Consider the following 57,671-nt stretch of genomic DNA (forward strand, 5'->3'; position numbering starts at 1 on the left):
GTGCGCGTCGTAATCAGTTACGTATATGATCTCATGAATCCCGTCGTTTTTCTAGGTGTGGAGGATTTGACGCTTACCCGACCATGAGGTTTCAATATAGTTAAAAATCTTTTCTAACTCATGAATTGAAATACTGTTTTTCTTAATCAGTTTGTTTAGCTTTTGAATGGTGTAAAGATTATAGTTAGCTTCCGCATTGTATTGACCGCTGTCGTTAGAGAACAAGAGATTTGGTTGTGTTGCTATCTCAATAATTTCGTTGTACACTTTTATTCCCTTATTTCTTAGAAAATCAATCATTAAAATGTATCACTACCTTCAAAATAAAATCATTCTATCATCAGCATACACCCCATTATACCATGTGTTGGTACTAAGGACAGGCTACTTGGTTCCCATCCGCCGCGGCATGATAAAGCCTTGAATTACAGAACGTCTACGGATTTACTCTCCGATCCGCCGACCAGTCAGCCGCCGTTAAGTCTTGAAACGATGTTAACAAGTAAAAAGGGACTTAAACCTCGCGTCCACGATTAAACGATACTCGTCCCTACTCGCTAATCTTAGCGTCTCTTATATACCGCGATTTTCCAATCCAAACCAAGATATGCTGATTATGCAACTTGAACAAAAACCATGCTATAATATTGATAAGTACGGATTGGAGTTGATTCAATTGAAAGACCTTCTTGATCCCAAGAATGATTTTGTCTTTAAGCGGATATTCGGAAGTGAAGAGAACAAGGACGTATTGCTTGCATTCCTGAACAATACCTTTATCGAAGCGGGTGAACCACCACTGACAGAAATCCTCCTAATGAATCCGTACACCGATAAAGATGCGCCGCGCGACAAGCAGTCCATTTTCGACATTCGAGCCAAAACAACAACCGGCGAGCAGATCAATATTGAAATGCAGCTTTTTAATCAATATGATATCGAGAAACGGACACTGTATTACTGGAGTAGACAGTATTCAGGACAATTGGAAGAAGGCCAGAGGTACCGCCAATTAAATCTGAATCCCCGTAAAATTATAACGAGGGTGATGTAAAAACCTTGTAATACCGCGGCTTTTCGGCGATTTTGCCTATCAGAATCTTCGCTAATCTACGTTATAATTATAACGTGGATTAACGAACCTATTATTCACAACGAATTGGAAAATAAGAAGAATGACACTACATAAGGCAATAAATATTTGAACAATAGGAATAAAAAGTATCAAAAACTCCACAACTGCATCGGAGCCGCTGACCTCGTTATAATATGGACGGGAATTCAGGATTAAAGAAGTGCGTAACGATCAATATTCTCAACTACTCCTTTCTTCCGAATGATCTTTATCATAGTGTATTCCATTTGAGGGAAGACCACAGCGGCATTCCACTGAGTAACGATATAGAAATCCATATGATTGAACTTTCTAAGCTGAATGAGCAAATGATTCCAATAAAAGGCGGATTGGTGAACTGGCTATTGTTTTTGAAAGGCGTCAGCAAGTCAAACTGGGAGGTACTGACGATGAATGAGCCCGTGTTGCGTAAAGCTATGGATACATTAGAGTTTTTAAGCCAAGATGCAGAAGCCCGGCGCTTGTATGAAATGCGGCAAAAATTTCTACACGATGAAGCCTCCATGCTGGCAGGCGCAAGAGAAGAAGGAGAAGTGGCAGGGGAACGCAAAAAAGCGATTGAAGTAGCTAAAAAGCTGCTAGCTAAAGGAACAGATATTGCCGCTATTGCTGATATTTCTGGCCTTTCAGAAGAAGAAGTTGAACGTTTAAAAATGCAATTAAAAAACTAGGTTGCATAATTATTACTGGCAACTCCCGTGCAAGAAAATTTAGTTATAGAGCATAAGAAAAAATCCTTTCCGCTGATCTATAGCGAATGGAAATGGCAACATCCACATAGCACTGAAATAGGGACGCGAATCACTCCGCGTCCCTACCTGACTCGCTCCTTATAAATCAACACAGCCACACTCTCCCATCATGCATTCATAAAGTTCATTTGTATACTTGTGATACTCCATCTCTTTACCATGGCAATGAGCAGAGTAAGGGGGACTATCATTCCATGACCCCATGCCTCCAAAGACCCAAGAACAGGATATAGTATTCATTATTCTTTGAGCACTAACTGGATAATGTTCTGGTAATAAGTTTTTTTCTTCTGCTTGCTCTCCAATTAAACATTTTATACCTTTATCAAAGAATCGCTCTTTCCAGCCCATCTCCGAGATTTCTTCAGCAAGTTTACTAATATTAGATAAAGCAATTCGGAGACGTTGAGATAAGTCATCTAAATTATATTTAACAGACTTATATTCATCGTAGCTAATAACTTTGGTATATGTAATATCCCATTTCGTGTTTGGTGGTTCCTTCGCTAAATTCCAGTTTGGCACCCAAATTTCGTTAAAATGTTCAAAAACACATACAATTGCCCATCTACGTCCTCCACCTACAAAAGCACTAGTAACTGCCTCATCCTTTATCTTGTTTGAATTAATTAAAAAAGCACCTTTACAATGCCGATCTTTAATGTTCTGCATCCATTTTAGTGTGTCAAACTCATTGTTAGCAGGTTTAGAGAAGAATTTTAATAAAGATTTCCTCTCATGTGGCTCAATAAATCTAACCGCATAATGCACGTTGTTTGTATATGCTTCTGGTTCTGAAAGAATACCCTGATTTAGCAAGGCGTTAGTATAAGATGTGATTAAAATTATATGATGAAGTTCTCCATTCATTATCTTCATCTCCTACCTATCGAATTGTCAAATATGGTATGCACCATGCCCAATTATGGATTTTGTTGCAATTTGGTGCGTTCCTCAATTTTGATATTACCACGCAACACGCACCAATTTATACCCTTCAGTGAAAAAGCGAAGCTAAGGTATTCAACTATTTGGGACATAAAATTACAGAGAATAAGCCTCTTCCTGCTCATTGGAAGAGGCTTATCAAATTATTGTGCTTAAGTCTAAGGGGGACAGTTCCTTATCGGAATACATTGGAGCTATGCCTAGCCTTGTTAAGTCAGCAATTCGTCTATCGTATGTAGTTTTTGACGGCTGATTTATGCTTTGATCGCCGAATAATATTTTGTATTCTATAAACCCCAGAAGCTGCCATGCTTTGCTCTCTCTGTTTACCCAATCGTTGCAAGTGTTTGAACAGCTCCCCACTACTGACCATTTGTACATTATGACCGAATAGGAACTTAGGAATTGATACCTCTACAGTCATTCTCTCCGTATTTGATTATATTTAAGACGAACAGCTTCGCCCTTTTTCTTATATTCCAATACTTCACCGACCATCCCATTATTATCACTCCCACTATAAAGTAATCATTTCTCCTGTTTTCTCACTAAATCTCAATATTTCAACTTTGACAGCTTGAGTGGTGGTAGTGGAGAATGGAACCTATGCACCGATTTCCGATCAAGCGTAGGCGGGAACAGAGCTTAGGAGATCGGATTCCAAAACTTGTGAAATTTATTATGATCGCACCGTTGGATCTCCACATTCACCCTCGGGGTTTACCCTCCCATGTCACGCTGGGTCTATGCCCTTACATTCCTTCGTTCTACCTCTCAAGGGTTGGATGCCGATTCTTGCTCCTTTACGGGGTCGTTGCCCTTATGGAATATCGTTCTTCGGCTGCTCCGTTGCTTCCGTTGTCATGGCTAAATATTGGGAGTTACATGGGATTGCAGGTTTGTGCTTTGTTAGGCTACCACTTGCATCTGATCCCCAGTGTGAAGAGGACGCGAACCAGTTTTCTACATAAAGCGATGATGGATTGTTTCTTCTTCAGCGGATTCTGACTTCGTGTCGTGTAGTGCTGATGCAACGCCTTGAACGCGGCATTCTTTGCAACCATCGGCATCACCGCTCGGAACAACAGAGCTCGGAGGCGTGAGCGCCCGCGTTTGCTTATCCCTGTCTTGCCCTTTCGCTTGCCTGAGCTGTTCTCTTTCAGGTTCAGACCAGCCAAACGGATAATTTGCTGTCCATGGTCGTAGTTGTTGATATCTCCAACTTCGGCCAGAAACCCGGCTACCGTTACCACTCCGACGCCCGGCACCGTCAACATCTGAGCCGTACCAGGAATGTTCTCGAGAATCTTCAGCACCTGAGCCATGATCGTTTCAAGTTGCTCGCTGAACAAATCGAATTGTTGCAGCAAAGTGGCCAGTTCCACTCGGGCTGCTGTTACTCCTTCTGTTAGCCCGATCGATGTAGAAGCCGTAGCCATGAGCTTCTCCGCTCGCCGCATTAGGCCACATGGTAATTTCGTAGGAAAACAGTCTAATCGGCCGACCGTTGTTCAAAATTGCTCAATTAGCCCGGCAGCGAACAATTGAGCAATTTTCACAGTTTGGGTTTCAATCTAATATTGATCCATTTATTTCTGAATGAAAAAAAATGGGTCTAACATATTTTAGGAACATATGCTAACATTTTTTCTAGGGCATCGCGACAACCCTAAGATGAGAAGGAGCACGGGTAGGAATGAAAAAACTTTTTGCTACACTCTCGCTAGCCGTTGTTCTTGCAATGAGCATCCATCCAACTTCTGCAAAGGACACATTGCAGAGCAACCCGACCAAAGGCTGCTACGACGATTTGGAGTCGTATCCGTACAAAGTGGTCGAAACCAACCACGAAGAAGGTTTCAAAAGGATCAAAATCGAAGGAAAAGAAGCGGAAAGGTTTATTCAAAATTCGAATATGCCGAAGCCACCGGAACATGCTGAAATCGGCGCGGTGTTTTTAAAATTACCCTTAACTGAGCAAAAACCATCCATCATCGCAAATCCTCAATCGTCCGGGAATCAGTATCTTAAACCCACAGGTGCATCCAAAGCATGCGGAGAAATCTTCAAGCGAACTACTGCACTAGGTCCATCTGAATATACGTTTAGTGCCAAGACTACAACCAAAGTGACTGCAACTGCCACTGTAGGTATGGACTATGCTTTAGTCAAATCAACATTTGGCCTCACGGTTGATGAAACAAGGGAAGTATCTGATCAGATGGACAACACGATCCCTGCGGGTGAATATTGGTCAATGGTTGCGGCCACGAACGTAAACATTAACCGATTTGATGTTATGGAAAAAGGATGGATTTGGGATTCGAAGACCGGGGAAGGTAGTGTCACGGAACCTATAGGAGTTTGCTTCTATTATTACAAAATTTAACACACGCAAATCGTCCCTTGCTTGCGAAACCAAAGCAGCAAGGGACGATTTGTGAACCGCGCTACCGCTAAACCCCACTTTCATGTCGGGAATGCGGCGGTAAGTCATGATTGTTTTTAGTAGTGAACGCTTTTCTAAAAATCAATATTACCTGGTAGATCATATAGCTCGTAAGCAATATAAAAAATGTCATCACTGGATAGCCATATCTCGACATCGCAACAAATGGGATCTGGATAGCGGTAAAATAAAATAATGTCAGAAGAATCGGTAGTAAACTCTTCCCAGTTTTGCGGACACACGCCCAAAACATACCTATGAGGCCGCCCCTAACAATGATAGTCTGTATATTTTCGACAATGTTCTTTTTAATTGAGAAAATATCATGCAAGTAGAATGGAACTAAATAAAGGGCACGAAGTCTTCCAATCGTATAATGATTAATATAATTTAATGGTTCATGTATCAAGCCGTATTTTAGAACATCTAATCCTTTGGCAACCGCCACCTGATCTGCACCGGTAAAGATGGTGCTGGGATCGTATTGAGGATAAGCCGCAAAAAAACCATCAGGCGGAAGCCCGTACCGAATTTGAGTTCCAAGAAGGAATGGGCTCCCCGCGGAACTTGTAAACAAAATAAAATGGCCAAAGGTGATGTAATTTCGAATCCACCACGGAATCAAAAGAACGATATAGGCGGCTATGATCGTGAGCGTGAATCGAACAATTTCTTTAAACGAATAGTGGTAACATAGCCACAAAATTAGCATAATGCCTGGAAATAATGAGGCTTGCGGCTTAAAATAAGCTGCTGATGCTGTCAGTAATCCAACTCCAATGTACCAACTCGTTTTTTTTGTATGAAGAGCAGTGATCATGACGCATAAAAGGACCAGAACAATAAAACGGAAAATACTCTCGGTTAGAATTGAACCAGAGGTAAAGTAATCCGGAAGATAGACAGCAACTAGTAATGAAGTTATAATAGCAACCCAATGATTAAACGTATACCTGGCAATATAATAGACTGGAAAAATGCATATCGCCTGCAGAAAGGCTTGAAAGATTCTAAAAGCAGTTACACCGCCATGCTGCTCCCCAAAAATCGCCATAAATCCGCTTAATATCATGGTCAAGCCTGGCATAATAAATGCGGAAGGATCATTCCCTGAATTATAGACAAGGGTACCTTCGTTAAGGAGAACTCTCGCACTGTGGATATATTTAACGTCATCATTATCGAGTTTAATCGGATCTCCCAGAAAGAGACGGTCGCCATGGACCAATACGACTATGATAGAAATAAGAAATACAATGGATGACAAGATCAGCAAGAATCGCTTGGTTGCAGCTTCCTTCAAATAAGAAAAAAACAAACTTTAACCTCCGAACGAAAAAAAATTGTTTGTAAAGCCCATCTATATATAACAATCCTATACTAAGAAAGTTGGTTTTTCAATAAAATCCGACAAAATCCACAAGTCACGCCGAGGCAATTGTTATGACAACGCCTCAACAGGGACCGTCGGAAATTCCGGTCAATTGAACGTTATCAGCTGTTTCTGAAGACCTCCTCAAGCCTATTTAAATAGCCGCTCTTAATCATCTTCTGATCTTTCAGCTTTAATAATAATTGATAAAAACCTTCTCTATAATCGGAATAATGGGAAATGTTCGCTTTTTCCATCATGGTTGCAAATCGTTTTTCAAACTGCGGCGCGTCACGCATCATATACTTGTAGTTCATCACCCATAGCTTCATCAGATGAATCCATTGGTCATTTTCAAACCGTGTTTTGTCGTAGACCAAATTCTTATCATTGTTCAGGATACAGACATCATGAAATGTGAAAGGATTGTCTCCTCCAATAAAGGTGGATACTAAAAATTTTTCAGGCATCAGGCTGTTTGCAAAATCATACCACGCCGGTTGGAACTTCGCTTTTATACTTTCGGTCAGTTCGTACAATGCGACATCCGGGGTAATATCTTTAATGGTCAGCAATAAATCTACATCCGAGTAGGCGTCTGAGGTTTGTTCAACACGACTTCCAATTACCTCTACTCGGGTTATAAAATCCAAGCCCTCCAAATGGTTCATCAACTGTTCGGTCAAACCTTCATTTGTCGATGTTCCCATAAGATCTTCAGCCCCTTCTTTATTTAGATATCGCAAAAAAATAGAATCAGCCTGTTACGGCTGATTCTATAGGTTCATGCTCTCCGGGCTATTAATTCCTAACTTGTACTATAAGCGGATCGACCGGAAATTTCAAGAACTCCATGAAGTCCGGGTACCAGAAGGAAGCGGACAGCAGTCCTTGCCTCAGGCTCTGGCCTTAAATAACAAATACACAAAATACGGTACGCCGATAATTGAAATCACAATGCCGACAGGCAGCTCGGCGGGCGAGAATACCGTCTTCGCAATAAAATCCGATACGACGACCAGCGCCATGCCGATCAGGCCGCAGACGGGAACCATGCGGACGTGCCGGATGCCTACGAGACGCCTGGCGATATGAGGCGCCATCAGGCCGACGAAGCCGATCCCTCCCGACACGCTGACGCAGGCGCTCACCAGCCCGATGCTGCCGAGCAGCAGGATCATCCGCTCTTTTTCCACAGCGACGCCCAAGCTTCTGACGCTGTTCTCCTCCAGTTGGAGCAAATCCAGAATATACGCTCTGCGTACGATAACGGGAATAAGCACAACCACCCACGGGAGCATCGCGACAATAAACTTCCAGTTGGCGCTGTAGATGCTGCCGGTCATCCAGACCGTCGCCATCTCGTAGTCGGACGGATTCATTTTCAAACTGATGTACATGGAAAGCGCACCGAGTCCAGAAGCGGTAGCGATACCCACCAGAAGGACGCGCTGCGGGTCCAACTTGCCATCCTTCCAAGCGAATAGATAAAGGAACGCGGCCGTGCTTAGTCCGCCCGCCCAACCGAATAGCGGCATCGCCATCGTGGAGAACCAACCTGCCCCCTTGATCTGCCCGCTGAAAAAAAACATAAAGATGACGACGGCCGCGCCCGCTCCGGCGTTGATGCCCAAAACTCCCGGATCAGCCAGCCCGTTCCGCGTGACGCCTTGGATCGCCGCGCCGGCCACACCCAGCCCCAGGCCGACCAAAGCGGCAATAACGATACGGGGCAGCCGGAAGTCGAAGATGACCAGTTCGTGCTCAGGCTGCGGGTTGATCTGAAGCAGCGTTCGTACGATATCGCCCACCGTCATGTCGAAGGCCCCGTTCGTGAGAGACAGGTATGCGGCGATGAAGATAAGCGCGACCGCTCCGAGCAGCACCGCCATGTATCTGCCGGTTGAAAGATTACGCACGCTGCTCCCCTCCCTTCTTCCGGATCAGATACAGAAAGAAAGGAACCCCGATCAAGGACGTCACGACGCCGATCGGCATCTCGAACGGGTAGTTCATGAAGCGGCTTGCAACATCGCACAAAGCAAGAAATACCCCGCCCAGCACACCGGCGCACGGCACGATCCACCGGTAATCGAGGCCGACGAGAAAACGGGTAATATGCGGGACGATCAAGCCGACGAAGGCGACCTTGCCGGCCAGCGCCACGGATACGCCCGTAAGCAAAATGACGGCAGCCATCGCGACCGCTTTGACGATCAGCGTCCGCTGTCCGAGGCTGACCGCCACTTCCTCCCCCAAGGAAAGAATCGAAACGGATTTCGAGATGAGCAGCGCAAGCACGATCCCGACCACGGCAAAGGGAATCGCCAGCTTGATCAGATTCGGGTCCATCTGATGCAGGCGGGCGTTGTACCAAAAGCTGGTTTTTTGCGAAACCTGAAAATATGTCGAAAATGCGGTCGCCATGCTGCTGAGAAACGTTCCGATTACGGTGCCCGTAATCGCCAGCCGGACCGGAGACATCCCGCCCGGCAGCAGCGACGCCAGTCCGAAGACAAGCCCTACGCCGAGGGCCGAGCCGATGAACGAATAAACGATCATCTCGATCGAAGAAGAGCCGGGTAGCGCGATCATGCAGACCGTAATGACGAATACCGAGCCGTCGGTCACCCCCATGATCGAAGGGGATGCAAGGTAGTTCCTTGTCATCCCCTGCATAAGCGCTCCCGACATTGCCAGGAAAGCGCCGATGAGCAACGATCCGATCGCGCGCGGGACGCGGGAGTGCATCACGATTTGATGATTGACGTTGCCCGGGTCGAAATTGGCGAACGCCTCCCAAAGCGTGCCTGCATCGATCGTTTTGGAGCCGAAACGGACGGATAAAATGATCGAGAGGACAATCGCAACCGGCGAAAGCCATAAGATCCACGCCGGATGAAGCTTGGATGCTTGTCTCATGCTTTGTCGGCTCGCCTGCCCGGAATCAGGAGGCCAGCTTTTCCATAGCTGCTTTCAGGAATTGAATTTTGCTCCACGAGGTGCCGCCTTGCCCTAACGGATCGACGACGTTGACGAATACTTTGCCGTTTTTCACTGCATTGATGCTTTGCCAGATCGGATTTTTTTGCAGATCCTCCAGCGCCTTCGGCTTGTCTTTGTTTTCGTCCTCGGAAAATTGCAGGAAAATGTAATCCGGGTTCATTTCGCTGAATTTCTCGATCGAGATGAGCTCCTGCGCCTTCGCCGCCTTCACCTCCGGAGGCGCCGTAAAGCCGAGATCGGTATACAGCGACGGGTTGAAAAACACGCCTTCGGGATAAATGTACAGATTGCCGGTCCGGACTCTCAGGGAGACGACCTTCTTGTCTTTCAAGCGATCGCCGAGCTTTGCTTTGGCCGCTGCGGCATCGTCCTTATACTTTTGCAGCACCTGCTTGGCTTGCTCCTGCTTGCCGGTCAGCTCGCCCAGCAGCAGCAGATTGGCTTCCCAGTTCGTCGCAATATGGGAAACCGGGAACGTCGGCGCGACTTTGGCCAGCTTCTCGGCCGTTTCGGGCGGGAACTTGGAGGAACCGAGAATGACGTCCGGCTTCATCTTCAAAATGCCCTCGATATTCGGCTGCATTTTTTCGCCTGTGCTTTCCACGCCTTGTGTGATGCTCTCGAACATCTTCGGAAATTTACCCCCTACAGTAATCGCGCCGACCGGCTTCACGCCAAGCACCAGCGCGTCCTCCATCGCTTCCATCGCGCCGCTGATGACGATTTTGTCCGTTTTGCCGGGAACCGTGTAATCCTTGCCGAGATATTTGATCGTTTTGGTCGCCGGAGCCGCGGCTTCTTTGGCCGCTGCCGCCGGTTTCTCCGTTCCTGTCGAAGCCGCCGGCTGCTCTTTCCCCTGACCTGCCGTGCCGCAAGCGGACAAGGCAAGCGCCAGCAGCGACGCAACTCCTATTCCTGACCATCTGCGTTTCATCATCTTGCTAAATTCCCCCTCATTGATAATGATTCTCATTTCCGATTATAAGCGACTATCCCCGCTTAAACCATGGACAATTTCCAGATTCACTTTGGACAATTGCCGGAAAAACAATGATAACAATTGCCCTTGCAGTAGACCTGGTTCTTCGGATGACGTGATTAAAGCTTTACAGAATACCACGTTTGAAGCCATACTTCCATTAGAAACTGAAGAAAACGGGCTCAAGCTCAACATGATTGCAAGTCCATTCTATTGAAATTTTTACGGAATAGGTGATGATATGAAAAAAACCTTACTTTTCGCATCTTTATCACTAGTTATCGTTTGTTTATGTTGTTATTGGTTCATTTTTCATTTATATCAACAAAACGAAGGCGGTATTCCAATACCTAGCAAGGCAATATTAAAAGAAAAAATCGTTTCGGATAAAGGCATCATGCATATCTACAAAGTAAATGGTTTGCAACAAACAGACGGCTTCCCCACAAGTTATAAAATTCGACTCCTTCTTGCAGGGTGGGAATATTCAGGGGGAGAAAGTGAAGGGGCAATCTTTGTATTTAAAAAAAATGATGGCAGCAAAGTATATTTCTCTATTTATACTAACGAGCTTTCACTTTTTAGACCAACTTAAAAATCCTCCCCTCCATCCTGAGGTTCGATCATCCCATCACGAGTGGGCATTACGCCTGAGGCAGATTTTTCCAAAAAGTTCATTTTATCTTCACAGGAAACCGCCTCGGATAGCCCGACCGGGCTATGGGCAACCCGCTTTCCGTTCTATACAATGAGGGTGCTTGCCTGTTTCGTGAAGGAGTGATGAGATGAATCGTAAACGAATGCTGGCGGTCCTGCTTGGACTGCTGCTAGCGGCTGTGATAACCGCTTGCTCCTCCGAGCGTCCGATTGATCCGTCGGAAGTGGAGGTCACGCTGACGACCGAGCCTTCGCCGCCCAAGGCGAACACCGTCACCAAGTTCACCGCTACGTTAGGCGGTGTGCCGGAATCGACCAAAGCTACCCTGTCCTTCGACATTCGCAAGTCCGAAAACGACACGCTGTCGTATTTGAATGCGAAGCAGGAAGGACTCGCGTTCTCCGCGGACAAAGAATTGAAGGAGCCGGGAACGTACACCGTCTATGTGCATCTGTACATCGGCGACCTGCACATTACCAAGAAAAAGAAGATTGAGGTCGCTTCATGAGCCGCAGCCTGATGCCGCGCGCAGCTGCCCTGCGAACCGCGCTGCTGGCGTTCTCGCTCGCAGTCCTGCCGTTCACGGCCGTCTGCGCCGCAAGCAGCGGAAATAGCGGAAGCAGCGGGAAGGAAATCCCGCTCCAGCAGCTCATTGACGAAGCGCCGCCGGGCGGTACGCTGAAGCTGGCGGAGGGAACCTACCGGGGACCCGTCGTCGTCGCGAAGCCGCTTCGGATCGAAGGCGCGGGCGGCGCGCGGATCGTCAACGAGTCGGATCAGCCGGCGGTTGAACTCCGCGCCGACCGTTCCGCGTTAGCGGGTCTGGCGATTCGGGACACGGGAGCCAAGACTACGGCCGCGGTGCTGCTTTCCGGCGCCGACAGCACGCTGGAGAATCTGCGGATCGAGACGGCGTCCTCCGGCATTCATCTGCGGGACGCAAGCCGCAACAAGATCAGCCGTACGACTATAAGCTGGGCGGGGCCGGAAGTCAAGATGACGGAGAAGGGCAACGGCATCGACCTGTACGCCTCCCATGACAACGTGATCGCGGGCAATACCGTCATCAGCATGCACGACGCCATCTACATCGAGAACAGCAACGGCGTCCGGGTAGAACAAAACGAGGTGAACGAGTCCCGGTACGGGGTGCATTTCATGTACGTCAATGACTCGTCGATCCGGAGCAACATCGGGGCGCGCAACATCACGGGAGCGATGGTGATGAACGTCAAACGCGTAGAGGTAACGAGCAACACGTTCGTTAAACAGAGCGAGAACGTTAACTCCCAAGGCCTGCTGCTGTTCGACGCGAGCGATTCCGTGTTCACGGACAACCGTCTGGAGGGCAACCGCGTCGGCATCTACGTCGAGCAAGCGCAGAAGAACGTGCTGGAACGCAACCGGGTTACTGTGAACTACGTGGGCCTACAGCTCAAAGAATCCGAGAACAACCGGTTTCAGGGCAACGATTTTCAAGGCAATGTGATCCCGGCGGAAGCGACGGACAGCCAGAATAACGATGTAAAAGCCAACTATTGGGACAACTTCCAAGGCATCGATCTGGACGGAGACGGGTTCAGCGATATGCCGTATGCGATCAATCCTTTTTTTCAAAAAATGACGAAAAAGACTCCGCCGTTCCAGCTGTTCTTCCAGTCGCCGGGCATGGCGTTTCTGGAGGGCATGCTGACCTCGTCCAAGCAAGCCTGGACGACCGACCGCGCGCCGGCGATGAAGCCATACGCAGCGGACGACGACCGTCCTCCGGGCGTTTTCGAAACGACGGGAACGCTCGTGATCAGCCTCCTCCTGCTGGGGAGCGCGGTATCAACCATATTCGTAACGGGGGTTCGACGAAAATGAAAAAGTTTACTTTTAGCCTGGCCATCGTCATGATCATTCTGGTGCTGTCGGCATGCGGAGCCAAAAAGTACGAGCCGCAGGCCATCAACGAAGCGACGGACAAATGCGCCGTGTGCAACATGCAGGTGAAGGACGACCAGTTTGCGACGCAAACGGTCCTGAAAGACGGCAAGTCGCTCAAGTTCGACGATATCGGCTGCTACAATGAATGGAAGAAGAAAAACGGCACCGAGCAGGTCGGAGCGACGTTCGTCCGGGATTACCATTCGAAGGAATGGATCGAGCTGGAGAAAGCTTACTATGTGTACGACAAATCGCTCAAATCGCCGATGGCTTACGGCATCTATTCGTTCAAGGATAAAACGACGGCAGAGAAATTCATCACGGACAACGGGAAGGGCAAGCTGATGACGGGCTCCGAGTTGGGCTCCCATACGTGGGAACGCAATTCGGACAAAATGAAGCACACGAAAGATAGCCACAACCCCGGCGATGAAGGCAAGCAAGGGATGAAAGACATGAAGGACGGCCATAGCGGCGGCGAAGCGAAGAAAGAAGAGCCGAAGGTCGCGAACTAATGAAACCGATGCTGACTGTGGCGATTCGCGAGATGAGAATCGGCTTCCGCAACCCGTGGGCATACTCGTTCCTTGCGCTCTTTTCCTTATTCAGCCTGGCCCTGCTGCTGATCCACTCCAGCCGGGTCGTCGAAGGGTATTCCAGCGTCACGGGCACAATGCTGAACCTGATCTTGTACCTGCTGCCGCTCATGACGCTGCTGCTCGGCTCCTTCTCCCTGACCGCGGAAAAGGAAGAAGGCGGCTGGCAGCTGCTCTCTGCTTATCCGCTCGGCACGCCCGCGTTCGTGCTGGGCAAATATGCGGGCATTGCCGCCGTGCTGCTCGTCATCGTCGCCTTCGGCTACGGCTTGACCAGCGTCGTCGGGCAGTTCACCGGAAAGCCGTTTGATGTCAAAACCTTCACGTTGTTCCTGGCCTTCTCGGCCGGCATCGTGCTGCTGTTTCTGGCTGTCGCCGCCATCGTCGGCACGCTCGCCAAAAACCGCTGGCAGGCGCTGACGTACGGCGTGGCGATCTGGTTCTTCACCGTCATCGGGTGGCCGACGCTGCTTGTTGCCGTGCTGGGCTTGTTGCCGTACCCGTGGATCAAGCCGGTGCTGGCCGCGCTCACCCTGCTCAATCCGGCAGAGCTGGTCCGGCTGTTCATCGTCGTCAAGCTGAGCGGAGGGTCCGTGCTCGGGCCCGAATATTACGAATGGATCGGGTGGATTCGCGGGACGGGCGGCACCCTCCTGTTCCTGCTCGTCGCGGCCGTCTGGATCGCCGGATGTCTGGGCGCCGCCGTTCTGTTCTGGGAAAGGGGGCGGTCGCGTGGCTGACCCGGTGCTGAAGCTGACGAACGTCCGCAAAACAATCAACAAACAGCCGATCGTCAAGGGCGTCGATCTGGAGCTGTACCCCGGCCAGGTGATGGCGCTGTGCGGCGGCAACGGAGCGGGCAAAAGCACGCTGCTGCGCATGATCGTCGGCAGCTCGCAGCCGACCGAAGGCTCCATCGAGGCGTGCGGGCTGAAGTGGCGCGCCGACCGGATGCGCTACGCCGCTTCTGTCGGCTACATGCCCGACGACTACGTGTTCGGGCAGGCGCTGTCCGCCCGGGAGACGCTCACGTTCTGGGCGAAGCTCCGCAGCGTGCCGCCGTCCCGTGTTCAGGAGCTGCTGCACAAGGTCGGCTTGGCCGAGGTGCAGCAGAAGCCCGTCACCTCCTTCTCCAAAGGGATGCGGCAGCGTCTGTTGTTCGCGCAGGCGCTGCTCGGGGACCCGCCTCTGCTCGTGCTGGACGAGCCGACGAACGGCCTCGATCCGTACTGGCTGCAATCGTTCGTGCATCTCATTGAAGAAGTAAAACGCGAAGGCCGCGCCGTTATTTTCTCGACGCATCACCTGCAGGTGGCCGAATCCGTCGCCGACCGGGCCATGTTCCTGCGGAACGGCGAATTGGTGCGGCAGGGCTCCATCGACGAGTTCCGGGAGCACTACGGGCCGAAGGGACTGGACGGAGCGTTTACGGAATTTATGGCTTGAACGAGTCTTTGGATCATAAGAAAGCCTTGTCCTCTTTCCATGAAGAGAACAAGGCTTCTGTCTTATTCGCGAACAAGTCCCGCCTGCTTGCACGTCGCCTCCAGCTCCGCCAGCAAATCGGCCAGTTCCGGGGAACGCTTCAAATTCGCCAGCATCCCGAGCACGATGACCTTGCGCGGACGGATCTCCACCAGCTCCTGTTCCAGCAAGGCCAGAGAATCGAGCGCCTCATTGCGCGCTTCCCCTTCGGAGAGCCGTTCCAGCCGTTCCCGGCAACGCTTTACGAGCAGGAGCGGATGAGCCGACTTCGCGCTTCTCGCGGACACCTCCTTCAGCCCCGGCCAATTCATTTCGTTCAGAATAGGCTTCGGCTTTTCCCGCAGCGCGCGTTCCGCTACGGCATCAACGATATGCATCATATGGCGGCACACCTCTTCCGGCCCCAGCATGATCTTCTCGACCAACTGCAAGCCCGAGTAGGCCGACATCAGGCTGCTCAGCAGCAGCACACCCTCCGGCGCATAAGGCGCGTAGCCTTCCCCGTAAAGGCCCACAAGGCTGTCGATAAAGTTCAGCCGTATTTCGATATCCGTCCGCCTCAAGTAATCCTGAATTTCCTGGCTTACGAAGCCTCCGTTTTCCCGCATTTGCATGGTGAGAAATTCGGGATATTCGGCCCACAGGTGAAGGTAGGCGAGTATTTTCCGCTTCAGACGTTCCCTCGGGCTCAGATGCCGTTCGCATTCCACCAACTGCAGTCCATCGTTCACCCGCTTATTAAAAAATTTGAAAATATCCAGCAGCAGCTCCTCCTTGGAGGCAAACTGCTGATACACACTGCCTTTGGATATTTTGCAAGCTTCGGCGATTTCCTGCATCGTCGTCTGCATGTACCCGTTCGCAGCGAACAGCTTCATCGCGGCAAGCAGGATGTGCCGCTTCTTCTCGTTCCACTTATCTTCCACCATTACACCGCCCCGCAACATGTATGGTCTGCTTCGTTTCCACTATAGCGAAAAGCACCATCTATTCCCGGGCAGCTGCAGCGCCTTCTTTTACCTGAGCGGGAATCCCTGCCTGCTTGCGAAGACCCGGGCTCTCCTTCCAGCGGATCACCATGACCATGCTTGCCACCATGAAGGCCGCTCCGAGCACATAAGGGTAATTGGCGTTAACGTCGAACAGTACGCCGGCAATGGCCGGTCCCGCAATCGTCCCCAAGCTCATGTAGGCGTTGTTCATCCCCGCGACGAATCCCTGCTCGTTTCCGGCCATCTTGGACAACAGCGTATTGACGGCCGGCCGGATCAGCGTCGTAGCGACGAAAAACAGAATGGTAACGGCAAAAATGGCAACGTACGTCTTCGCCGCTAAGACCGCCAGCATCATGACGGCGGCAAGCAGAAACATAGCCATAAGAATTTGACGCTCGCTAAACCTCCGCAGCAGCCTTTCGAAAAGAACGGCTTGGGTAAAAACCCCTGCCAGCGCGCCAAGCGTAATCATCAGCGAGATATCCTTCGGCGTAAATCCGTGATTCTCGGTCACATATAAACTAATGACGGATTCAAAACCCATCAGGCCGAACGTCATCATGAATACAAGCAGTAGCAGCATGAAGTACGGCGCACGAAACGAGCTAAGCATTTGCTTGAGCAGATTTTCCCGCTTCCTCTCCGACGTCCGGGCCAAACGCTTCGCTTCCCGGCTTTGGGTTTCCGGCAGAAACAGCAGGGACAGCAACACCGACACGCCGGCTACGGCCGCCGCCACATAGAACGGAACCCGCAGCCCATATTCGGCCAGAAATCCGCCGATGCCCGGCCCGATCACAATGCCGAGCGACATCGAAGCGCTGAACAAGCCCAGTCCTTTTCCGCGTTCTTCCTCCACCGTAATGTCAGCCACATACGCCATCATCGCCGGTGTCAGGAGCGCCGCCCCGATTCCGCTAAGCATTCTGGACACGTAAAGCAGCCACATCTGATCGGCCAGCCCGAACAGCAGCTGGGACAAGGTAAACACCCCGATCCCCAAGACAATCATGAATTTACGCCCGTATTTATCGGACATTTCGCCGCCAATAGGGGAAAATATGAGCTGCGTCACCCCCATAGCCGCGATAAGGTAACCCATTTCCCGGCCGGTTGCCCCTAATTCCATCATGAATTTAGGTAAAATGGGGATGATCAGTCCCATTCCCACCATCGTAATGAACATGTTCACCATCAAAATGACGAGCGGTCCCCAATTTGATCTGGTTTTGGTCATAACTTTCACCTCTCTTGTAGATTTCAATCCCGAACCATTTGACCAATTGGTTCTCTAAATGACTACGTGGTTATTTGAGATTATATCCTTCCCCACTCCGTTAAGTCAACTTTATTGAAATTAATAAACGGGTATGATATGATGGCTCTAAATTAATGATGGGAGCTGAAAAGATATCATGTAAAACCTTTCTTGCTAAGAAATATAAAATAATAAAACAAAAAAGCGTGATACGAACGCATGTTTTATTATTTATATGCAAGAAAGTTACGATATCTTTTCGCTCAAACAATAGTTCCTTATCTAACTCGGCACCGGGTTGGATTAGCTGTATTTATTTGAGCTGCGAGAATGTAACTTTCTTGCAGCTTTTATATTTTTATACAGGAGGATCTGTTCTATGTCATTAATCAGCGTGACAAACCTGACGTTTGCCTATGACGGCAGTTACGATAACTTATTCGAGAACGTAAGCTTTCAAATCGATACCGATTGGAAACTAGGATTTACGGGAAGGAACGGCAGAGGCAAGACCACCTTCCTCAACCTATTGCTCGGGAAGTATGAATACAGCGGAAATATTTCGGCCAAGGTCAGCTTCGAGTATTTTCCATTCCATGTAGAGAACAAGGAACTTAACACAATGGATGTCATCGGCGACATCTACCCGGATTACCTGCTCTGGGAATTGATGCGCGAGCTTTCGCTGCTCAAGGTGTCGGACGATGTTCTATACCGGCCCTTTGCTTCATTGTCCAATGGCGAGCAAACGAAAGTATTGCTGGCTGCCTTATTCCTGAAGGAAAACAGCTTTTTGTTGATTGACGAGCCGACCAATCATCTGGACATGGACGCCAGAAAGCTTGTCAGTCAATATCTCAATACCAAAAGCGGGTATATTCTCGTCTCTCACGACAGGTCATTCCTGGATCGCTGCGTTGACCATATCCTGTCCATCAATAAAACCGACATCGAAATTCAAAAAGGCAATTTTTCCGATTGGTGGGAAAACAAGCAGAGACAAGACCAATTTGAGCTTGGCGAGAACGAAAAGCTGAAAAAAGACATTAAACGTTTGTCGGAAGCGTCCAAACGAACGAGTCACTGGTCGGACGAGGTGGAAAAAACGAAGAACGGAACAAGGAATTCCGGCTCCAAGGTGGACAAAGGGTACATCGGGCACAAGGCTGCCAAAATGATGAAACGCTCCAAATCCATGGAGCACCGGCAGCAAAACGCGATCGAGGAAAAGTCGCAGCTCTTGAAAAATATCGAAGGCTCTGAGAGCTTAAAGATTACCCAGCTGGCTTATCATAAAAACCAGCTCGCCGAACTGGACCATGTTTCGATTTATTACGGGGAGAAGAGGGTCTGTACCAATCTCAGCTTTACGATTGAGCAAGGCGAGCGGATTGCGCTCTCGGGTGCGAACGGCTCTGGAAAATCAAGCATTCTCAAGCTGATTTGCGGCGAGGATATCGCGTATACCGGCACGTTCCGAAAGGGAAGCCAGCTGAAAATATCGTACGTTTCGCAGGATACTTCACATTTGCACGGTAACCTAACGGATTATGCCAGAAGCAGCGGGATTGATGAAAGCCTGTTTAAATCGATCCTGAGAAAGCTCGATTTTTCCAGAGTTCAATTTGACAAGGATATATCAGCCTATAGCGGCGGCCAGAAGAAGAAAGTGCTGCTGGCGAAAAGTCTTTGCGAGAAGGTTCATTTGCATATTTGGGATGAACCGCTTAATTTTATCGATGTGATTTCGCGCATGCAAATCGAGGAACTGCTGATCGAGCACTCCCCGACCATTCTTTTTGTGGAGCATGACAGCGAATTTTGCAAGAACATTGCTACCAAGGTTGTTGAACTCTAAATGGGCACAAGATGAATAGAGGCAGCGGCCGTCCGGGATGTTATTTTCGCGTCCGAAGCTGCCGCTGCCTTTTACTTTGAGAGTTTACTTTTTTTCCATGACCGCAAAGTAATTGTCTTCACCATCCGCAAAGTTAAATACTTTTCCGGAAGGCATCGTTACGATTTCTCCGACTTTGACATTTTTATTGGATAGGTCGCTATACAATTGATCGAGATTTTCCGTAAAAAACATCGCTTCCTGGGCCTTCAACGCTTCTTTCTCAATGACGCGGGCGAGTTGCCGCTCCAGGCCCCCAATTTCGAGCCGGATCACACCATAAACGACGCTTGCGGCGGCTGGACAGAAACGAAAAAAAGGACCGGGCTTAAGCCCCAGTCCTCTGTGAAGCGGATCAAACCCCCGGCGTAGTCGGATCGAATGGATAGTTCACCGGCGTAAAGAAATCCTTGTATCGTTTGAATGACGGCGTCGAGGGCGACAAGATTTCTGCCACGGAGTTGCCGACAATCGTTGCGACGTTGGCCAATTTGTCCTTGCTGATTTTATCGATCGTGTCGTACCGGGAATGGTATTCAGGCTCGGCAGGGGAATGGGTGTACAAAGCGGTGGCGATTCCCCGCTGGAAGAACGGAACATGATCGCTCCGTCCGAACCGCCCGTACGGAATGACCCCGGATAATCTGGAGGCAAAGGTCGCGCCCAAATCGGTAACTACGTTTTTCTGTCCGTTCACCGTGTACATAAACAAGTTGCCCGAATTTTTGCTGCCTACCATATCGAGTTGAAAATGCCCGATAAACCGGCCGATATCCGTGGAGCTAAGCGACCTGGCATAGGCTTGGGAGCCGTATAACCCGTATTCCTCCGCGCCGAATGTCAGAAAACGGACCTCGGAATCCCGCTGGGTCCCCGCGACGGCCCGCGCGATTTCCAGTACAACGCCCACGCCGGAAGCGTCGTCGTTAGCTCCGGGGCCTGCGGACACCGAGTCGTGATGTGCGCCGACCGAAACCACATCGTTGGTCGTTGTCGTCGTATTGGGCCTTAGCGTAGCCACGACATTGTAGGAGGTGGCGGCCATGGAGGTTACGCCTTGAACGCTGAGACTTGCCCGGGGACTGTCGTTTGCCGACAGCCTTTGCTTCAAAGCTTGTGCGTCTTTGCCCGAAAGGCTGACGGTTGGAAGGGAAAGCGTGCTGTATTGCGTATCCGAAATCGGAGCATCGGAGGAAGGATCGTAGAGAATGACGGCCACGGCGCCTTGATCCGCAGCGTTGGCAATTTTTTCATTATTGTCGATTTGGCCTGCTTCGATCAGAGCTATCTTTCCCTCAAGCTCCAGACCTTTCAAATCTTGCAGCGCTCCTTTTTTCGCATCGACAATCTCGCCGCTGACCTCGCCGCCTTGCGTGTTTTGGAGTGCTTGCGGGGCAAGGTGCTCGCTTACCATTCCTTGAGCTCCTTCGATCGTCAGTTGAATGCTGCTTGGGGCGCTGAATTTGAAAAAGGTAAAGGGCTGCAGGGTGACAGAGTAACCGTACTTCTCCAATTCGCCTTTGATGTACTGCACCGCATTGTACTCATTTTGCGTCCCCGCTACCCTCGAAGACACGGCCAAACGCGAAACGTGGTTGAATATGGCGTCTCCATTCACGGTGATGGCACTAGCCGGGCCATGAACGACAGCGCCTTCGGGTCCGGCCTCCGTTGGAGCCGCTACAGCGAGCCCTGCGCCCGTTCCCCAGCAAAGACTGGCTGCCAAAAGAAAGCGCGACCAAAAAATTCTTTTCATCACGTCACTCCTTTTTGTTTTGAAAATGTAATACGCTTCTACTTTATTGCGGTGGCCAGCTCAAATATGTATGCATTTTTGGAATGAACGAATGAAAAAAGAGCAGCCAAATTCCCGTAACAACGGGGAGGCTTTTGTTTTTGAATAATTCAGCTCACGCTCTCGATCCGATACGGCTTGGGTCCGAGCTCGATACGGCCGGCACGTTCCGTCTGAAGCTTAACCGTCGTCGGAAAAATACCGGGCATCCGCTCATCCGGAAACCAAGGGCGCTTGTGATCGATAACGATCAGCAGACCTTCCACATTGCCGACCGCGGCAAATCGCTGGCCGTCTCCGCTCCACTTCTCAAGCGAAAACGATTCGTGCAGCTGCCGGAGGGCAGCCGGCAGATCCTCGACCGGAAGCCCGATCTCGCTCATACGTAAAATGTGTTTGGACGAGAAAGGCTCGCTGGTAGCATTGCTCAAGGAATGATGGGCGATCAATTCGACGAGATTGCCGTCCGGATCGTGGAAATACAAGGCCGTGCTATTCCAATTTGTTGAGGGAAACTGCGCGGCATCATCTTTGGCAATCGGCTCGATTCCTTTGCTGCGTACCCATTCCAGCGCTTCGTCCGCTTTATTGTCGGGAATCGTGAAGGCGATGTGGTAGTAAGCCTGCTCCCGGTCATCCGCAACAAAGGTAAGCTTGGATTCGCCCGCCTGAATCACCAGCGAATCCGCATTCTCTTCAAGCACGGGAAGCTGAAACGTATCGCAATAGAACTGTTTTGTCGCCTCGTAATTGGAGGAGTGCAAAATAACCTCGCGTATTTTCATCTCGATCTCTCCTTCGCGATGGGTCACGAGAAGACTTTCGACGCGTCCCTTCCACCCCGCGGAACCAAGGGATAGCTGTGGAACCCTTGTCCATACACTTCGCTGGCTTCGCTTAGAATGACGAACGCTTGCGGATCTACCGTGCTGACGATTCTCTTAAGCGGCGCAATATCGGCATTTCTCAGGACGACCATGAGGACCCCGCGGGGTTCCCCGGTATAGCCGCCCCAACTCGTGAACCGGGTCAAACCGCGGTCCAATTCCAGCAAAATCGCGGCGCGCAGCGTCTCTTCGCGTGCTTGATCCGTAATGATAAAGGCTACCTTGGAATCCGAAGCCGAATGGATCAGCTCCAGCGCCTTTTTGGTTAAAAACAACCCGATCCATGCATACAGCGCCTTCTCCGGCGAAAAGACGATCGCAGCCATTAAAATAACGGCAAAGTCGAGGATCAGCAGCGCCTTTCCCAGTCCGATGCCGAGCTTGCGATTCAGAAGCAGCGCCACGATCGTAAACCCGCCGGAGGAGGCGTTGCCTTTGAAAATCAAGCCCAGCCCGAGCCCGGTTCCGATACCGCCATAAATGGCGGCCAGCAGCATGTTGTCCGTCAGCGACGGCACGCCTTCGGTGAACAGGATACACAAAGGCAGCAGGACGGAGCCCAATACCGTTTTAACCGCAAATCCCCGGCCGAATACCGCCGCACCCGCCAGAAGCAGCGGCACGTTGATCAGCCATTGGCTGATCGCCGGCTTCAAGCCCGTTACATATTCGAGGACGGTGGACAAGCCGGTCACACCACCCGCAGCAATCTGATACGGATGCTGAAACATGTTGTAGCTGATTGCCATCAGAAGGCAACCGATTGTCAAGTAAGCCATCTGCACTCCGAAGGCCGCCGCACGGCCATACCCGGAAGTGCCGCGATCCGATTTCATGTTGCCTTGCACACTCCCTGCTCTTGGATGTAGTTCTTCATCTTTTTATCATGAATGCTACACCCTCGCAAGAGCGCAGTGCAACGCGAATTCGCTGTATAACGCCTACGCCGCAATGCTTTCACACTTTCTTGCAGCACAGCAATCCGGTAGATTCCTGCCGGTTTTCATCCGCTCCTTTCTCGTAAGGAATTTATAAACTTAATGTACTTTTATGTTTATAAATTATTATATAAATTTACTTATTTGTCAATGGTTGTTCGTTAAGATTTGGAAAAATAATCAAGCATAAACTGCCGAAAAATTCGGGAGGATTCTGTAAGGTAGCGGTCTCTTACCCAGGATAACCACAGGATTCGCTGACAAATGGGCTCCTCGATATGCAAACGAATAACGGAAGAACTCGTTGCGCCCCCCCATGAAACTCCGGGAATAAAGGCTACCCCCAAGCCTGCTTTCACCAGCCTGCTGACGGTAGCAGGATCATCCGTTTCGAACACGATGCGTGGAGTAAAACCGGCAAGCCTGCAAAAGTCATCGGTTAATCCTCTCAAACTTTTACCAGGTCTTAAACTAATAAAATCTTCATCTGCTGCCTCTTGCAGTTGGATGCTTGAACGTCCAGCCAAACGATGATTGGCTGGAACGGCTAGAAATATTTCTTCATTTACCAAGGGTGTACTTTGGATATTCTGGAGTTCAAATGGCGCTGAAGAGATGCATAAATCAAAGTTGGGTTGAATGGCTGATCTGGAGACATGCTGGAGTAAATGAAATCCAATGTTGGAGTATTGTTTGTGAAATTCCACCAGGATATCCGACAAAATATGGGAACCTACAAGAATTGCAAGATCGATATATTTGTGCTTCTCCAAACTGAGGTCGGCCAGTTCCCGTTTACCGTCTTCTAACGAGCTTAAAGCTTTTTCCACATGTTTTAAGAATACGCTTCCATTTTGATTCAGCTTGATATGCTTTCCTACCCGATCAAAAAGTTGTACGCCTAGTTCCTTTTCTAAATGGGAGATCATTTTACTAAGAGCGGGTTGGACGATGCACAATTCTTCTGCTGCCCGGGTCATATGTTCATGGCGGGCGACGGTTTGAAAATATTTTAGCTGCAAAAGCTCCATCTTCATCCCTCCTATATAACACTTTATATCAAATCATATAAAAATATATATTAGATTGCATCGATTTAGTAAAGGTATAATTTTAAAAAAACGATTATGCGGATGGATAATGCGAGAAAACATAGCCAGGGAAAGGACAATGAACATGGTAATAAGTCTTGAGAAAATTGAACCCATCATCTGTGACCGAAAAGAACACTATTTAGCGCTACTGTTTACCCTGCTGCGACAAAAAAGCATCAGCACCCAAAATGATGGTATTGTGGAGTGTGCCGAGCTGTTAAGGGAATTGATGGAGGAGATCGGGATTCAAACACGTTTAATCGAAACGAAAGGAAATCCTGTCGTGTATGGTCAGCTCCTCAAAAATGAAAGCGCATTCACCCTACTCATCTATGGTCATTATGATGTCCAGCCACCGGACCCCCTCGAAGAGTGGTTATCCCCGCCTTTTGAACCTACGATTCGGGATGGGAAAATTTACTGCCGAGGCGCAGGGGATAACAAAGGCCAGCTTATGGCTCAAGTTCTCGCAGTCAAGACTTATTTGGACGCCTATGGCGAGCTTCCGATCAATGTGAAATTTGTATTCGAGGGGGAAGAAGAGCGAAGCAGCGTCAACCTTCCTTCCTTTGTCCAAGAAAATAAAGAGCTCTTAAAGGCGGATCTGGTCTACACGTCGGATGGGCCATCTCATGAAAGCGGAAATCCCTTAATCTTATTAGGAGTTCGAGGGAACCTCAAGGTACAGTTAACTGCGTCAGGGGCTGACTGGGATAATCATTCGGGAAACAAAGGGAATATCGTTCCTAACCCGGTCTGGAAACTTATCAATCTATTTCTCACCCTGCGGGATAAAAACGAACGTGTGTTAATTGAAGGTTTTTATGACAATATACGTCAACCTACCGAATGTGAGCTTCGGCTTCTGAAGGAGATCCCTTATAACCGGGATGAAATTTCCGAAAAAATCGGATACAAGGATTTGGCTTTGGATGGAGAAACCTATTATCGCCGGCTCATGTTTGAACCGACTTTCAACATTTCCGGATTTCATAGCGGTTATGGCGGGAACGGGGTTAAGACCATTATTCCCTCCAAAGCTACAGCGAAAATGGATATTCGTTTAGTTGCGGATCAAGACCCTGAAGATATTTATCAAAAGCTTGTTCGTCATGTCAAAAAGCACGCGCCCGATATTGACGTACAATTCATGGGTGCTGTTGATCCATCCCGAACGAGTTCGAACCACGAATTGGTCAAAGTCGTCACAAGCGCCGTTCGAGAGGCTTATCAACTGGAACCTATTATTCAACCCAGTCTAGGCGGCAGCTTGCCGGATTATGTATGGACAAAACTATTAGGCTTGCCATCGATTGTTGTTCCTTACGCCAATTTTGATGAAGCCAATCATTCTCCGAATGAAAATCTGAATATTGATCATTTTTTTAATGGGATAAAGTGTACGTGTCATGTGATCCATAAGCTTGGAGAACATTCGAGAGCATCGATTTCCATATAGGAAGGAAGCGTGAAAATATGGCTAAAATACAGCCTCTCATTCAAAACAATCCTAAAGGGCTGATGGGGTTTTTGAACTGGATTGAACGTACAGGGAATCGTATTCCTCACCCTTTTACCGTATTTCTATATTTAATCTTGTTTGTTCTGGTCGCTTCGTGGATTGGCAGCTATTTGGGATTAAGTTCGGTTCATCCCGGTACGGGGAAGGAGCTTCATATCAAAAGTTTACTTTCTACCGAGGGTGTTCATTATATTTTGGGATCGACAGTCGATAATTTTGTGAAATTCAAGCCCTTAGGATTAGTTTTGGTCATGGTACTCGGTATCGGGTTGGCCGATAAGGTTGGTTTGTTTGAAGCCACCATCAAAAAAGTTCTTTTAAACGCGCCGAAAGCGGCCATTACGTATGGAGTATTGTTTGCCGCATTTATCGGCCACTTAGCTTCAGATGCCGCTTATGTCATTATTCCACCGTTAGCAGCGATGGTGTTCCGGTCGTTCGGGAGGCATCCTGTTGCCGGTCTTGTTACAGGTATAGCGGGGGTGGGCTGCGGTTTTACAGCAAACATCTTTATAGCCGGTACGGATGTACTTTTATCGGGGATTACCACCGAAGTAGCGAAAGCGGTTAACCCCAACGTTCAGGTAACGCCTATAGACAACTGGTATTTCATGTCCCTTTCGGTCTTAGTGCTCACGATCGCCGGAGCGTTTATTACGGAACGGATTGTGGAACCACGGCTCGGAACCTATCAAGGAGAACATTCGGACCCACAAATCATTGAACTCAGCCCCGTAGTGAATAAAGCGCTTCGAAATGCTATGGTTGCGGCATTGATCTATATTGGCTTCCTTGCTACGGTCCTTTTTATTCCTCATTCCCCTCTTAGAGGAGAGGATGGAGGAATTCTAACATCTCCATTTATGGAAGGGATTATCCCCATTATTTTGTGTTTCTTCATTGTGACGGGTTTAGCCTACGGAATTACGATGAAAAAGGTCACTTGCACAGCCGATGTCGTCAAGCTCATGTCAGACTCGATAAAAGATATGTCCGGCTTTATCGCATTGGCCTTTATTATTGCACAGTTTATCGCTTATCTGAACTGGAGCAATTTGACCATGTGGATTGCGGTAAGCGGTTCGGAAATGTTGAAAACGGTTCATTTGACAGGCTTCCCGGCAATACTCCTCTTTACATTCGTAGCCGTGATCATGGCTTTGCTTATTACTAGCGGATCTGCCCTATGGTCGGTGCTTGCGCCCATCTTTGTTCCCATGCTGATGCTGCTAAACTTTCATCCCGCTTTTATCCAAGTGGCTTATCGAATTGCGGATTCCGCAACGAATATGATTACCCCGCTCAACCCTTTTGTAGCCGTTATGCTCGGCTTCTTGACGCGGTATGACAAGAAAGCGGGTTTGGGGACGCATATCTCGTTAATTTTTCCTTACACTGTCGCTTTCCTTATTATATGGGTTCTCATGCTCTGCCTGTTTGGGCTATTGGGAATCCCTGTTGGACCAGGCGTTTCTATGTACCTGAAATAAGACTTCCGAGGAACCAACACATTTCTATTGAAAAAGGAAGGAAGGGTGCGACGTTATGAACCGGCAAGCACTAGATCAAGGAACTGAAAGATCATGGACGACACGTCGTGATCAGAAGAATAGCCGCTTGGAGAAAATCAAATCTTTTATGAAGGGACGCGTACTCCCTGCGGAGCGCATCGTCGATGCTCTGGAGTCTTTACTGGCGCCGGGTGATCGAGTGGTTTTGGAAGGGAACAATCAGAAACAGGCGACATTTTTATCTCGGGCTCTAGCCATGGCGGACCCGAATAAAGTAAATCGTCTGCACATGATCATGTCCAGCATTTCCCGCCCGGAACACCTTGATCTATTCGAAAAAGGGATCGCAAGAAAAGTAGATTTTGCTTATTCCGGTCCGCAAAGCCTTCGTATCTCACAAATGCTTGAGGATGGGCAGATTGAGATCGGGTCTATTCATACGTATCTGGAGTTATATGCGCGGATGTTTGTCGACCTCATCCCCAATGTCGCCCTCGTCGCCGCTGACAAAGCGGATGCGGAAGGAAATCTGTATACCGGTCCGAACACAGAGGAGACGCCAACGATTGTTGAAGCGACGGCATTTCGCAACGGCATCGTCATTGTACAAGTCAACGAAATGGTTGACCGTCTACCGCGCGTGGATATTCCCGCATCCTGGGTGGATATTGTTGTCCAAGCGGACGAGCCTTATCAATTGGAGGCTTTGTTCACCAGAGATCCTCGCTTGATCACAGAAACGCAAATTTTAATGGCCATGATCGCCATTCGAGGCGTATACGAGCGTCATGAGGTACAATCGCTGAATCATGGCGTTGGATTTAATACAGCCGCGATTGAATTACTATTGCCGACGTACGGCGAAAAGCTCGGTCTCCGCGGGAAAATATGCAAACACTGGGCGCTTAATCCTCACCCTACGATGATTCCGGCTATTGAGAGCGGATGGGTCGAAAGCATTCACTGTTTTGGCGGGGAAGTAGGAATGGAGGCGTATACGGCTGCACGTCCCGATGTTTTTTTCACGGGTTCGGACGGCAGCTTGCGCTCGAACCGCGCCTATTCGCAAATGGCCGGTCAATATGGAGTGGATCTGTTTATTGGCTCCACGCTCCAGATGGACGCTGTCGGAAATTCTTCAACCGTGACCTCCGGTCGACTGACCGGCTTCGGCGGCGCTCCTAATATGGGCCATGATCCTCGTGGACGACGCCATGCAACTCCGGCTTGGCTGAATATGATCTCCGAGGAAGGAACGATCGTAAGAGGAAAGAAGCTCGTGGTCCAAATGGCTGAAACGTTCCAAAAAGGCGACCAACCCACGTTCGTTGAATCTTTGGACGCCGTAGAGGTTGGGCTTGATGCCAATATGCCCATCGCACCGGTGATGATCTATGGGGACGATGTAACTCATGTTGTAACTGAAGAAGGAGTCGCCTATCTCTATAAAGCGCGCGACCTCGAAGAACGTCAATTAGCGATTGCGGCTATTGCCGGAGTCTCTCCCCTTGGTCGTGATCATGACCTGTCCTTAAACGACCGGCTCCGCAGCGATGGTTTAGTCGCGTTTCCCGAAGACCTTGGAATCCGCCGCACGGATGCAAAGCGTTCTCTGCTGGCAGCCAAAAGCGTAGAGGAGTTGGTCGAATGGTCGGGAGGACTCTACAAACCACCGGCGAAATTCCGGAGTTGGTAAGATGATCGAATATTCTGTTCCATGGACGAATGCTGATTCGTGCAGCACATGGCTCGCTAATTTAGTCACAAAAGCACTGATCGATGAAGCCGAGCTTACCCCGAAGCCTGGCTTGGTCGACATGGAAACGGCGGGAGCCCATACGGACTTGCATATTGATCTCATGCGGCGATCCGCTCAAGCCTTGCGTGAAACATTTGCGGAGATGGCACGCGTTGCCTTTCGAAGTAAGCCGTATCAAGAGCTGCGCGAGCAATTAGCGCGGATTGGCCGTGACGGCGAAGAAGCGATGTTGGAAGCAACGGGTGGAACGAATACGCACCGCGGGGCCATCTGGGCACTTGGTCTATTGACCGCTGGCGCCGCAATCTATGGACCCCCTGCCTCTCCGAAAGAGATTGCAGCACTTGCCGGAGAGATTGCGCGTTATCCGGACCGGTTTGCTCCCGTTAGAACTACAAATGGAATACGCGTTCGGCAGCAGTATAAGGTTTCCGGCGCCACCGGAGAGGCACAGCAGGGATTCCCGCATGTGATTCACATCGGATTGCCGACGTTGCAGTCATCCCGTCATCGCGGCGTACCCGAGAGCCAAGCCAAATTGGATGCCCTGCTGGCGATTATGGCCTGTCTTGATGACACTTGTCTGCTGCACCGGGGCGGTGTGGAAGCGCTCCATTTTGCGAAGCAAGGGGCTTGCCATGTTCTTGTATTAGGCGGAACGTCCACCGCAGAAGGCTGGAATGCTCTTCGGCAGTTAGATGCGGGTCTGATCGCCCGGAATGCTTCGCCTGGCGGAAGCGCCGATCTTCTCGCCGCCACATTGTTTTTAGATCATCTCTCGATGTACGGATCTAATCGATATAAGGTCCCAATAGGAGGTGCCTTTGGATGGAACAATTGACGTTTGAATATAACGCTAAACAAAAAGTATCGCGGCGTGCACACGTCGGAGTGGCCGGTTCCGGAGACTTGGAAATCTTGATTGAGCCTTGTCAAGAGCGACGGGCCTATGTGGTGATTCGCACTCAGTCGAATGGGTTTGGGGAAACGTGGAAAGCGGTGCTGGATCGCTTTTTTACCGTCTACGAGTTGGCTGTGTCCATTGAAATCAATGACTTTGGAGCAACACCCGGCGTCGTATCGCTTCGATTGGCGCAAGCTGTGGAGGTGCTTGTTGATGAATAACATGCTTGTGAAAAATAGCTTTATTGAATTAAATGCCAGAGAGAAGGCTGCGGCGATTCTCGACCCGGATACTTTTCGCGAGCTGCTCGGGCCCTTTGATCGAATAGAGTCTCCTCACCTCGCACCTCAGGGCATTGTTCCACAGAGTGATGACGGTGTGGTCATTGCTCGCGGCTTAATCAATGGAGCTTCCGCTGTCGTCATTGCTATCGAAGGCGCTTTTCAAGGAGGAGGAATTGGGGAGGTGTCCGGCGCCAAGATCGCAGGGGCACTCGAACAAGCGTTGAAAGACAATGAAGAGGGCATTCGTACGAAACCTGTATTATTGCTTGAGACCGGGGGCGTGAGATTGCAGGAAGGAAACTATGGGTTGCTGGCCATTGCAGAAATGCAAGCTGCGATTGTGGCATTGCGTCGCTACGTACCCGTCGTAGGTGTCGTGTCGGGGATGATCGGTTGTTTTGGCGGCATGTCGATCACATCTGCCTTATGTACAGCTCTGATCATGACTCGTCAAGGACGGTTGCAGCTAAACGGACCTGAAGTCATTGAACAGGAAGCGGGCATCCGGGAGTTCGATTCGAGCGACCGTCCGTTCATCTGGAGCACGGCCGGTGGCGAGCAGCGATTTGCAACCGGTATGGTTGATACCTTGGTCCGTGACGATGTGGCAGAAATTTATCAGGCTGTTCGTGATGCATGTCAACGAGACGTGCCGCTTGAAGCTCGCAGTTCTCAGGTGGAACGGTTTCTTTCCCGGCTTGCCGTTATTGACCCCTCCGCTCCGCTTGATGCTTCACGGCTACGGGCCCTATGGGGACGGGATCAAGAGCAAGAGGTCTCCCCTGCTGACGAACGGATCAGGGAATTGGAAGAAGTATGGCGCCAGACAGAATCGAAAGATAGGAGTCGTGGGAGAACGTGGTTTGAAGCGTTGACTGGCGCAACGAAGCCGGAAAAAGCAGGAGCGCCATCCGTGTTGTGTGCAGATGCATCCTTAGACGGTGAGTGCGTTCGTTATATTGCGGTCGTTCCCAATGCAAAAAACCGATTCCCCCGTGCCCGCCACGGCGAGGTAGGTTTGGACGAGGGCTGGACCATTGCACGATATGTCCGTGATGCTATCAAAGCTGATGAACACGGTAAGCGCCGAGCGATCGTGGCCATTGTCGACGTGCCGAGTCAAGCCTATGGCTACCGGGAGGAATTACTGGGTATTCATTTGGCTTGTGCCGCTGCCGCAGACGCCTACGCATCCGCCCGATTGGCTGGGCATCCTGTCATTGCGCTCCTTGTTGGAAACGCCATCTCAGGCGCTTTCCTTGCCCACGGATTACAGGCCAGCCGCATCCTTGCGCTTGATGACCCCGGTGTTGCCGTACAAGTGATGTCCCGAACATCCGCCGCACGTGTCACCCGCCGATCAATCGAAGAGCTGGAAGAAGCGGCCAAAAAGCTGCCCGCGACCGCTTACGATATACGTTCCTTTGCTTCACTAGGTTCATTGCACGAATTACTGGCGGACGTGTCTGCCGATGAGCCTGCGCAACCAGACATCGAGAACGTGCAAAGCAAATTAAAAAATGCGATTTCCGAAACACGAAACACGACAAGGGATTTAAGTCATCGCTTGACTTCCGATCATTCCCGAAAGGGACGAGCCGCATCCATCAAAGTACGTGTCCGTATGGCGGAACAATGGAACTGCTAGTTCATGATCTGCTGCAAATTCGCCATATAGAGTCCATCGTCAGTAATGAAGAAGTGCCACAATGGGTGCGCGAATCGTTGCTTCGCTCCCCTTGGGTTGTTGTTCGCAGAGCGCCGCTTCAGGATGGCATGATTCCGATCGGGGTTCGTGGCGAACATAGAAATCAACGTTTCGGCGCCTATCTTCCCTCCTCTGAGGTCGTAATGAAAGTCACGCCGGAGCAGCTCGTCTCACAGGCCGGCTGGAGAACGAGCGAACGGCTTCATACCATTCGGGCTTTCCAGATCCTTGATACCGTTTCTTCGTATTACGGTCGTTATGATTGGTCTTGGGGACTCACGGGCAGCATCGGTTACGAACTGGCAAGCTCTGCGCCGACTGCTCGTCCCGACAGCGACTTGGATATCGTGATCCGAATGCCCCAACCGTTAGATAGGGAGACTGCAAGAACTATCCACGATTGGCATACTCAACTGCCGATTCGAGTAGATGCCCAGCTTGAGACTCCCTTCGGAGCGGTTGCACTCGCCGAATATGCCCGTCATGAAAAACAGGTACTTCTCCGTACAAGCTCGGGCCCTAAATTAGTGAACCGTCCATGGGCTCCGTAAATAAGAATCGGGAGGATGGAAAATGAGCGTTGTGTTTCTCTTTCCCGGCCAAGGTTCTCAACAGACAGGAATGCTCCATCAATTGCCTGATCATCCGGTGATCGAAGCAACTTTTCATGAGGCAAGCGAGGTATTGAAAGAAGACTTGGAAATGCTAGATTCGGAAAAGTCGCTTTCCTCTACGGTTGCCGTTCAACTTGCTTTACTTATTTCCGGAGTAGCTGCGGCCCGTGCTTTACAAGCGGAAGGAGCCTCACCAGATTGGGTGGCTGGTCATTCTGTGGGCGCATTTAGTGCCGCTGTCATTTCAAATGTTCTAGAATTCAAAGACGCGCTACAGCTTGTAAAGCTGCGTGCCACGCTAATGGAAAATGCATATCCAAGGGGATATGGGATGGGGGTTGTCACAGGTCTCCATGAACGCCGATTAGTTGAAATGATCGAAAAAGAATTTACGCGCGCGGAGCCTGTCTACATGGCTAACCTGAATGCTCCTCAACAAATTACCGTTGCAGGTGCGATTGCCGGGCTCGAAAGAGTTTTTGCAGCCGCACGTTTGTCAGGTGCTCGGATGGCCCGGTTATTGAACGTAAGCGTTCCTTCGCATTGCCCGTTGCTCAATCGGGTATCAGACGAGTTGATGGCGGCTTTGGAAAGGACAGCTTTGCGTGAACCAACTGTCCCTTACGCAGCAAACGTTAACGCACGAACTCTTAATAATGCTGCGGTCATCAGAAAAGACCTTGCATTAAGCGTTGCCAAGCCTGTTCGGTGGCACGATGCAACTACGCTGTTATATGAACGGGGGGCCAGGCTGTTTGTGGAAATGTCACCTGGTCACGTCTTGACAGACCTGTCTGCTGCGGCATTCCCTAACGCACGATCGATTTCGTTCAGCAAGAGTGGATTGGAGGACGCGAAAATATTGATTTTGCGTGAGAGGGGAAGTTAGTTCCGTGCTTGTACAACAAAAAAGCCGTCGATACGTGCTCGACAGCCCTTTTAGCAAGAGGCGACATTTAATTGCCGGTTGATTTCTGTCCTGCGTTTCCCGTTCCCGCTTTAGGAGCCGTGCCCTCCGTGACCTGCGCCCGATAGCCAGCTCCTTGGGCTGGATCGGGCTGCCGGCAACGTACAAGATCGTATCGCCGCCCTGCACCGGAACGTTAATCGCCGTCTGCTGCTTCGTCGCTGCATCGATGCGGAACAATTCAACCTTCGGATTAGACACGGCGGCCAGCAGTTCGCCCGACTCCGTGAAGGCTAGCGACGTAACGGGACGGACGGCCGCAAGAACGGTGAACGAATTGCCATAATCGTTCGAGACGAACACTCCCGCGGTTGTGCCGACGGCGACGATGGAAGCTTGCGTCGGATGTACGGCCAACGCTGCAATTTGTCCTTGGACACCCGACATGCGGCTTCCTGTCCAGGTTTTTCCCTCATCCTGGCTGTAGAACAAGCCCGACTGCTTCATCTTGGAATTGGCCTGCTCGTTCAGCACATACAAGGTATGTGTCCGGTAACCCGCGCTCATGCCGTGCAAATCGGCTTCTCCCTCCAAAGCGAGAATTTTGATCGATTTTCCTTCATCCGTGCTTCTAACGAGGCCAAGCGGGTTGGTGTAGGCGGAATCAGGCGCCGGATGTCCACTGCTGTAGAACCCGTTATCGACCGCAGAGAAGCCCATGTAATCGTGCTTCTCTCCCGGAGCGTCGCTCCACTTGCCGTCGGCATAGATTTTGATCCCGGTATGCGCCGGAATCAGCAGACGCTTCCCGTCACCCGAATAACCCAAGCCGTGAAGGTGCATTAACGTCGTATCGGGACCGGCGGCCCCGTCCGGTTTCTCCGCCGTTGGCCGGGAACATGCTGCGGCTCCGATGATCAGAGCGATAATCATGGCAAACAGAACGATTTTTTTCAGAAAAATGCTCCTCTCCAAAGAAAAAGACCTTCATAAGTGTCTGCACTTCATTTCCTGACCCGATGCGGGTCAGGTTATGATCAGTGTAAGCGACACTTTTGAAGATCTTGTGTAGACAAGATGTATGTCTTTCATTCGAAGGTGCACGAAAGCCAATTGCCCCGACGCCAATGCAGACGCCGGGGTCATAGTCATCCGATTCTATTACAGCGCAAGCTCCTTCAGCTCGGCCGACTCCAGAAACCTCTCGCAATCGAGCGCCGCCATACAGCCTGTGCCGGCTGCGCTGATCGCCTGCCGATACCGGCTGTCCTGAACGTCGCCGCACGCGAATACGCCGGGAATGTTCGTTTCCGTCGTTCCGGGCTTCACCAGCAGGTAACCGTTCTCGTCGGTCGTCAGTTGGCCGTCCAGAAACTTCGTATTCGGCGTGTGGCCGATCGCTAGGAAGACCCCGCTCGTTTCGATGATTTCTTCCTCGCCGGTATCGTTGTTTCTCACCTTAAGCCCGGTAACGCCCTGTTCTCCCGCAATGACTTCCAGCGGAGTCCGGTTCAGCTTCCAGCTGATTTTCTCATTGGCGCGCGCCCGGTCCTGCATGATCTTCGACGCGCGAAGCTCGGTGCGCCGGTTCACGATAATGACTTCCGAAGCGAAGCGGGTCAGGAAGCCCGCCTCTTCCATGGCCGAATCCCCGCCGCCGATGACGATAACTCTTTTGCCCCGGAAGAAGAAGCCGTCGCATGTCGCACAGGCGCTTACCCCGCGGCCGATGTTTTCCTTTTCTCCCGGAATGCCAAGGTATTTCGCGGAAGCTCCGGTGGATACGATCACCGTTTCCGCTTGAATGTCGCCCATGCCTTCTACCGAAAGCGTAAACGGCCGCTTGGAAAGGTCGGCTTTGTTCACCCATCCCATCCGAAATTCAGCGCCGAAGCGTTCGGCCTGCTTACGCATATTATCCATTAATTCGGGACCCATGATCCCTTCCGGGAAGCCCGGAAAGTTCTCGACCTCGGTCGTCGTCGTCAGTTGCCCTCCCGGCTCCGGACCTTCGATCACCAAAGGCTTCAATCCCGCTCTCGCCAAATAAATAGCCGCCGTCAAACCTCCGGGGCCTGTTCCGATAATTACGCTGTTATACATGATGTGTTCCTCCTTCATTCAGCCTATCATTTAAGCCTTATCATATCTCCCACGGAGACAGGTTGCATGAAGGTTTGATTAAGGTCACATGAAGGATTCATGAAGAAAAAGCGGACAATTTCCGTATGTATCGCTGTAGTAATTGGCTTTATTTGTGTGCTACAGTTAAGAGCAGAATAATTTTGCTAGCTATAAACGACGAATAGGAGAGTGATAACAATGCCGATGTCAACGGAAAATATACAGGCGTTAAAAGATATGATTGAAGGCAAAAGTAGCGTTTGGTGGCATAAATGGTGGCGCGATCATGCCGTTGCTCTTGAAAAGGAATTGGGGAGAACAGACTTTTTAAAGTTAAAACATGGGCGTTTAACAGCTGCGTCAGAATACTTGAGCAAAATAGGCGTTTCCTACATATGGAGTCCAAAAGGCAGGCTAGCCGAAACTTATGCGAAATTAGACACAAGTTTGTTAGATGAGGATGGCAAATTGAATGAGGCTGCGCTTGATGAACATTGGGGCGGGGCAATCGGTTTGTTTAAGAATGGGCAAGCCGATCAATCAATGGAAGTTTTCAAAGAAATGTTATACAAAATCATCGAAGCTCAAAGTATAGATGAGTTTGAGGAGTTGGCAAATTGCGATATATTATTTGAACTTGGGGAAGATGACTTTGCCTTAGCTTGTTTAAAAGTAATCTCAACGATTCAAACCGATGATGATTTTAGTAACGTTTTAGAGGAGTTTAATGAAGCTTATGATGATATCGTATTTTCAGCGATTGATTTTGCTAAGCGTGAATACGAAAAACGTACTTCGTTGGAATGAATACTGAAAAAAAGCGAAGCGCCCTTTTACGTGGAGGGCGCTTGTCGTCGGTAATCCTCATGCGTTAAACCAAAAGCCATGAAGTGAAAGGTGTTAGCATCCGGATTTTTGTAATCCTCGTCATCATTCGGTTCAAACCATAATTCTACATTGCTTTTTAATATACGAATAATAGCATTCTTCAAATTCTTGTTATGCACTAAAGTAAAGCTGATTTTATGTTCATTTAAAACTTTCATTGTTTTTGACAACGTTAAGTACCGTGTTTTTTCAAAAATCCATTTATTTAAATGAATATGCTTTCCTGCGGTGAATCGATAGAAATTATCACACCAAATCATGTAAAGTACATCATGATGAAAATGAAACTCAATATTTCCATACTGCCAGATATAGAGGTCATGGTTCATGTTGGACATCGTGTCTGGATCAGGAAAATTGTTTAAAATCCATTCTTTTGTTTGCCCCATTTTTATATAATCGAATTCACCATGAACAACAAACTTGAATAAATCAACATGAACAGGGTTTGTTAGTTTAATATTCATCACCTTATCTCGAAGCTATGTATTTTATTTCATCTGCAAGTCGCGTCCTTGATATATAGGAGTCCCCTTGGTCGGAGAAATGATGTTTGATGGCGGCTAAGACCGAGCTTTCCTTTTAGCCGCTCTTTGAATCTGGGATTTTATATTATCACTTCTCTTATGAGCTTTCTCTTTAACAAAATCTAACGATTTGCTCCATTTCTTTATCTTATTTGTTTCATGGTTCCAGATGTACACGTCTGCGCTTAATAACCCAGAACTCGTTTTTTGAAGTACCAGTTGGTTGCCTGTTTCACCAGCGGCGATTGAAATGAGATTATCGTTCATGTAGTCCCAACGTGCTTTAGTATTTTCGTAAACGATATGGTTTGAAGTTTTCCGAGGATTTGAATAGCCACACCCAATTCTTCCGCAGCCGCGTTTATCATCTCTTCACAAACCCCAAGATTTAGAGAGGGCACTTCATTGATTCTATGCTTCTCCATTTTCGCACCTCTTTCTTCTTTAGTGTATCACTATAGAAGATGGGACGATATTCTAATGTTTATGCTTTAACTATAGCTACTAACATTTGATTCGTTTATTAATCTAAGTTAGAATTAATCCGTAACCATTATCCATAAACGAAAGGGGTAAAAAAAATGTCTCAGGCCATTCTTAACACTGCATTAAAGGTTCGCGGCATGGTATTAAATAAAGTTAATTCAATTCCGGAAGAACTGTTCGACATTCAACCTGTGCCTTTCAATAACACCATTAGATGGAATATTGGTCATATTGTTTCTTCTTTAGACGGATTCCTTTCTCTTGGGACTACATTCAATTCAAATCTTCCTGAGTCTTACCCTTCTTTGTTCGGCATGAATAGCAAGCCATCTGACTGGACTACAGCTCCTCCTTCGAAAGAGGAACTAGTCCGATATTTGTCACAGCAGCTAGACGCACTTTCACAATTCCCTATTCGTACTTTTGAAGATAAACTTGAGACTCCAATTCAATTGGGGCCGATGACTTTTGAAACCGTTGGGGAGGTTTTTAACTTCGCATTTGTTCATGAGACAATGCATTTGGGAGCAATAAATTACATTCTCAGAGCCATCAACCATGAACAAAACAAATAAGCCTAGTTGATTGTCGGCAGGTTCCTCGCTGCTCCACCACCAATTATTTCCACGTTGCACCGTCAGCGTATATAAGAAATCGCCGCTCATCCTCCGACATTGGAAGTGAGCGGCGACAGTCTGATAAATGTCCAGCTTACAATTTTCCAAGCGGTTCCACCGGCAAATAGATGTCAACAAACTGTTTTCCTTGCGGATTTGCATTGGGGTCGCTGACATATACCTCAAACGGGAAAGCATCGCGTGGTTGACACCCACTATTAGGCAACCATTCGCCGTACATATATTTCCAGGCTGCACCGTATTCATGCTGATAAATCTCGAAATGCCCTACGGCGCCAATATCACCATTTTCCTCGAATTTGGCATCATTGGGAATACTCATGCACAGACTGGTGCGAAGCTGGTTTTCATCCGTCATTTCGGGGTTGTCGTGGTAGATGGTTAGGATCTTTGTTTTTCCGGGTTCCAAAAGGTTGTGGCTCATGGCAAAGCCATAAAGCTTTTCCATCATGCCCGGCATAGCCGTTGCCAAGCCCTGATAGGTTCCCGTATAGCGAACATAAATGACCCGCATTTCATTTACCGTTACCATTTCAACATTTGCTTTACTATCCACTGGATCACTTCCATTTCTATCATTTAGGATACCTCGATTATATTTTGGATTTTCAACAGGGTCTTTGCAATTCTTGCTATGTTGATTTCTGTATTGTGTGGGGCTTAACGAATAATGATGTTTGAAAGCACGGGAAAAGACCGCTGAATCCGTAAAGCCGAAATGATAGGCAATATCCGTTACGGTGATTTCCGGGCGGTGAACAAGAAAAAATGCGGCTCTTTCTAATTTGATGCGGTTCACATATTGCAGTAGGGATTCGTTCGTAATCGCAGTAAATATTCTGTGAAAGTGATATTTTGAAAAGCCGGCAATATCAGCGAGTTCATCGAGTACCAGCGTATGGTTCAGATGATCTTCGATATAATCCTGTACTTTATGTATGCGCCTCAAATATTCCGTTCGACTTTGTGTGTTGCTCATCAATCATTCCTCTTTTCTTTGTTAGCTTCTGTAAAAAAATCGACAAACGAAGTGAAAAACAAAAAAGAGCAGCTCGCCGCTTGCTCCATGCCGGTTTTCGTTCGGTTTTTGTAAACGCGTCCGTTTGGCCAATTCGCTCATCCGCGGTGCATCCCGTTCTTCCTCCTGAACATCGGTTAACTTCATCATACTTGATTCCGCGCTGACGGAGCAACTAACCCGAGTTAGGCATGAAAGTCGACAACGTATAAAATAAAAAGATTGCCGCGCCCCAGCCTTTTTGGCTGGAGGTTCGGCAATCTTTTTCACACGCTGGACGATAGCTTTCCCAACGTTTTGACATCTGCAAAGCACATTACCCTTCGGTAGGAGAGCTGCGTTCTCCCACAGTTTTGACCGGTGCTGGAGCGCCCCGCTTGCGGAGCGTTGCGGCGGCATCGGAGTCGCGGATGCCGAACGCAAACCACAGACCGAGCAGCAGGAAGCCTGCCGCCCCTAACAGCGCGAACCGGTAAGCCGTCAAATTCGGCTCCATGACTCCGGCAGCGTTCGCCGCTCCCGTGCCCACGGCGGCGAGAATGCCGGACAGCAGCGCAAGGCCGATCGCGGAGCCAAGCCGGTTCTGGACCGAGAACCAGGTCGAGGCGCGCCCCATTGACGAAGGGGGAATGTTGGCAAACGAGGCGATCTGCACCGCGCCGACCGTATGGCCCAAGCAGACGCCCACGCCGAACAGCAGAGCGCGGATCAACCATGGATTGGTGCCCTCATGAACGAAGCTCAGCAGCACGAAGATCGCCGTCGTGCAGAGCAGCCCCGTCATGATCAGCCGTTTGGGGCCGAGCTTCGGATAAGACCAAGGCACGAGTTGGGACGACACCATCAGCCCCAGCGCTTCCGGAAACGTCGTCAGCCCGGTCTCCAGCGCCGAGGCGCCCAGCGCATATTGGTACATCAGCGGGAAGACGTAGAGCATACCCAGCAGACCGGCGGCTGAGCACATGCCGACAAGCCCCGCCGTGCGAAACAGCCTGTCGCTTAGCAGCCGGAAATCCAGCATCGGCTTCGGCGCGCGCAGCTCGACTACGACGAGAGCGGCCAGCAGAAGCAAGCCCAGAAGTCCCGTCCCCACAATCCATGGCGAATGCCAGCCGAGAACCGGCCCTTGGCTGAGGGCGTACATCGTCAGCGCCATGCCGGGAGCGGAGAGCAGGAAGCCCGGCAGATCCAGCCGGCCGGCCTCCGGTTCCTTATGCTCCTTGAGATACAGCAGTCCGAACAGCAGAATCGGAATACCGACCGGGAGATTGATGTAGAAAATCCAGCGCCAGGAGAACTGGTCCGTCAACAAGCCGCTGACGATCGGTCCCAGCGCAGGCGCTGCGGCAATGGGCAGCACCAGCGCCCGCGATACTTTGGCCCGCTCCTGCGGCGGGAAGGCCCGGAACAGCATCGCCATGCCAACGGGCGTGAGCAAGCCGCCGCCGATGCCTTGCAGCACCCGGTACGCGGTAAGCTCCGCCAGACTGCCGGCCAACCCGCACAAGGCGGAAGCCCCGGTGAACAAGCCGAGCGCCAGCAGCAAGATTCGTTTGCTTCCCCAGCGGTCTCCGAGCCAGCCGGCTACCGGCAGGACGAGAGCAAGGCTCGCCAGATAGCCGACGTTGAGCGCGCCGGAAGCCGACGGCGGTATGTTCAGCTCTCGGCTGATGGTGCCTAGCGCCACGTTCAGGACGGTCGCGTCCATCGACGCCATGAACATGGCGGTGACGTAGACGATGCACACAACGACTTTGGGACTCGGTCCTTCCTTCATCCCTGCTTCGTGTCGGCGTAGACAGGCTCGGCATCAAGGCTGCAAGGCCGCAGATCCGACCAGCGTGCAGCGATGTAGTCGAGGCACGCCTCCCGCGCAGCCTGCCCGAAAGCCGCCGTCCAGCCCTGCGGAACCGGAATGAAAGCGGGCCACAGCGAATGCTGCCCCTCGTCATTGATCAACACCAGGTAGTCGCTGTCCGTTCGTTCGAATGGATTGGTCATTGTTTGATTTCCTCCCTGAAGGTTTTGACTGTCCGGTTTTTCATCGCCTGCAGCTTCACCGCAAGCTGCTGTCCGATCACCGTCAGCGGTCCGGGCTGGCACAGGTCTTTATGCCGGCACGCAATATCGTGGCGCTCCATCTGCCCGCTAATATACGGAAGCCACGTCTCCGGCTCAATCGGATCGAACCAGTCCGGAATGATGGTGGAATGGAAGAACAGCAGGTCGCCCTCGAACCGCTTCGGCACATAGGCCCCTAACAGACGGACCGAGTTCTCGTAGGTCGTGCGCAGATTCCGGATAATCGCTTCGTCCAAGCTTGCCAGCGCGCTGCCGTCACTGCGCAGAATCTCAATGGCGGCGGCCATGGTCAGCGGAACGTCGCCGAGACTGTCCGGGTCGTAGCCGCCGAGCGCCAGCAGCGCGATCAGCGCTTCTTCCTCGTCCACTTCGCCGCGAAGCGGCAAATAATGGCTTGGGAAGGCGTCCAGCATCGCGAGGAACTCGACTTCCTCCCCTTCCTGCTGCAATTGGACGGCCATGGCCTGCGCCACGTTGCCGCCGAGCGACCAGCCAAGCAGCCGGTACGGACCGGTTGGCTGTACCGTGCGGATATGCGCAATGTAATCCGCGGTCATCTCATCCATCGTCTGCGGCAGCGTCTCGCTCTGCGCAATGCCCCGGGCCTGAAGGCCGTAGATCGGGTGTTCCATCCCGAGATGCTTCATCAAGCCGGCGTAGCACCAGCTAAGCCCGCCCGCCGGATGCACGCAGAAGAGCGGCGACTCGGTACCGTGGGCCCGCAGCGGCAGGAGCACCTGAAGCGCGCCTTGATCCGTCCCCATCTCCAGCCGTTCCGCAAGCCCGGCAACCGTTGGCGTCTCGAAGAGGACGCCGATGCCGAGATCGCGGCCCATCGCTTCACGAATGCGGCTCATGAGCCGCACCGCCAGCAGCGAATGCCCTCCGAGCTCGAAAAAGCCGTCGTCGATCCCTACACGCCGCAGCCCCAGCACTTCGGCGAACAAATCGCACAGCACTTCCTCTTGCGGCGTCCGCGGGCCTCTTCCGTCAGGGTCGACGGTCCAATCCGGCGCAGGCAGCGCCTTCCGGTCCAGCTTGCCGTTCGGCGTAAGCGGCAGGGCGTCCATGCCGATGACGGCCGACGGCACCATGTAATCCGGCAGGCTGGCGCCCGCATATCGGCGCAGCTCGGCAGGCTCGGCCAGCGAGTCCGGCGCGGGGACGACGTAAGCGACCAGCCGCTTGTCGCCCGGCTGATCCTCGCGCACCACGACGGCGACCTGAGCAATGCCGGGATGCCTTGCCAGAACCGCCTCGATCTCGCCCGGCTCAATGCGGAACCCGCGGATCTTCACCTGATGATCCGCCCGGCCCAAATAATCCAGCGAGCCGTCGGCGAGGCGCCGGGCCAAATCGCCGGTACGGTACATCCGGGAGCCCGGCGCGCCGAACGGATCGGCCACGAAGCGCTCCGCGGTCAGACCCGGACGACCCCAATAGCCGCGAGCCAGCCCGGCGCCGGCGACATACATTTCTCCCGCCACTCCGGGCGGTACAGGCTGCAGCGCTTCATCCAGAACATAGACCCGCAAATCCGGAATCGCTTCGCCGATCAGGCTGCCGCTCCCCAAAGCGGCGCTGCTGCGGTCCAGCTCCTTGTAGCTGACATGCACGGTTGTCTCGGTAATGCCGTACATGTTGATCAATTTCGGCGCGTCGTCCGGATGGCGCGCATACCATTCCTCCAGCCGTCCGAGCTCCAGCGCCTCGCCGCCGAAGACGACGTAGCGCAGAGCCAGCTCCCCGCCCAGCGACGGATGCTCGCGGTCTGCCTGCATCAGCTGATAAAACGCCGACGGCGTCTGATTCAGCACCGTAACCCGCTCGCGTACGAGCAATTGCAGGAACTCTTCGGGCGACCGGCTGACCGTGTGCGGCACCACGACAAGGCGGCCGCCATGGAGAAGCGGTCCCCAGATTTCCCATACGGAAAAATCGAAAGCATACGAATGGAACAGCGTCCAGACATCCTCCGAACCGAAGCTGAACCAATGCTGCGTCGAAGCAAACAACCGTATGACGTTCTGATGCGGGATCACGACGCCTTTCGGCTTGCCCGTCGAGCCTGAGGTATAGATCATATACGCAGGACTGAGCGGTGACAGCCGTCCTCTGCGATCGCGGTCGCCGGGGTTATCCGACGAGTACGCCCTTAGCCTTTCCGCTGTGTCCGGCGCATCCAGCGCCAGACGCGGCAGGCTGCCGGTATCCGGCAAGCCCTCGGCCCCAGCTTCGCTTGTGACAACATACACCGGCCGGGCGTCCTCCAGCATATAAGCCAGCCGGTCGGCCGGATAATCCGGGTCCAGCGGCAAGTACGCAGCCCCGGCCTTCAGCACGGCCAGCACGCCGACTACCATCTCCACAGAACGCGGCAACGCCAACGCTACCATTTGCTCGGGGCCGACGCCTTCGGCGATCAGCAGATGCGCCAGCCGGTTGGCGCGGCGGTTCAGCTCCGCATAGTCAAGCAGCTCGCCTTCGCAGACGACCGCCGCCGATCCGGGGCTGCGGGCCGCCTGCGCTTCGAACAACCCGGGCAAATGAGCCTCGGGCGTCCCATGCAGCGGCTCGCGCCATTGCGCCAGCAGACTGCTGCGCTCGTCAGGCATCAAAATATCCAGCCGCCCGATCGGCTGATCCGGCGCGGCCGCCGCTCCCTCCAGCATCTGCATAAACCGCGCGGCCAGCTTTTCCGCCGTGCTGTGCTCGAACAGATCGGAGCTGTACTCCAGAAGCCCCTCCAGCCCGTCCGGCGTACCATCCGGTCTGCGGCGCTCATCTAGCTCAAAGGTCAGATCGAACTTGGCCGCACCGACGCTGTCCAATTGGAGACGCGACGACACTCCGGACAGCTCCAGCGCGGCATCCGGTGTATTTTGCAGTACCAGCATCATCTGGAACAGCGGGTGCCGGGCCCGCGAACGTACGGGATTCAGTACCTCGACCAGACGCTCGAAAGGCACATCCTGATGCTCGTAAGCAGCCAGATTCGTCTGGCGGACACGAGCCAGCAGCTCGCGGAAGGACGGATCGCCGGACGTATCGGTGCGAAGCACCAGCGTATTGATGAACAAGCCGATCAGGCCGTCCAGCGCATCGTCGCTCCGCCCCGCAATCGGACTGCCGATCGGGATATCCGTCCCACCGCCGAGCCGGGTAAGCAGCGCCGCAAGAGCAGACTGCAGCACCATGAACAAGCTGGCCTTGCTTTCGCGGGCAAGCTCCGCCAGCCGTAGGTTCAGCTCGCTGCCGATCCGGAAGCGGACAACCCCGCCCTGGTAGCTTGCTGCCGCAGGCCTCGGACGGTCGGTCGGCAGTGTCAGCTCGTCCGGCAAGCCCTGCAGCGTCCGGGTCCAGTAGGCGAGCTGCTTCGCGATCAGGCTGTCGGCGTCGCCCTCGCTGCCAAGCAGCCGCTCCTGCCAGATCGCATAGTCGGCATATTGCACCGGCAGCGGAGCCCAAGCGGGCGATTCGCCCCGCAGACGGGCAGCGTAGGCGGCGGACAGCTCGCGGGTGAGCGGCACCAGCGACCAGCCGTCGCCCGCGATATGGTGCAGCAGCAGCAGCAGGGCGTATTCGTTCTCGCCAAGCACGAACAATTCGGCGCGAAGCGAAGGCTCCTCGGCGAGCCGGAAGCCGTAGCGCACCGCCTCCGCCAGCCGCTCGGACAGCTCGTCTTCGCGGACTTCGGTCACAAGCAGCCGGGGCTTGGCCTCCGCCGCATTCAAAATGAGCTGCTGCGAGGAACCCTGCGTATCCGGGAAAATCGTGCGCAGCGTCTCGTGCCGGCTTACCACATCGCCGAGCGCTTCTTCCAGCGCGGTCTCATCCAACGGACCGGACAGCCGGGCCACCAACGGAATGTTGTAGGTCGGACTCGGGCCTTCCAGGCGATACAGAAACCACAGCCGGTTCTGGGCAAAAGAAAGCGGGACCGCCTCCGGCCGCTCAGCCGGACGCACGGCCGGTCTGGCGGCCTGCGCCTGATCGAGACGCTTGGCGAGAGCGGCGACGGTAGGCGACTCGAAGAGGCCCCCGATGCCGAATTCCACGCCGAACACTTCCCGGATTCGGGCCACGATCCGCCCCGCCAGCAGGGAATGGCCGCCGAGCCCGAAGAAATCGTCGTCGATGCCCGCCTTCGCCAAGCCGAGCACCTCCGCGAACAAGCCGCACAGCAGTTCCTCCTGCGGCGTTCTCGGACTGCGGCTGGCGGCTGCGTGAAAATCCGGGGCAGGCAGCGCCTTGCGGTCGATTTTTTTATTGAGCGTCAATGGCATCGCGGCCAACAGCACGAAGGCGGAGGGCACCATGTAATCAGGCATCTCTTCGGCCACATACTGCCGAAGCTCCGCCGGATCGGGGCCTTCCGGGGCATGGGCTGTGAAATAAGCGACAAGCCGTTTATCCCCGGGGCGGTCCTCCCGCGCGACGACCGTAACCTGATCAATGGCGGGATGCCGCGAAAGCAGCGACTCGATTTCGCCCAGCTCCACCCGAAATCCGCGAATCTTGATCTGATGATCCGCCCGTCCTATGTAATCGAGGGTACCGTTCTCAAGCCATCTCGCAAGGTCGCCCGTACGATACATCCGGCTGCCGGGCGGTCCGAACGGATCGGCGACGAATCGCTCGGCCGTCAAGTCCGGCCGGCCCAAATAGCCCCGGGCCAGTCCCGCTCCCGCAAGATACAGGTCGCCCGCTACGCCCGGCGGTAACGGAGACAGTCCCGCATCGAGCACATAGGCTTGCGTGTTCGCAATCGGCCTGCCGATCGGCGGCGTCCCCGTGCGCTCTTCGCCCAGGCGCTCGGTAGTAGAATGAATCGTCGTTTCCGTCGGTCCGAATTGGTTATGAACCTCGCAGCCGAGCGACTGCATCGCGAGCTTCAGCCCCAGCGGAAACGCCTCGCCGATCGTGATGATCCGCAGGCCGGGGAACGGTTCGGGCTTGCTCGACGCGAGCGCCTGCCACAGAGTCGGAGTCGCCTGCATGATCGTAGCCCCCGACTCATGGATCATCCTTGCCAGCGCAGGCGGGTCCATGATCACCGACCTCGGAGCGATATCGAGGCGGGCTCCCGCAATAAGAGGCAGGAAAATCTCGAGCACCGAAATGTCAAAAGCAATCGTCGTTACCGATAGCAACCGATCCCGGACGTCCAGCCGGAACTTGTCCTGCGTGGCCGTGAGCAGGTTGGTCAAGCTGCCGAAGGTCACGATCACACCCTTCGGCTTGCCGGTGGAGCCCGACGTGTAAAGAATATAGGCAGGGTGAAGAGGCGACACACGCCCGATACGGTCCTCGTCGCCGGGAGAAGTTTCCGGCTGGCTCAGCAGATGCGCTTCGGCAGCAGGCTCGTCAAGCACCAGGAGAGGCCCCGCCGCTTCGGAAGGAAGCCGGGAAACCGTTTCCCTGTCCGTCAAGACGCACAGGGGAGCGGCGTCTTGGAGCATATAGGCCAACCGGTCCTGCGGATAATCGGGGTCCAGCGGCAAATAAGCGGCGCCGGTTTTATGGACGGCCAGAAACGCCACGACCGCTTCCACCGATCGCGGCAGCAGCAGCGCTACGATGCCTTCCGGACCGGCGCCCTGCGAGATTAACGCATGAGCCAGCCGGTTGGCGCGCCGGTTCAATTCGGCATACGTGAGGACCGTATCCTCGAAAACGACGGCAACCGCATCCGGCGTACGGGCCGCTTGGGCCTCGATCATCGCGGCCGTGGAAACCTCCGGCACTTCCCGGGCCGTTTTGTTCCATTCGATGAGCACCTGCTCCCGTTCCTCGGGCAGCAGCATGTCGATCTGCGAGATCGGCCGCCCAGGGTCGGCCGAGGCAAGCCGCTCCAGCCAGCCAAGGAAACGCCGCTGATGAGCCGCCAGCTCTTCCGCCCCGTACACCGCCGGATTTCCGTCGAAATCTACCCGCAGCCCGCTGCCATCCGACCGGTCATAGACGTGGATCGACAGATCGTCCACAGGCCCGGCGGACAGATTATGCGGAATTCCGGGGCAGCCGGCAAAGCTCAGCCGGTAGTCGAACGGCATCACATTGACCATCGGCCCGAACAAGCGGCGGTTTTCCCCGAGCAGTTTCAGCTCCCGCCGCATATCCTGCTGCCGGTACAGCTGATGGCGCCGGGCCTCGCGAACCTCCCGCGAGACTTGGCGGAGCAGCTCGGACAGCGGCATCTCGGGCCGCACGGCCAAACGCAGCGGCAGCAGGTTCATGACCATGCCCGGAATACGCAGCGAAGCCGAGCCTAGACGGCACATCATCGGCAAGCCGAGAATCACATCGTCGGCGCCGGTCAGCCGATGCACGTAAGCCGCCGTCGCCGCAATGACGACATCGGGCCAAGTCGTTCCCGTCCGGTCGGCCGCTTCTCGCAGCGCGGACGCATCGTCGGGCGACAGCTGCGCGGTCCGGCGCAGGAAGCCCGCCCCGGCTCTGGCCGTCTCCCTGCCCAGACTCACCGCTTCCGGCGCATCGGCGAAGCGGGCAAGCCAGAAGGCCCGGTCCCGCTCCTGCTGTTCCGAAGCGCGGTAAGCCTCGTCCTCCTGGAAAATCGATTGCAGCTCGCCGAACGCTCCCGGTCCGGGCGGCTGTTCCTGAGAGAAGGCGGTATAGAGCTGAGCGGCTCTCTGGGCGAGCAACGAAAAGCTGTAGCCGTCGATGACGAGATGATGGATGCGCTGATACCAGAGAAAACGGTCCGTGGCCAGCTTGAACAACGCTTGCGTAAACAGCGGCCCGCGCGTCAGGTCCATCGGCTCGGCCAAGTTCCGTCTCATCCAAGCCTCCGCCGCTTCCAGCGGATGGTCCGTTCCGCTGAAGTCCAACTGATGCAGCAGCCACTCGGACGACGGGGCAAGGCACTGCCAAGGCCCATCCCCGTCTTCGCCGAAGCGCAGATGCAGCGTTTCCGCCTCTTCCACCGTTTGCCGCAGCGCCGCTTCAAAACGCGCCGGGTCCACAGGTCCGCGAATATCGATATATTCCCCCGTATTGAACATCGGGCTTTCCGGGTCAAGCTGCTGGGCGAACCAAATCCCCAATTGCGCCCCCGTCAACGGTCGGCGGGTTTGACGAGCTTCGGACATATGCGCTCTCTCCTTCATGTCGTAATATAATCCCCGTTCGGCAAAGTCCTGCTCAGGCGAGCGGAAAGCAGCGCCCACCAATCGGCCAGCGTCGGACGCTCCGCCAGCTCCACGAAGGTGACTTCCGCCCCGGAGCGCCGCCACCGTTCGGCCAGACTCATGATGCGGATCGAATCCATGCCCCACTGCGTAATCAAGTTGTCGTGCTCCGCAAGGGACGACGGAGCTTCCTGCAGCAAGTCCGCCACCAGCTCTCGCAAGCCGTCCTTGGTCAACGTCCCGCTTTCCGCCGCCGGGGCCGCTTCCGATATGGCTTCCGCTTGGGCCGCAGTTCCCGCTTCACCGCGCAGCGCCTTGATGAAGCGCTCCGTCGTGATGGCAACCGCGCAGCGTTCGGCCGCGTAGGTGATTGCCAGCCGATGCTTCTCCAGCGAGAAGTCCGCCACCGCATCGACGACGAAGAAAGGCTCCACCTCCTGCATGAACGCTTCGCAAGCAGTCATGAGGCAGCCGATGTGAGCGTAAATGCCGCATACGATCAACTGGTCGCGTCCAAGCTGGGTCAGTGTGGCGCGGAAATCGGTCTTCTGAAAGGCGCTGTACCGCCATTTCGTCAGCACGATATCGCGCTCGCCCGGCGGCAGCTCCTTCACGATTTGCTTCTGATAGGGTCCGTCATCGATCCCCGGACCCCAGAAATCCTGCAGCAATCCGCGTTGCTCTAGCGTCTGGCCGCCCGGCTGGGCGGAATAAACGACCGGTATGCCCAGCTCTTCGCAAGCGCTTCGGAGCACGCGGATGTTCTCCAGCAGCTCGATGACAGGGGATGTGCCTGCTGTAAAAGCGTCCACGAAATACTGCTGCATGTCATGAATCAGCAAAACCGCGCGTTTCGGGTCGGGCGTCCAATTCACCCGGTTGGCGGGCAGGTCGGATGCCGTCGGCATCGGATAAGGCATTATGGCAGGAAGAGCCATCGTATCTCCTCTTTTCTCACGTTATTTTATTTTGTTGGAGGCGCAGCCGAAGCCTGCTGCTTCTGTTCAATCCGTTCGCGCAGCGCCTTCTTGCTGATCTTGCCGACCCCGGTTCGGGGGAGCGACTCTATAAATTCCACCCGGTCCGGGATTTTGTAAGCGGCCAGTCCCCGCTCCCTCAAGAACGCTTTGAGCTCGGCCGGGGCAGGCGCAGGCGAATACGGCACGATGAAGGCGCAGCTGCGCTCGCCAAGGTAAGCGTCGGGCATCGAAACGACGGCGGCATCATGCACGCCCGGATGAGCGAGGAGATGGTTCTCGACCTCCTCCGCCGCCACCTTATCACCGCCGCGGTTGATCTGGTCCTTGGCCCGGCCCTCGACGACAAGATAGCCCGCAGGCGTCATTCTCGCCTTATCCCCTGTACGGTAGAAGCCGTCCGCCGTGAACGCTCTGGCGTTATGCTCTTCGGCTTTGTAATAGCCGCGGATCGTATAGGGGCCCCGCGTCAGCAGATGTCCGACCTGACCGGAAGCAACCTCTTCATCCTCGTCATTCACAATGCGGATCTCGTCATAAGGCGACATCGGTCTGCCCTGCGTATGCACCAGAATGTCCTCGGGATCGTCCGGCCGGGTATAGTTGACCAGCCCTTCCGCCATCCCGAAGACCTGCTGCAACGTGCAGCCCAGAACCGGCTTGACCTTGCGGGCGGCCTCCGCACTGAACTTGGCCCCGCCGACCTGCAACAGCCGAAGCGACGAAAGGTCGCTGCGGCGCGACTCGGCGGCGTCCAGCCAGACGAGAGCCAGCGGAGGCACGACGGCGGTGATCGTGACGTGTTCCCGCTCGATGAGAGGGAACGCCTCGTCCGGGCTGGAGCCGCGGGACAGCACGACGCGTCCACCCGCGTAGAGCGTTCCCAGCACGCCCGGGGAACTCAGCGGATAGTTGTGAGCCGTGGGAAGCACGGCAAGATAAATGCTCTGCTCGTCGAGAGCGCATACTTCTGCGCTCATCCGCAAGCTGTAGATATAATCGTCGTGCGTGCGCGGAATAAGCTTCGGCAGCCCAGTGCTGCCCCCGGACAGCTGGAGAAACGCCACATCCCCGGAGCTTGGCCCCGGCAAATCGGGCAGCGGATCGGCGTACAGGTCGCACAGCGCCGTAAACTTCCCGGGATCGCCGGCTACAATGACATGGCGCAGCGTCGGTACCTGCTCTTGTACTTGCGCCGCCAGCTCCCGGTAATCGAAGCCCGCCTCAACATCCGGAATAATATAAGCATTCGCATTTGTAAACTCGGAAAAATACACGATCTCACTCCTGCGATGGAGCGGAAGCGCGAATACCGGCAGCGCACCCAGCCGAAACAGCGCAAAGCACACCTCGATAAACTCCGCGATATTGGGAAGCTGCAAAATCACCTTGTCATCCTGCCGAATGCCAAGCTTGTACAATCCGGCGGCCAGCCGGTCGACTCTCGCATCCAGCTCGGCGTAGCTGATCCGGCTTGTTCCGCTGACGACGGCGATGCGGTCCCCGTAAGCGGCGGCGCGCCCACGCAGCATTTCGCCGAACGTCTCACCCTGCCAGCAGCCGGTCTCCCGGTAAAAATCCGCCAGCTCTTTCGGCCATGAAGGGTATTGCGATCGCATCGTTCATCCCTCCCTTACGGCCGCAGACTGCGGCTGATTCAGCCCCATCGCCTGCAGCAGCGTTCGGAATTTGGCGGACGTCTCCGCCAGCTCGGCCTGCGGGCTCGATCCGGCAACGATCCCTGCGCCCGCGAACAGCCGCAGCTCACGGCCTTCCACCTCGGCGCAGCGAATCGTCACGATCCATTCCCCGTCGCCGTTCGCATCGCACCAGCCGACCGCTCCCGTGAAGAATCCCCGGTCGAACGGTTCGCTATCGCGAATCGTCTCCCGCGCCAGATCGGTCGGCGTCCCGCAAATCGCCGGTGTCGGGTGCAGCGCCAAAGCCAGCTCCAGCGACGATACCCAAGGATCGGACAGCTCCCCGGTAATGACCGTGGACAGATGCCACATCGTGGACGTCTGTACGAGCGAAGGCTCGTCGGGCACGTCCAAGCGGCTGCAATAAGGACGCAGCGCGTCAGCGACGGCTTCGATCACGAGCGCATGCTCATGCCGGTCCTTGGCCGAAGCAAGCAGCGCCTCCGCCCTCCGTCGATCCTCGACCGGATCGCTGCTGCGAGGCGCGGAGCCCGCGAGCGGATTCGCCTTCAGCCGCCCTCCCGTTCTTGTCACAAGCAGCTCCGGGCTGGCGCCGATCAGCGTTCTCGGCTCCTGACCGTTCGTCTCGTCCGGCGTCCATGCGGCCCGCGCTTCTCCCGGAGCCAGGTTCACCGCAAACGTATAGCCATGCGGATTATGCCGGGCCAAATTGCGGAGAAGCCGGCGCACATCGACCTTCACAGGCAGCGTCAGATGCAGCGTTCTCCCAAGCACGACCTTGTGGAGGTCCCCCTTCTGAAAACGCGTCACCGCCCGGCTCACGCTCCGCTCGTAGACTTCCGGCTCCGGCACGGGGCGCAGCTTATAGTCCGAGGCGTCGGGCCGCTTATCCTCAACCTCGCTGCGTAATTCCAGCCTGCCTGCCCACCGGGCCGTCTGCGGTACAATTAGCTCCGCAGGCTTCGCAGGATCGAAGGGGATCGCTCCTACGACAACGGAAGGCGTCCCTCCGGAAAATTGCGTGCGGGCCAGCAGTTCGGCCACACGCTGCGGCAAGCTTTTGAGCCGATCCGCGCCTCCCTGCACGGACAGCCTGGCCGCCTCCCCTTTCGCCAGCAGCGTGCGCTGCGGCGAGGCCAGGAAAAACGACGAGCCGGCTTCGTACGTATCGATAAGCTCGGAAGCCCATGCGGCAGGAACCGTTTCCAAGTTCACCATGTCCATCATCCCTCTCTTTAGAATGAAATTATGTTCCCAGCGTTGCACCGCCATCGATGCATAAATCGCTCATGGTCATATGACCCGCCCGGTCCGACACAAGAAAAACGACCGCATCCGCAATATCGGAGGGTCTGGCCAGCTTCCCGAGCGGAATGCCCAGCCGGAACGACTCCGGCGAGCCCGCGATGGCCGCCTTCTCCCCGGACTCATCCGTCCACAGCAGGCGCTGCATCGCCGTATCGGTCGAGCCCGGCGAGACGATATTGCAGCGGATATTGTGCCGGGCGTGCTCCAGCGCCAGACATTTGGTAAACATCGCCGAGGCCGCCTTGGAGGCGGCATAAGCCGCCATTTGCATTCGAGGCACCCCGGCGGCATTCGAACCTACGGTCACGATCGCCCCGGATCGGCGGAAGGCCATGCGTCGAACCACAGCGCGGGATACGTAAAATACGCCTTTCGTGTTGACGGCAAATGTCGCCTCCCAATCCTCGTCGCTGTACGATTCGATCGCTCCCATCCGAAGCACTCCGGCGACATTGACGAGAATGCCGATGGGCCCAAGCTCCCGCTCGATGCGCTCCACCGTGTCCTCTACCGCCGAGCTGTCGCTGACGTCCGCCGGATAAGCCGCAGCCTGATAGCTCTGGGCATTCAACTCCGCTACAAGGCTGCCCAGCCCGTCCGCATTGCGGTCTACGGCGGCCACGGAAGCCCCGAGCTCAGCCAGCGCGCGTGCAACGGCTTCCCCTATGCCTTGGGCCGCCCCGGTGACGAGCGCGACTTTTCCTTTGATTCCAAGCTCCACCACTTCATCTCCATCCTTTCCCCATTCGCTTCGATGCCCTCGGTTCCCCTGCATCCCCTTCCCGATCGCTCCGCCGCCGTCACGGCTTCGGCCGAAGCGCCAGCCGCAAAGCCCGGTTGATCAGCACGGGCAGTACCGATACGTGCCCTTCGCCTTCAAACTCCTTATATTCCACATGCAATCCGCGCCCGGACCATGCGGCCAGCCGCTCCGACAGCGCCAGCGCGCGGTCGCAATTGCGCGAGAAATGCGTTTTCTCCAGCTCGCCTACACCGAGCAGCAGCTCGATCCCATTGGCCGCAGGCTGCAAGTCTCTCGTAAATTCCCGCTCCGCCTCAAGCAGGAACGGCTCGTTCCAGTGAAGCGAAGGGCTGCCTGCGATATAGCTTTGAAACGCATGCGGCTTCGCAAACAGCGCGTACAGTACAAATAACCCGCCGAGCGAATGTCCGAAAATCGTCTGTCTGCTGCGGTCCACTTGAAACTCGCCTTCGATCCGCGGCTTTAGCTCCTCCTCGATGAATTTCAAGAAATGAGCGGCTCCGCCTTGCTCGGGAAGCGGCGTACTGTCCGCTCTGTTCAAATATTGTTCCGTAGCCGCCGGCGTCAGATCGTAAAACCGCTCCGGCGCGAATGGCCCGTCCACCGGATACCCGATCCCGACGATCACCGCCGGGACGACCCCGGTTTTGTCGGGCCGTCGGCTTTGCAGCCGCACGGCTTCCACCATCGTGCCGAACACCGAATTCGCATCCAGCAAATAAATAACCGGAAATCCGGCGGGAGGCGGCGCCTCCGGAGGCTTCGCCACGAGGATCTGGTATGTCCGGTGATGATCGCGCGATTTCATCATCCACTGCTCCGCCCACGGAATATCGACTTTGCTGCGCGCGAGGTGTTTCAGCGTCACTTCGCTTTGTTCGTTCGGCTTGAACGTCACTATGCTTCCATCTCCTTCAATGCTTACGCTCTGAACCGCCACGCTTCCGTTCATCGGCGAATTCCGCTTATTTGACCAAATGCTTGACCGTATCGTCTATAATTTTCTCGTAAGCGATAAGTCCGTTCCCCAGCCAGTATTTATCGCTCACCTCGAACACCTGTCCCTGCTTGACGGCAGGCATCGCCTTCCAAATCGAGCTGCCCGCATGAAACCTCTCCTTCGTTGATAATAATTCTCATTCAGGAGGATTATACATCATGGTGCGAAGCAGGCACCATGGACGCTATCCTGTAACGAGTTTGGACAATTCCCTGTAAACAAGAGCTGCGCTTCATCCAGCATCCGCGCAACGGACACGGCAGAATACTCGAACCAGGGGTCCGAGGAGATCAGGCGCACCTGTCCGTTTCGGACGGCTTTGAGCTGACGCCATGCCGCCGAATGCTGGAGCGCCAGCCAATACGCCCGCGAAGCGGCCTCGGGATAGACGAGGAGCAGCAGACGGTCGGGATTCAGCTCCGCAAGCCGTTCCATCGTAAGCGGCCGGTGACCAGACGGCTCTTCCCGGTAAATCAATTTCAGCTTTAAATCCCCGCACAGCACGTCCTCCATGCCGCGGTTGCAATAAGTATGGAGGCCTTGCCCGAAAATACGCAGAACCAGAATACGTTCGTCACCGAGCGCCTCGCCGAGACGCGCCCGGGCCAGCTCCGCCCGCCGTTCGTAGGCGGCGATCCACTGCTCCGCCTTGTCCTCTTGCTCCAGGAACCGGGCGATCTGGCGCAGCTGCTCCCGCCATCCGTCCCGCTCCGTCGAAACGAAGAAAGACGGCGCGATGTCCTCCAGCTTCCGTTTCTCGTCCTCGCCCAGCCGGTCGGTGCCGATAATCGCGTCGGGGCGAGCCTGCGCCAGCGTCCCCAAATTTTCCTCGAACGACCAGCTCGTATAAGGGGCCGTCAGCTTGAGGGGGCGCTTGATCCGCTCTTTATAGGCGTTATAGTAATACGGAGTCCATTTGGCATCGAGCGGCGCTGCCGCCGGCATAATATTCAGCGCCAGCAGCTGGCCGGTGACCGAGGAAGAGCATGCGGCGATTTGCCGCTTAGCTTTTTTGACATAGTCGGAGGGAGATACGCCCACCTCCTTCTTGAATTTGCGGCTGAAATAAAACTCGTCCCGGTAGCCTACCTTTTGCGCGATTTCCCGCAGCCGCTCCTCCGATTCCATCAAATAGCGCTTGGCCCGGTTTATCCGGAGGTCCGTCAAATAATCCATCGCGCTCTGCCCGTAGGTTTTCTTGAAAAGGTCCACAAAATATTTGGGGGTAATATTGGCCATCTGCGCCAACTGTCCGATGGACAGGGGCTCGTTATAGTGCTCATTCATAAACTCGCGGATTTCAATCAGGCTCTTCTTCGAACTCCGGCTCCTCGCAGACGCGGTTTGTTCCCTCGGCCGCCTTTCTTTTTGAAGCATGATAGCCCTCCTCCAGTATCAGCACGGTGAATATTCGATAATGATAATCATTATCAATAAGGTACCATATTCCTTTATTTCCAGTCAATCCCGTTTAAGAAAAACGATGCTTCGTTCTTCCGCAACCGCGTAAATAAAAAAAGACCGAAGAACAAGCAACGTCTTCGAAACTTTGCCTTTCTCCGGTTTGATCAATTTACTTATCCGCATAATGTCTTCTGCATGAATAACCCTGAATTGGGGATAATTTTGTATAAACTCCCGATTCGGAGGCTTCCTTATGATCCGTATCCTAAACCGATTATTGAAGTCATCACATAAAAAACAGACGGAAGGGGAAGTGCTGCTGCAAGAAAACCAGGACCTTCAGACTCAACAATTCGTAGGAAATTTAGATCAAAATATGCAAGCCATGAAAGAACAGTTTCGAAATTGTTCGGATGTTACATACCGGCCCATTCAACTTCAAGGGCAACTGAAAGCGATATTGATCTATATCGATGGAATGGTTGATACGGTCAAGCTTGAAGAAAACGTTCTTAAGCCGCTATTGATCAAAGGATTGCCGCAAGAGTTGAATCAACTGGAATCGCTCGCAGACTTCATCCGCAATCAAGCTATCGCTACTCGGCAAACCAAACTGACAAGCTCTGTATCGGAAACCGTTCAAGAGGTCTTAAATGGCCACGTCGCCGTTTTTGCTGCGGGGGAGAACCAAGTTTTACTCGCCGATCTCCAAGGCTTTGAAAAACGGCAAATTACAGAACCGGAAACCGAATCCGTAGTACGCGGCCCCCGGGAGGGATTTACGGAATCGCTGCGAACGAATACGAGTTTGCTGCGCCGAAAGGTGCGAAGTTCCAGGTTAAAAATCGAATCGCTAACCCTTGGCGAAGTATCGCGGACGGATGTGGCCCTTGCCTACATTGAAGGTATCGCACAAGACTCCATTTTGGAAGAAGTTCGAAAGAGGGTTAGCCGCATTCAGATCGATGCCGTGCTGGATTCGGAATATATTGAAGAATTTATCGAAGATACTCCGTTTTCCGTGTTTCCGACCGTGCAAAATACGGAACGTCCGGACGTTGTGCTCTCGAACTTGCTGGAAGGCAAGATCGCCATTATTGTTGACGGTTCTCCATTTGTGCTCATCGTTCCCATGACGTTTTGGTCGGTCATCCAGGCAGCGGAGGATTATTACGAGCATTTCATCTATACAACATCCATTCGATGGTTGCGATTCATATTGCTCTGCGCTTCTTTTCTGCTTCCTTCCCTGTATGTCGCCTCTACGACGTTCCATCCGCAGTTAATTCCAACGGAATTATTGCTAAGTATCGCAGCAGCCCGCGAAGGTGTACCTTTTCCGGCCGTTGTCGAAGCGATCTTGATGGAAGTGATGTTCGAGGCTTTGCGGGAAGCCGGCATTCGTTTGCCTAAACCGGTCGGTTCAGCGGTAAGTATGGTAGGGGCGCTGGTCATTGGAGAATCAGCAGTACGTGCCGGCATCGTTTCGGCGCCTGTTGTAATTGTTGTCGCTTTTACCGGTATCGCCTCATTTGCTATACCGCGGTATAATTTGGGACTGGCTTTTCGCGTCCTTCGGTTTCCCCTCCTGATCTTGGGGGGCACGCTCGGTTTTTACGGCGTTGGCTGCGGATTGATTGCGCTGCTTATTCATTTAGTCAATCTTCGCTCGTTTGGCGTACCCTATATGGCTCCGGTTTCCCCTCAGATTCCCGGAAATTTAAAGGATACTCTGATACGGGGGCCGCGATGGGCGATGGTTGGGCGTCCGACATTTTTTGTAGGAAGGGACAAAAAACGCATTCCGGAAGGTCAAAAACCCGGCCCGCAACGCGGAAAAACCAAGTAGGCGTTGGAGGGACCGGCATGTTTAATTATGGGATAGGAGCGCTCTTACATGAAAATATCCGGACTGCAGCTCTTTTGGCTGATGCTCAGTCTTGTAACCGGCTCAGGCATGCTGTTTACGTTGTCTCCAACGATTATCGAGGCCAAGCAAGATGCTTGGATCGCTGCCGCATTCGCTGGAGTGATCGGTCTATGCATTGTTTTTCTCGCCGTGAAGTTAAGCCTCCTGTACCCAGATCAAACCTTTGTCCAATATAGCCAACAGATCCTGGGAAAATGGTTAGGCAAAATCATCATCGTTCCTCCTTTTGTGTGGTTGTATTCGTTAGATGGCATGATATTGCGCGACTCCTCCGAATTCGTATACCTCGCGCTGTTTAATAGAACCCCTGTTTACGTGCTATTGGTCACCCT

General features: G+C 52.9%; 44 protein-coding genes and 6 pseudogenes (1 of these 50 running past the window's edge). 22 read left to right on the plus strand and 28 right to left on the minus strand.

The features are described 5' to 3' along the window. Window positions 1-676: 676 nt before the first annotated feature. A pseudogene (locus NLX71_RS10560) lies at window positions 677-1,015 on the plus strand (Rpn family recombination-promoting nuclease/putative transposase); the annotation flags it as partial. A gap of 260 nt (window positions 1,016-1,275) precedes the next feature. Then, a pseudogene (locus tag NLX71_RS10565) lies at window positions 1,276-1,806 on the plus strand (Rpn family recombination-promoting nuclease/putative transposase); the annotation flags it as partial. Window positions 1,807-1,965: 159 nt separating this feature from the next. Here NLX71_RS10565 and NLX71_RS10570 read toward each other — a convergent pair. Further along, window positions 1,966-2,757, minus strand: a complete 792-nt coding sequence (locus NLX71_RS10570; RefSeq protein ID WP_254363585.1) for an ATP-binding protein — start codon at window positions 2,755-2,757, stop codon at window positions 1,966-1,968. A 992-nt stretch (window positions 2,758-3,749) separates the two neighbouring features. After that, a pseudogene (locus NLX71_RS10575) lies at window positions 3,750-4,295 on the minus strand (transposase); the annotation flags it as partial. 236 nt (window positions 4,296-4,531) lie between these two features. On the opposite strand from NLX71_RS10575, the gene NLX71_RS10580 reads away from it, so the two are divergent. Continuing rightward, window positions 4,532-5,224, plus strand: coding sequence for a hypothetical protein (locus NLX71_RS10580; protein ID WP_254363587.1), 693 nt, complete (start codon window positions 4,532-4,534; stop codon window positions 5,222-5,224). Window positions 5,225-5,291: 67 nt separating this feature from the next. Here the strand turns inward: NLX71_RS10580 and NLX71_RS10585 are convergent, their stop codons facing one another. From NLX71_RS10585 to NLX71_RS10605, 5 genes are all read right to left on the minus strand, one after another. Continuing rightward, window positions 5,292-6,602 carry an ArnT family glycosyltransferase gene (locus tag NLX71_RS10585; protein ID WP_254363588.1) on the minus strand — a complete coding sequence of 437 codons (1,311 nt, stop codon included), beginning with the start codon at window positions 6,600-6,602 and terminating at the stop codon, window positions 5,292-5,294. A gap of 176 nt (window positions 6,603-6,778) precedes the next feature. After that, window positions 6,779-7,366, minus strand: coding sequence for a hypothetical protein (locus tag NLX71_RS10590; protein WP_254363589.1), 588 nt, complete (start codon window positions 7,364-7,366; stop codon window positions 6,779-6,781). A gap of 186 nt (window positions 7,367-7,552) precedes the next feature. Then, window positions 7,553-8,548, minus strand: coding sequence for a FecCD family ABC transporter permease (locus tag NLX71_RS10595; RefSeq protein ID WP_254363727.1), 996 nt, complete (start codon window positions 8,546-8,548; stop codon window positions 7,553-7,555). 19 nt (window positions 8,549-8,567) lie between these two features. Further along, complete coding sequence (locus NLX71_RS10600; RefSeq protein WP_254363590.1) at window positions 8,568-9,578, minus strand: FecCD family ABC transporter permease; 1,011 nt, start codon at window positions 9,576-9,578, stop codon at window positions 8,568-8,570. Window positions 9,579-9,603: 25 nt separating this feature from the next. Next, window positions 9,604-10,599, minus strand: coding sequence for an iron-hydroxamate ABC transporter substrate-binding protein (locus tag NLX71_RS10605; RefSeq protein WP_375377910.1), 996 nt, complete (start codon window positions 10,597-10,599; stop codon window positions 9,604-9,606). A 283-nt stretch (window positions 10,600-10,882) separates the two neighbouring features. Between NLX71_RS10605 and NLX71_RS10610 the strand changes: the two genes are divergently transcribed. The 6 genes from NLX71_RS10610 (at window position 10,883) to NLX71_RS10635 (ending at window position 15,270) form a co-directional block, all read left to right on the plus strand. Next, complete coding sequence (locus NLX71_RS10610; protein WP_254363591.1) at window positions 10,883-11,236, plus strand: hypothetical protein; 354 nt, start codon at window positions 10,883-10,885, stop codon at window positions 11,234-11,236. Window positions 11,237-11,426: 190 nt separating this feature from the next. After that, window positions 11,427-11,807 (plus strand): hypothetical protein, encoded by a 381-nt coding sequence (locus NLX71_RS10615; RefSeq protein WP_254363592.1) that lies wholly within the window; start codon window positions 11,427-11,429, stop codon window positions 11,805-11,807. Then, on the plus strand, window positions 11,804-13,165 hold the full coding sequence (locus tag NLX71_RS10620) for a right-handed parallel beta-helix repeat-containing protein (protein WP_254363593.1): 1,362 nt from the start codon (window positions 11,804-11,806) through the stop codon (window positions 13,163-13,165). The genes NLX71_RS10615 and NLX71_RS10620 overlap by 4 nt, the downstream gene beginning before the upstream one ends. After that, the gene (locus NLX71_RS10625) at window positions 13,162-13,743 is read left to right on the plus strand and encodes a nitrous oxide reductase accessory protein NosL (RefSeq protein WP_254363594.1); all 582 of its coding nucleotides are present in this window, start codon (window positions 13,162-13,164) and stop codon (window positions 13,741-13,743) included. The genes NLX71_RS10620 and NLX71_RS10625 overlap by 4 nt, the downstream gene beginning before the upstream one ends. After that, complete coding sequence (locus tag NLX71_RS10630) at window positions 13,743-14,564, plus strand: ABC transporter permease subunit (RefSeq protein WP_254363595.1); 822 nt, start codon at window positions 13,743-13,745, stop codon at window positions 14,562-14,564. The genes NLX71_RS10625 and NLX71_RS10630 overlap by 1 nt, the downstream gene beginning before the upstream one ends. Then, on the plus strand, window positions 14,557-15,270 hold the full coding sequence (locus NLX71_RS10635) for an ABC transporter ATP-binding protein (protein ID WP_254363596.1): 714 nt from the start codon (window positions 14,557-14,559) through the stop codon (window positions 15,268-15,270). Before NLX71_RS10630 ends, NLX71_RS10635 begins: the two co-directional genes overlap by 8 nt. Before the next feature lie 62 nt (window positions 15,271-15,332). Here NLX71_RS10635 and NLX71_RS10640 read toward each other — a convergent pair whose 3' ends face one another. Then, on the minus strand, window positions 15,333-16,238 hold the full coding sequence (locus NLX71_RS10640) for a TetR/AcrR family transcriptional regulator (protein ID WP_254363597.1): 906 nt from the start codon (window positions 16,236-16,238) through the stop codon (window positions 15,333-15,335). A 58-nt stretch (window positions 16,239-16,296) separates the two neighbouring features. Further along, a complete protein-coding gene (locus NLX71_RS10645; RefSeq protein WP_254363598.1) occupies window positions 16,297-17,541 on the minus strand; it encodes an MFS transporter in 1,245 nt (414 codons plus the stop codon). Window positions 17,542-17,941: 400 nt separating this feature from the next. On the opposite strand from NLX71_RS10645, the gene NLX71_RS10650 reads away from it, so the two are divergent. Continuing rightward, on the plus strand, window positions 17,942-19,420 hold the full coding sequence (locus NLX71_RS10650; RefSeq protein WP_254363599.1) for an Lsa family ABC-F type ribosomal protection protein: 1,479 nt from the start codon (window positions 17,942-17,944) through the stop codon (window positions 19,418-19,420). 84 nt (window positions 19,421-19,504) lie between these two features. Here the strand turns inward: NLX71_RS10650 and NLX71_RS10655 are convergent. The 5 genes and pseudogenes from NLX71_RS10655 to NLX71_RS10675 form a co-directional block, all read right to left on the minus strand. Continuing rightward, a pseudogene (locus NLX71_RS10655) lies at window positions 19,505-19,654 on the minus strand (VOC family protein); the annotation flags it as partial. A gap of 160 nt (window positions 19,655-19,814) precedes the next feature. After that, window positions 19,815-21,215, minus strand: a complete 1,401-nt coding sequence (locus tag NLX71_RS10660; RefSeq protein ID WP_254363600.1) for a M28 family peptidase — start codon at window positions 21,213-21,215, stop codon at window positions 19,815-19,817. A 149-nt stretch (window positions 21,216-21,364) separates the two neighbouring features. Further along, complete coding sequence (locus tag NLX71_RS10665; protein ID WP_254363601.1) at window positions 21,365-22,039, minus strand: VOC family protein; 675 nt, start codon at window positions 22,037-22,039, stop codon at window positions 21,365-21,367. A gap of 23 nt (window positions 22,040-22,062) precedes the next feature. Then, window positions 22,063-22,977 (minus strand): YitT family protein, encoded by a 915-nt coding sequence (locus NLX71_RS10670; RefSeq protein WP_254363602.1) that lies wholly within the window; start codon window positions 22,975-22,977, stop codon window positions 22,063-22,065. 263 nt (window positions 22,978-23,240) lie between these two features. Then, the gene (locus NLX71_RS10675) at window positions 23,241-24,110 is read right to left on the minus strand and encodes a LysR family transcriptional regulator (RefSeq protein ID WP_254363603.1); all 870 of its coding nucleotides are present in this window, start codon (window positions 24,108-24,110) and stop codon (window positions 23,241-23,243) included. Between the two features lie 139 nt (window positions 24,111-24,249). Here NLX71_RS10675 and NLX71_RS10680 point away from each other — a divergent pair, with 139 nt between their 5' ends. Genes NLX71_RS10680 through mdcH form a run of 8 tightly spaced genes read left to right on the plus strand, consistent with a single transcriptional unit; the run spans window position 24,250 to window position 33,364 of the window. Then, the gene (locus NLX71_RS10680; RefSeq protein WP_309248935.1) at window positions 24,250-25,632 is read left to right on the plus strand and encodes a M20/M25/M40 family metallo-hydrolase; all 1,383 of its coding nucleotides are present in this window, start codon (window positions 24,250-24,252) and stop codon (window positions 25,630-25,632) included. A 17-nt stretch (window positions 25,633-25,649) separates the two neighbouring features. After that, entirely contained in the window at window positions 25,650-27,185 is a 1,536-nt protein-coding gene (locus NLX71_RS10685; protein WP_254363604.1) for an AbgT family transporter, read from the plus strand. Window positions 27,186-27,240: 55 nt separating this feature from the next. Continuing rightward, complete coding sequence (gene mdcA, locus NLX71_RS10690; protein ID WP_254363605.1) at window positions 27,241-28,902, plus strand: malonate decarboxylase subunit alpha; 1,662 nt, start codon at window positions 27,241-27,243, stop codon at window positions 28,900-28,902. A 1-nt stretch (window position 28,903) separates the two neighbouring features. Continuing rightward, complete coding sequence (locus tag NLX71_RS10695; protein WP_254363606.1) at window positions 28,904-29,806, plus strand: triphosphoribosyl-dephospho-CoA synthase; 903 nt, start codon at window positions 28,904-28,906, stop codon at window positions 29,804-29,806. Beyond that, window positions 29,794-30,090: a malonate decarboxylase subunit delta gene (locus NLX71_RS10700; RefSeq protein WP_254363607.1), complete on the plus strand. Its 297-nt coding sequence runs from the start codon at window positions 29,794-29,796 to the stop codon at window positions 30,088-30,090. Before NLX71_RS10695 ends, NLX71_RS10700 begins: the two co-directional genes overlap by 13 nt. Window position 30,091: 1 nt before the next feature. Further along, window positions 30,092-31,801, plus strand: coding sequence for a biotin-independent malonate decarboxylase subunit beta (locus NLX71_RS10705; protein WP_254363733.1), 1,710 nt, complete (start codon window positions 30,092-30,094; stop codon window positions 31,799-31,801). Continuing rightward, window positions 31,789-32,412: a malonate decarboxylase holo-ACP synthase gene (locus tag NLX71_RS10710; RefSeq protein ID WP_254363608.1), complete on the plus strand. Its 624-nt coding sequence runs from the start codon at window positions 31,789-31,791 to the stop codon at window positions 32,410-32,412. The genes NLX71_RS10705 and NLX71_RS10710 overlap by 13 nt, the downstream gene beginning before the upstream one ends. A gap of 22 nt (window positions 32,413-32,434) precedes the next feature. After that, window positions 32,435-33,364 (plus strand): malonate decarboxylase subunit epsilon, encoded by a 930-nt coding sequence (gene mdcH / locus NLX71_RS10715; RefSeq protein WP_254363609.1) that lies wholly within the window; start codon window positions 32,435-32,437, stop codon window positions 33,362-33,364. Window positions 33,365-33,514: 150 nt separating this feature from the next. Here mdcH and NLX71_RS27040 read toward each other — a convergent pair. Both NLX71_RS27040 and trxB read right to left on the minus strand, forming a co-directional pair. After that, window positions 33,515-34,315 (minus strand): annotated as a pseudogene (locus tag NLX71_RS27040) (F510_1955 family glycosylhydrolase); the annotation flags it as partial. A 228-nt stretch (window positions 34,316-34,543) separates the two neighbouring features. Next, window positions 34,544-35,485 (minus strand): thioredoxin-disulfide reductase, encoded by a 942-nt coding sequence (gene trxB, locus NLX71_RS10720; RefSeq protein ID WP_254363610.1) that lies wholly within the window; start codon window positions 35,483-35,485, stop codon window positions 34,544-34,546. 219 nt (window positions 35,486-35,704) lie between these two features. On the opposite strand from trxB, the gene NLX71_RS10725 reads away from it, so the two are divergent. Further along, entirely contained in the window at window positions 35,705-36,313 is a 609-nt protein-coding gene (locus NLX71_RS10725) for a hypothetical protein (RefSeq protein ID WP_254363611.1), read from the plus strand. 26 nt (window positions 36,314-36,339) lie between these two features. Here NLX71_RS10725 and NLX71_RS10730 read toward each other — a convergent pair whose 3' ends face one another. After that, entirely contained in the window at window positions 36,340-36,861 is a 522-nt protein-coding gene (locus tag NLX71_RS10730; protein ID WP_254363612.1) for a hypothetical protein, read from the minus strand. A gap of 641 nt (window positions 36,862-37,502) precedes the next feature. Here NLX71_RS10730 and NLX71_RS10735 point away from each other — a divergent pair. After that, window positions 37,503-37,982 (plus strand): DinB family protein, encoded by a 480-nt coding sequence (locus NLX71_RS10735; protein ID WP_254363613.1) that lies wholly within the window; start codon window positions 37,503-37,505, stop codon window positions 37,980-37,982. A gap of 136 nt (window positions 37,983-38,118) precedes the next feature. On the opposite strand, the gene NLX71_RS10740 is transcribed toward NLX71_RS10735, so the two are convergent. The 11 genes and pseudogenes from NLX71_RS10740 to NLX71_RS10790 form a co-directional block, all read right to left on the minus strand. After that, window positions 38,119-39,024, minus strand: coding sequence for an AraC family transcriptional regulator (locus NLX71_RS10740; RefSeq protein WP_254363614.1), 906 nt, complete (start codon window positions 39,022-39,024; stop codon window positions 38,119-38,121). A 355-nt stretch (window positions 39,025-39,379) separates the two neighbouring features. Then, window positions 39,380-40,840, minus strand: coding sequence for an MDR family MFS transporter (locus NLX71_RS10745; RefSeq protein WP_254363615.1), 1,461 nt, complete (start codon window positions 40,838-40,840; stop codon window positions 39,380-39,382). Next, window positions 40,837-41,064, minus strand: coding sequence for an MbtH family protein (locus tag NLX71_RS10750; RefSeq protein WP_254363616.1), 228 nt, complete (start codon window positions 41,062-41,064; stop codon window positions 40,837-40,839). Before NLX71_RS10750 ends, NLX71_RS10745 begins: the two co-directional genes overlap by 4 nt. After that, the gene (locus NLX71_RS10755; RefSeq protein WP_254363617.1) at window positions 41,061-48,257 is read right to left on the minus strand and encodes an amino acid adenylation domain-containing protein; all 7,197 of its coding nucleotides are present in this window, start codon (window positions 48,255-48,257) and stop codon (window positions 41,061-41,063) included. The genes NLX71_RS10750 and NLX71_RS10755 overlap by 4 nt, the downstream gene beginning before the upstream one ends. A gap of 14 nt (window positions 48,258-48,271) precedes the next feature. Then, window positions 48,272-49,234, minus strand: coding sequence for an isochorismatase family protein (locus NLX71_RS10760; protein ID WP_254363618.1), 963 nt, complete (start codon window positions 49,232-49,234; stop codon window positions 48,272-48,274). A gap of 26 nt (window positions 49,235-49,260) precedes the next feature. After that, window positions 49,261-50,892, minus strand: a complete 1,632-nt coding sequence (locus NLX71_RS10765) for a (2,3-dihydroxybenzoyl)adenylate synthase (protein ID WP_254363619.1) — start codon at window positions 50,890-50,892, stop codon at window positions 49,261-49,263. Window positions 50,893-50,895: 3 nt separating this feature from the next. Beyond that, entirely contained in the window at window positions 50,896-52,152 is a 1,257-nt protein-coding gene (gene dhbC / locus NLX71_RS10770) for an isochorismate synthase DhbC (RefSeq protein ID WP_254363620.1), read from the minus strand. Window positions 52,153-52,180: 28 nt separating this feature from the next. After that, window positions 52,181-53,017, minus strand: a complete 837-nt coding sequence (locus NLX71_RS10775; protein ID WP_302058176.1) for a 2,3-dihydro-2,3-dihydroxybenzoate dehydrogenase — start codon at window positions 53,015-53,017, stop codon at window positions 52,181-52,183. 25 nt (window positions 53,018-53,042) lie between these two features. Beyond that, on the minus strand, window positions 53,043-53,903 hold the full coding sequence (locus NLX71_RS10780; RefSeq protein WP_375377912.1) for an alpha/beta hydrolase: 861 nt from the start codon (window positions 53,901-53,903) through the stop codon (window positions 53,043-53,045). Between the two features lie 67 nt (window positions 53,904-53,970). Continuing rightward, window positions 53,971-54,105: pseudogene (locus NLX71_RS10785) on the minus strand (ABC transporter substrate-binding protein); the annotation flags it as partial. Window positions 54,106-54,161: 56 nt separating this feature from the next. Further along, complete coding sequence (locus NLX71_RS10790; RefSeq protein WP_254363622.1) at window positions 54,162-55,382, minus strand: ABC transporter substrate-binding protein; 1,221 nt, start codon at window positions 55,380-55,382, stop codon at window positions 54,162-54,164. Between the two features lie 280 nt (window positions 55,383-55,662). Between NLX71_RS10790 and NLX71_RS10795 the strand changes: the two genes are divergently transcribed. Together NLX71_RS10795 and NLX71_RS10800 are read left to right on the plus strand one after the other, a co-directional pair. Next, window positions 55,663-57,258, plus strand: a complete 1,596-nt coding sequence (locus NLX71_RS10795; protein ID WP_254363623.1) for a spore germination protein — start codon at window positions 55,663-55,665, stop codon at window positions 57,256-57,258. A 48-nt stretch (window positions 57,259-57,306) separates the two neighbouring features. Beyond that, on the plus strand, window positions 57,307-57,671 hold the 5' portion of the coding sequence (locus NLX71_RS10800; RefSeq protein ID WP_254363624.1) for a GerAB/ArcD/ProY family transporter. The gene runs 739 nt beyond the window's last position; 365 of the gene's 1,104 nt are visible here — the first part of the coding sequence; its start codon is at window positions 57,307-57,309; its stop codon lies off the right edge, out of view.

This window comes from Paenibacillus sp. MZ04-78.2 (assembly GCF_024213375.1).
GTDB lineage: Bacteria > Bacillota > Bacilli > Paenibacillales > NBRC-103111 > Paenibacillus_G.

What these genes read in the sequence shown, in the direction of transcription:
- NLX71_RS10700 (WP_254363607.1), top strand. Translation starts at nt 29,794, where the DNA reads ATGGAACAATTGACGTTTGAATATAACGCTAAACAAAAAGTATCGCGG.
- NLX71_RS10615 (WP_254363592.1), top strand. Translation starts at nt 11,427, where the DNA reads ATGAATCGTAAACGAATGCTGGCGGTCCTGCTTGGACTGCTGCTAGCG.
- NLX71_RS10660 (WP_254363600.1), bottom strand. Translation starts at nt 21,215, where the DNA reads ATGAAAAGAATTTTTTGGTCGCGCTTTCTTTTGGCAGCCAGTCTTTGC.
- NLX71_RS10705 (WP_254363733.1), top strand. Translation starts at nt 30,092, where the DNA reads ATGCTTGTGAAAAATAGCTTTATTGAATTAAATGCCAGAGAGAAGGCT.
- NLX71_RS10605 (WP_375377910.1), bottom strand. Translation starts at nt 10,599, where the DNA reads ATGATGAAACGCAGATGGTCAGGAATAGGAGTTGCGTCGCTGCTGGCG.
- NLX71_RS10755 (WP_254363617.1), bottom strand. Translation starts at nt 48,257, where the DNA reads ATGTCCGAAGCTCGTCAAACCCGCCGACCGTTGACGGGGGCGCAATTG.
- NLX71_RS10595 (WP_254363727.1), bottom strand. Translation starts at nt 8,548, where the DNA reads ATGGCGGTGCTGCTCGGAGCGGTCGCGCTTATCTTCATCGCCGCATAC.
- NLX71_RS10650 (WP_254363599.1), top strand. Translation starts at nt 17,942, where the DNA reads ATGTCATTAATCAGCGTGACAAACCTGACGTTTGCCTATGACGGCAGT.
- NLX71_RS10730 (WP_254363612.1), bottom strand. Translation starts at nt 36,861, where the DNA reads ATGAATATTAAACTAACAAACCCTGTTCATGTTGATTTATTCAAGTTT.
- NLX71_RS10750 (WP_254363616.1), bottom strand. Translation starts at nt 41,064, where the DNA reads ATGACCAATCCATTCGAACGAACGGACAGCGACTACCTGGTGTTGATC.
- NLX71_RS10790 (WP_254363622.1), bottom strand. Translation starts at nt 55,382, where the DNA reads ATGCTTCAAAAAGAAAGGCGGCCGAGGGAACAAACCGCGTCTGCGAGG.
- dhbC (WP_254363620.1), bottom strand. Translation starts at nt 52,152, where the DNA reads ATGGTGAACTTGGAAACGGTTCCTGCCGCATGGGCTTCCGAGCTTATC.
- NLX71_RS10640 (WP_254363597.1), bottom strand. Translation starts at nt 16,238, where the DNA reads ATGGTGGAAGATAAGTGGAACGAGAAGAAGCGGCACATCCTGCTTGCC.
- NLX71_RS10600 (WP_254363590.1), bottom strand. Translation starts at nt 9,578, where the DNA reads ATGAGACAAGCATCCAAGCTTCATCCGGCGTGGATCTTATGGCTTTCG.
- NLX71_RS10680 (WP_309248935.1), top strand. Translation starts at nt 24,250, where the DNA reads ATGAACATGGTAATAAGTCTTGAGAAAATTGAACCCATCATCTGTGAC.
- NLX71_RS10765 (WP_254363619.1), bottom strand. Translation starts at nt 50,892, where the DNA reads ATGCGATCGCAATACCCTTCATGGCCGAAAGAGCTGGCGGATTTTTAC.
- mdcA (WP_254363605.1), top strand. Translation starts at nt 27,241, where the DNA reads ATGAACCGGCAAGCACTAGATCAAGGAACTGAAAGATCATGGACGACA.
- NLX71_RS10610 (WP_254363591.1), top strand. Translation starts at nt 10,883, where the DNA reads ATGAAAAAAACCTTACTTTTCGCATCTTTATCACTAGTTATCGTTTGT.
- NLX71_RS10775 (WP_302058176.1), bottom strand. Translation starts at nt 53,017, where the DNA reads ATGCAGGGGAACCGAGGGCATCGAAGCGAATGGGGAAAGGATGGAGAT.
- NLX71_RS10725 (WP_254363611.1), top strand. Translation starts at nt 35,705, where the DNA reads ATGCCGATGTCAACGGAAAATATACAGGCGTTAAAAGATATGATTGAA.
- NLX71_RS10665 (WP_254363601.1), bottom strand. Translation starts at nt 22,039, where the DNA reads ATGAAAATACGCGAGGTTATTTTGCACTCCTCCAATTACGAGGCGACA.
- NLX71_RS10625 (WP_254363594.1), top strand. Translation starts at nt 13,162, where the DNA reads ATGAAAAAGTTTACTTTTAGCCTGGCCATCGTCATGATCATTCTGGTG.
- NLX71_RS10740 (WP_254363614.1), bottom strand. Translation starts at nt 39,024, where the DNA reads ATGAGCAACACACAAAGTCGAACGGAATATTTGAGGCGCATACATAAA.
- trxB (WP_254363610.1), bottom strand. Translation starts at nt 35,485, where the DNA reads ATGTATAACAGCGTAATTATCGGAACAGGCCCCGGAGGTTTGACGGCG.
- NLX71_RS10620 (WP_254363593.1), top strand. Translation starts at nt 11,804, where the DNA reads ATGAGCCGCAGCCTGATGCCGCGCGCAGCTGCCCTGCGAACCGCGCTG.
- NLX71_RS10580 (WP_254363587.1), top strand. Translation starts at nt 4,532, where the DNA reads ATGAAAAAACTTTTTGCTACACTCTCGCTAGCCGTTGTTCTTGCAATG.
- NLX71_RS10695 (WP_254363606.1), top strand. Translation starts at nt 28,904, where the DNA reads ATGATCGAATATTCTGTTCCATGGACGAATGCTGATTCGTGCAGCACA.
- NLX71_RS10760 (WP_254363618.1), bottom strand. Translation starts at nt 49,234, where the DNA reads ATGGCTCTTCCTGCCATAATGCCTTATCCGATGCCGACGGCATCCGAC.
- NLX71_RS10645 (WP_254363598.1), bottom strand. Translation starts at nt 17,541, where the DNA reads ATGACCAAAACCAGATCAAATTGGGGACCGCTCGTCATTTTGATGGTG.
- NLX71_RS10630 (WP_254363595.1), top strand. Translation starts at nt 13,743, where the DNA reads ATGAAACCGATGCTGACTGTGGCGATTCGCGAGATGAGAATCGGCTTC.
- NLX71_RS10570 (WP_254363585.1), bottom strand. Translation starts at nt 2,757, where the DNA reads ATGAATGGAGAACTTCATCATATAATTTTAATCACATCTTATACTAAC.
- mdcH (WP_254363609.1), top strand. Translation starts at nt 32,435, where the DNA reads ATGAGCGTTGTGTTTCTCTTTCCCGGCCAAGGTTCTCAACAGACAGGA.
- NLX71_RS10735 (WP_254363613.1), top strand. Translation starts at nt 37,503, where the DNA reads ATGTCTCAGGCCATTCTTAACACTGCATTAAAGGTTCGCGGCATGGTA.
- NLX71_RS10745 (WP_254363615.1), bottom strand. Translation starts at nt 40,840, where the DNA reads ATGAAGGAAGGACCGAGTCCCAAAGTCGTTGTGTGCATCGTCTACGTC.
- NLX71_RS10710 (WP_254363608.1), top strand. Translation starts at nt 31,789, where the DNA reads ATGGAACTGCTAGTTCATGATCTGCTGCAAATTCGCCATATAGAGTCC.
- NLX71_RS10795 (WP_254363623.1), top strand. Translation starts at nt 55,663, where the DNA reads ATGATCCGTATCCTAAACCGATTATTGAAGTCATCACATAAAAAACAG.
- NLX71_RS10675 (WP_254363603.1), bottom strand. Translation starts at nt 24,110, where the DNA reads ATGGAGCTTTTGCAGCTAAAATATTTTCAAACCGTCGCCCGCCATGAA.
- NLX71_RS10590 (WP_254363589.1), bottom strand. Translation starts at nt 7,366, where the DNA reads ATGGGAACATCGACAAATGAAGGTTTGACCGAACAGTTGATGAACCAT.
- NLX71_RS10670 (WP_254363602.1), bottom strand. Translation starts at nt 22,977, where the DNA reads ATGAAATCGGATCGCGGCACTTCCGGGTATGGCCGTGCGGCGGCCTTC.
- NLX71_RS10685 (WP_254363604.1), top strand. Translation starts at nt 25,650, where the DNA reads ATGGCTAAAATACAGCCTCTCATTCAAAACAATCCTAAAGGGCTGATG.